Annotated in this window: 59 protein-coding genes and 3 pseudogenes (1 of these 62 cut by a window edge); 33 read left to right on the plus strand and 29 right to left on the minus strand. The window is 68.7% G+C overall.

The genetic code is table 11. The annotated features are described in order from the left end of the window. The 4 genes from P3H15_RS07470 to P3H15_RS07485 form a co-directional block, all read left to right on the plus strand. Positions 1 to 544: SDR family NAD(P)-dependent oxidoreductase (locus tag P3H15_RS07470; protein ID WP_276136635.1), on the plus strand; the 544-nt coding region annotated here is incomplete at its 5' end. Positions 545 to 554: 10 nt separating this feature from the next. Next, positions 555 to 1,196, plus strand: coding sequence for a TetR/AcrR family transcriptional regulator (locus P3H15_RS07475; protein WP_276136636.1), 642 nt, complete (start codon positions 555 to 557; stop codon positions 1,194 to 1,196). A 24-nt stretch (positions 1,197 to 1,220) separates the two neighbouring features. Continuing rightward, positions 1,221 to 2,204 (plus strand): nitronate monooxygenase family protein, encoded by a 984-nt coding sequence (locus tag P3H15_RS07480; RefSeq protein ID WP_276136637.1) that lies wholly within the window; start codon positions 1,221 to 1,223, stop codon positions 2,202 to 2,204. A 16-nt stretch (positions 2,205 to 2,220) separates the two neighbouring features. After that, positions 2,221 to 3,372, plus strand: coding sequence for an acyl-CoA dehydrogenase family protein (locus P3H15_RS07485; RefSeq protein WP_276136638.1), 1,152 nt, complete (start codon positions 2,221 to 2,223; stop codon positions 3,370 to 3,372). Between the two features lie 68 nt (positions 3,373 to 3,440). Here the strand turns inward: P3H15_RS07485 and P3H15_RS07490 are convergent, their stop codons facing one another. The 3 genes from P3H15_RS07490 to P3H15_RS07500 are packed head-to-tail and all read right to left on the minus strand — an operon-like array spanning position 3,441 to position 5,723. Then, positions 3,441 to 4,418, minus strand: a complete 978-nt coding sequence (locus tag P3H15_RS07490; protein ID WP_276136639.1) for a nitronate monooxygenase family protein — start codon at positions 4,416 to 4,418, stop codon at positions 3,441 to 3,443. 46 nt (positions 4,419 to 4,464) lie between these two features. Beyond that, a complete protein-coding gene (locus tag P3H15_RS07495; RefSeq protein ID WP_276136640.1) occupies positions 4,465 to 4,869 on the minus strand; it encodes a nuclear transport factor 2 family protein in 405 nt (134 codons plus the stop codon). Next, on the minus strand, positions 4,866 to 5,723 hold the full coding sequence (locus P3H15_RS07500; protein WP_276136641.1) for a crotonase/enoyl-CoA hydratase family protein: 858 nt from the start codon (positions 5,721 to 5,723) through the stop codon (positions 4,866 to 4,868). The genes P3H15_RS07495 and P3H15_RS07500 overlap by 4 nt, the downstream gene beginning before the upstream one ends. 109 nt (positions 5,724 to 5,832) lie before the next feature. On the opposite strand from P3H15_RS07500, the gene P3H15_RS07505 reads away from it, so the two are divergent. The 4 genes from P3H15_RS07505 to P3H15_RS07520 all read left to right on the plus strand — a co-directional run bounded on the left by P3H15_RS07505 (position 5,833) and on the right by P3H15_RS07520 (position 9,262). Further along, the gene (locus P3H15_RS07505) at positions 5,833 to 6,438 is read left to right on the plus strand and encodes a TetR/AcrR family transcriptional regulator (RefSeq protein ID WP_072949220.1); all 606 of its coding nucleotides are present in this window, start codon (positions 5,833 to 5,835) and stop codon (positions 6,436 to 6,438) included. A 4-nt stretch (positions 6,439 to 6,442) separates the two neighbouring features. Further along, positions 6,443 to 7,444 carry a YihY/virulence factor BrkB family protein gene (locus P3H15_RS07510; RefSeq protein ID WP_276136642.1) on the plus strand — a complete coding sequence of 334 codons (1,002 nt, stop codon included), beginning with the start codon at positions 6,443 to 6,445 and terminating at the stop codon, positions 7,442 to 7,444. Continuing rightward, positions 7,441 to 7,803 (plus strand): PH domain-containing protein, encoded by a 363-nt coding sequence (locus tag P3H15_RS07515; protein ID WP_072949217.1) that lies wholly within the window; start codon positions 7,441 to 7,443, stop codon positions 7,801 to 7,803. Before P3H15_RS07510 ends, P3H15_RS07515 begins: the two co-directional genes overlap by 4 nt. A 304-nt stretch (positions 7,804 to 8,107) precedes the next feature. After that, positions 8,108 to 9,262, plus strand: coding sequence for an MFS transporter (locus P3H15_RS07520; protein WP_346348762.1), 1,155 nt, complete (start codon positions 8,108 to 8,110; stop codon positions 9,260 to 9,262). A gap of 4 nt (positions 9,263 to 9,266) precedes the next feature. Here P3H15_RS07520 and P3H15_RS07525 read toward each other — a convergent pair whose 3' ends face one another. After that, positions 9,267 to 10,811, minus strand: coding sequence for an acyl-CoA synthetase (locus P3H15_RS07525; RefSeq protein ID WP_276136644.1), 1,545 nt, complete (start codon positions 10,809 to 10,811; stop codon positions 9,267 to 9,269). Between the two features lie 48 nt (positions 10,812 to 10,859). After that, a complete protein-coding gene (locus P3H15_RS07530) occupies positions 10,860 to 12,173 on the minus strand; it encodes an MFS transporter (protein WP_276136645.1) in 1,314 nt (437 codons plus the stop codon). Between the two features lie 216 nt (positions 12,174 to 12,389). Here P3H15_RS07530 and P3H15_RS07535 point away from each other — a divergent pair, with 216 nt between their 5' ends. From P3H15_RS07535 to P3H15_RS07555, 5 genes are all read left to right on the plus strand, one after another. After that, positions 12,390 to 13,475, plus strand: a complete 1,086-nt coding sequence (locus P3H15_RS07535; protein WP_276136646.1) for a phosphotransferase family protein — start codon at positions 12,390 to 12,392, stop codon at positions 13,473 to 13,475. A 35-nt stretch (positions 13,476 to 13,510) separates the two neighbouring features. After that, the gene (locus P3H15_RS07540; protein ID WP_276136647.1) at positions 13,511 to 14,740 is read left to right on the plus strand and encodes an acyl-CoA dehydrogenase family protein; all 1,230 of its coding nucleotides are present in this window, start codon (positions 13,511 to 13,513) and stop codon (positions 14,738 to 14,740) included. Beyond that, a complete protein-coding gene (locus P3H15_RS07545; RefSeq protein WP_276136648.1) occupies positions 14,737 to 16,311 on the plus strand; it encodes an acyl-CoA synthetase in 1,575 nt (524 codons plus the stop codon). The genes P3H15_RS07540 and P3H15_RS07545 overlap by 4 nt, the downstream gene beginning before the upstream one ends. Before the next feature lie 13 nt (positions 16,312 to 16,324). Continuing rightward, complete coding sequence (locus tag P3H15_RS07550; protein WP_276136649.1) at positions 16,325 to 17,674, plus strand: MFS transporter; 1,350 nt, start codon at positions 16,325 to 16,327, stop codon at positions 17,672 to 17,674. Positions 17,675 to 17,739: 65 nt separating this feature from the next. Further along, the gene (locus tag P3H15_RS07555) at positions 17,740 to 18,513 is read left to right on the plus strand and encodes a LuxR C-terminal-related transcriptional regulator (protein WP_276136650.1); all 774 of its coding nucleotides are present in this window, start codon (positions 17,740 to 17,742) and stop codon (positions 18,511 to 18,513) included. On the opposite strand, the gene P3H15_RS07560 is transcribed toward P3H15_RS07555, so the two are convergent. The 8 genes and pseudogenes from P3H15_RS07560 to P3H15_RS07595 all read right to left on the minus strand — a co-directional run bounded on the left by P3H15_RS07560 (position 18,503) and on the right by P3H15_RS07595 (position 25,130). Next, on the minus strand, positions 18,503 to 18,847 hold the full coding sequence (locus P3H15_RS07560; RefSeq protein ID WP_276136651.1) for a hypothetical protein: 345 nt from the start codon (positions 18,845 to 18,847) through the stop codon (positions 18,503 to 18,505). The two genes, P3H15_RS07555 and P3H15_RS07560, sit on opposite strands and share 11 nt — an antisense overlap. A 16-nt stretch (positions 18,848 to 18,863) precedes the next feature. Further along, positions 18,864 to 19,445: pseudogene (locus tag P3H15_RS07565) on the minus strand (GTP cyclohydrolase II); the annotation flags it as partial. Positions 19,446 to 19,492: 47 nt separating this feature from the next. Beyond that, a complete protein-coding gene (locus tag P3H15_RS07570) occupies positions 19,493 to 20,023 on the minus strand; it encodes a flavin reductase family protein (protein WP_276136652.1) in 531 nt (176 codons plus the stop codon). Positions 20,024 to 20,087: 64 nt separating this feature from the next. Continuing rightward, positions 20,088 to 20,513: an SRPBCC family protein gene (locus P3H15_RS07575; RefSeq protein WP_276136653.1), complete on the minus strand. Its 426-nt coding sequence runs from the start codon at positions 20,511 to 20,513 to the stop codon at positions 20,088 to 20,090. A 4-nt stretch (positions 20,514 to 20,517) separates the two neighbouring features. Beyond that, positions 20,518 to 21,687: an LLM class flavin-dependent oxidoreductase gene (locus tag P3H15_RS07580; RefSeq protein WP_276136654.1), complete on the minus strand. Its 1,170-nt coding sequence runs from the start codon at positions 21,685 to 21,687 to the stop codon at positions 20,518 to 20,520. 92 nt (positions 21,688 to 21,779) lie between these two features. Next, positions 21,780 to 23,264, minus strand: a complete 1,485-nt coding sequence (locus tag P3H15_RS07585; RefSeq protein ID WP_276136655.1) for an adenylate/guanylate cyclase domain-containing protein — start codon at positions 23,262 to 23,264, stop codon at positions 21,780 to 21,782. A gap of 55 nt (positions 23,265 to 23,319) precedes the next feature. Then, on the minus strand, positions 23,320 to 23,943 hold the full coding sequence (locus tag P3H15_RS07590) for a response regulator transcription factor (protein WP_219455683.1): 624 nt from the start codon (positions 23,941 to 23,943) through the stop codon (positions 23,320 to 23,322). Further along, positions 23,940 to 25,130 carry a sensor histidine kinase gene (locus P3H15_RS07595; RefSeq protein ID WP_276136656.1) on the minus strand — a complete coding sequence of 397 codons (1,191 nt, stop codon included), beginning with the start codon at positions 25,128 to 25,130 and terminating at the stop codon, positions 23,940 to 23,942. The genes P3H15_RS07590 and P3H15_RS07595 overlap by 4 nt, the downstream gene beginning before the upstream one ends. Before the next feature lie 159 nt (positions 25,131 to 25,289). On the opposite strand from P3H15_RS07595, the gene P3H15_RS07600 reads away from it, so the two are divergent. The 16 genes and pseudogenes from P3H15_RS07600 to P3H15_RS07675 all read left to right on the plus strand — a co-directional run bounded on the left by P3H15_RS07600 (position 25,290) and on the right by P3H15_RS07675 (position 40,093). After that, positions 25,290 to 26,330 carry an ABC transporter permease gene (locus P3H15_RS07600; RefSeq protein ID WP_276136657.1) on the plus strand — a complete coding sequence of 347 codons (1,041 nt, stop codon included), beginning with the start codon at positions 25,290 to 25,292 and terminating at the stop codon, positions 26,328 to 26,330. Continuing rightward, positions 26,327 to 26,992, plus strand: coding sequence for an ABC transporter ATP-binding protein (locus P3H15_RS07605; RefSeq protein WP_276136658.1), 666 nt, complete (start codon positions 26,327 to 26,329; stop codon positions 26,990 to 26,992). Before P3H15_RS07600 ends, P3H15_RS07605 begins: the two co-directional genes overlap by 4 nt. A gap of 154 nt (positions 26,993 to 27,146) precedes the next feature. Further along, a complete protein-coding gene (locus P3H15_RS07610) occupies positions 27,147 to 28,529 on the plus strand; it encodes an MFS transporter (RefSeq protein ID WP_346348758.1) in 1,383 nt (460 codons plus the stop codon). Further along, positions 28,526 to 30,034, plus strand: a complete 1,509-nt coding sequence (locus tag P3H15_RS07615; protein WP_276136660.1) for an aldehyde dehydrogenase — start codon at positions 28,526 to 28,528, stop codon at positions 30,032 to 30,034. The genes P3H15_RS07610 and P3H15_RS07615 overlap by 4 nt, the downstream gene beginning before the upstream one ends. Positions 30,035 to 30,201: 167 nt before the next feature. Then, positions 30,202 to 31,131 (plus strand): VOC family protein, encoded by a 930-nt coding sequence (locus tag P3H15_RS07620; RefSeq protein WP_276136661.1) that lies wholly within the window; start codon positions 30,202 to 30,204, stop codon positions 31,129 to 31,131. Beyond that, complete coding sequence (locus tag P3H15_RS07625; protein ID WP_276136662.1) at positions 31,128 to 31,910, plus strand: alpha/beta fold hydrolase; 783 nt, start codon at positions 31,128 to 31,130, stop codon at positions 31,908 to 31,910. The genes P3H15_RS07620 and P3H15_RS07625 overlap by 4 nt, the downstream gene beginning before the upstream one ends. 14 nt (positions 31,911 to 31,924) lie before the next feature. Continuing rightward, positions 31,925 to 32,431 carry a cupin domain-containing protein gene (locus P3H15_RS07630; RefSeq protein ID WP_072949171.1) on the plus strand — a complete coding sequence of 169 codons (507 nt, stop codon included), beginning with the start codon at positions 31,925 to 31,927 and terminating at the stop codon, positions 32,429 to 32,431. Positions 32,432 to 32,433: 2 nt separating this feature from the next. Next, positions 32,434 to 33,183, plus strand: coding sequence for a 3-oxoacyl-ACP reductase family protein (locus P3H15_RS07635; RefSeq protein ID WP_276136663.1), 750 nt, complete (start codon positions 32,434 to 32,436; stop codon positions 33,181 to 33,183). A gap of 16 nt (positions 33,184 to 33,199) precedes the next feature. After that, positions 33,200 to 33,982: an SDR family oxidoreductase gene (locus P3H15_RS07640; RefSeq protein WP_276136664.1), complete on the plus strand. Its 783-nt coding sequence runs from the start codon at positions 33,200 to 33,202 to the stop codon at positions 33,980 to 33,982. Continuing rightward, entirely contained in the window at positions 33,975 to 35,624 is a 1,650-nt protein-coding gene (locus tag P3H15_RS07645) for a thiamine pyrophosphate-binding protein (protein ID WP_276136665.1), read from the plus strand. The genes P3H15_RS07640 and P3H15_RS07645 overlap by 8 nt, the downstream gene beginning before the upstream one ends. Then, positions 35,621 to 36,739 (plus strand): FAD-dependent monooxygenase, encoded by a 1,119-nt coding sequence (locus tag P3H15_RS07650; RefSeq protein ID WP_276136666.1) that lies wholly within the window; start codon positions 35,621 to 35,623, stop codon positions 36,737 to 36,739. The genes P3H15_RS07645 and P3H15_RS07650 overlap by 4 nt, the downstream gene beginning before the upstream one ends. A 150-nt stretch (positions 36,740 to 36,889) precedes the next feature. Further along, positions 36,890 to 37,061: pseudogene (locus P3H15_RS55485) on the plus strand (MBL fold metallo-hydrolase); the annotation flags it as partial. 103 nt (positions 37,062 to 37,164) lie between these two features. Beyond that, positions 37,165 to 38,124 (plus strand): PDR/VanB family oxidoreductase, encoded by a 960-nt coding sequence (locus tag P3H15_RS07660; protein ID WP_276136668.1) that lies wholly within the window; start codon positions 37,165 to 37,167, stop codon positions 38,122 to 38,124. 12 nt (positions 38,125 to 38,136) lie between these two features. Beyond that, a complete protein-coding gene (locus P3H15_RS07665; protein WP_072949161.1) occupies positions 38,137 to 38,349 on the plus strand; it encodes a recombinase-like helix-turn-helix domain-containing protein in 213 nt (70 codons plus the stop codon). Between the two features lie 2 nt (positions 38,350 to 38,351). Next, on the plus strand, positions 38,352 to 39,383 hold the full coding sequence (locus P3H15_RS07670; protein ID WP_072949159.1) for an aromatic ring-hydroxylating dioxygenase subunit alpha: 1,032 nt from the start codon (positions 38,352 to 38,354) through the stop codon (positions 39,381 to 39,383). Between the two features lie 92 nt (positions 39,384 to 39,475). Then, a complete protein-coding gene (locus P3H15_RS07675) occupies positions 39,476 to 40,093 on the plus strand; it encodes a TetR/AcrR family transcriptional regulator (protein WP_276136669.1) in 618 nt (205 codons plus the stop codon). A gap of 9 nt (positions 40,094 to 40,102) precedes the next feature. Here the strand turns inward: P3H15_RS07675 and P3H15_RS07680 are convergent, their stop codons facing one another. Both P3H15_RS07680 and P3H15_RS07685 read right to left on the minus strand, forming a co-directional pair. Then, entirely contained in the window at positions 40,103 to 40,663 is a 561-nt protein-coding gene (locus P3H15_RS07680; RefSeq protein ID WP_174705575.1) for a MarR family winged helix-turn-helix transcriptional regulator, read from the minus strand. A 108-nt stretch (positions 40,664 to 40,771) separates the two neighbouring features. Next, a complete protein-coding gene (locus P3H15_RS07685; protein WP_072949157.1) occupies positions 40,772 to 41,137 on the minus strand; it encodes a RidA family protein in 366 nt (121 codons plus the stop codon). 128 nt (positions 41,138 to 41,265) lie between these two features. Here P3H15_RS07685 and P3H15_RS07690 point away from each other — a divergent pair, with 128 nt between their 5' ends. After that, entirely contained in the window at positions 41,266 to 42,192 is a 927-nt protein-coding gene (locus tag P3H15_RS07690; protein ID WP_276136670.1) for an NADP-dependent oxidoreductase, read from the plus strand. A 39-nt stretch (positions 42,193 to 42,231) separates the two neighbouring features. Here P3H15_RS07690 and P3H15_RS07695 read toward each other — a convergent pair whose 3' ends face one another. The 5 genes from P3H15_RS07695 to P3H15_RS07715 are packed head-to-tail and all read right to left on the minus strand — an operon-like array spanning position 42,232 to position 45,605. Continuing rightward, positions 42,232 to 43,170, minus strand: coding sequence for a CopD family protein (locus P3H15_RS07695; protein ID WP_276136671.1), 939 nt, complete (start codon positions 43,168 to 43,170; stop codon positions 42,232 to 42,234). A 5-nt stretch (positions 43,171 to 43,175) separates the two neighbouring features. Further along, complete coding sequence (locus tag P3H15_RS07700; protein WP_276136672.1) at positions 43,176 to 43,709, minus strand: copper resistance CopC family protein; 534 nt, start codon at positions 43,707 to 43,709, stop codon at positions 43,176 to 43,178. Then, on the minus strand, positions 43,706 to 44,374 hold the full coding sequence (locus P3H15_RS07705; protein WP_276136673.1) for a YcnI family protein: 669 nt from the start codon (positions 44,372 to 44,374) through the stop codon (positions 43,706 to 43,708). Before P3H15_RS07705 ends, P3H15_RS07700 begins: the two co-directional genes overlap by 4 nt. Positions 44,375 to 44,415: 41 nt before the next feature. After that, a complete protein-coding gene (locus P3H15_RS07710; protein ID WP_276136674.1) occupies positions 44,416 to 44,934 on the minus strand; it encodes a hypothetical protein in 519 nt (172 codons plus the stop codon). 17 nt (positions 44,935 to 44,951) lie between these two features. Beyond that, positions 44,952 to 45,605, minus strand: coding sequence for a DUF6474 family protein (locus P3H15_RS07715; protein WP_276136675.1), 654 nt, complete (start codon positions 45,603 to 45,605; stop codon positions 44,952 to 44,954). Positions 45,606 to 45,767: 162 nt separating this feature from the next. Between P3H15_RS07715 and P3H15_RS07720 the strand changes: the two genes are divergently transcribed. After that, entirely contained in the window at positions 45,768 to 47,324 is a 1,557-nt protein-coding gene (locus P3H15_RS07720) for a TM0106 family RecB-like putative nuclease (protein ID WP_276136676.1), read from the plus strand. Between the two features lie 36 nt (positions 47,325 to 47,360). Then, positions 47,361 to 48,035 carry a YoaK family protein gene (locus tag P3H15_RS07725; RefSeq protein ID WP_276136677.1) on the plus strand — a complete coding sequence of 225 codons (675 nt, stop codon included), beginning with the start codon at positions 47,361 to 47,363 and terminating at the stop codon, positions 48,033 to 48,035. Positions 48,036 to 48,085: 50 nt separating this feature from the next. Here P3H15_RS07725 and P3H15_RS07730 read toward each other — a convergent pair whose 3' ends face one another. From P3H15_RS07730 to P3H15_RS07770, 9 genes and pseudogenes are all read right to left on the minus strand, one after another. Continuing rightward, positions 48,086 to 48,529, minus strand: a complete 444-nt coding sequence (locus P3H15_RS07730) for an RDD family protein (protein ID WP_276136678.1) — start codon at positions 48,527 to 48,529, stop codon at positions 48,086 to 48,088. Continuing rightward, positions 48,526 to 49,389: a hypothetical protein gene (locus P3H15_RS07735; protein ID WP_276136679.1), complete on the minus strand. Its 864-nt coding sequence runs from the start codon at positions 49,387 to 49,389 to the stop codon at positions 48,526 to 48,528. The genes P3H15_RS07730 and P3H15_RS07735 overlap by 4 nt, the downstream gene beginning before the upstream one ends. Further along, on the minus strand, positions 49,389 to 49,703 hold the full coding sequence (locus tag P3H15_RS07740) for a WXG100 family type VII secretion target (RefSeq protein ID WP_276136680.1): 315 nt from the start codon (positions 49,701 to 49,703) through the stop codon (positions 49,389 to 49,391). The genes P3H15_RS07735 and P3H15_RS07740 overlap by 1 nt, the downstream gene beginning before the upstream one ends. Next, positions 49,700 to 50,203 carry a YbaB/EbfC family nucleoid-associated protein gene (locus tag P3H15_RS07745; RefSeq protein ID WP_276136681.1) on the minus strand — a complete coding sequence of 168 codons (504 nt, stop codon included), beginning with the start codon at positions 50,201 to 50,203 and terminating at the stop codon, positions 49,700 to 49,702. Before P3H15_RS07745 ends, P3H15_RS07740 begins: the two co-directional genes overlap by 4 nt. 180 nt (positions 50,204 to 50,383) lie before the next feature. Next, the gene (locus tag P3H15_RS07750; RefSeq protein WP_276136682.1) at positions 50,384 to 51,019 is read right to left on the minus strand and encodes a hypothetical protein; all 636 of its coding nucleotides are present in this window, start codon (positions 51,017 to 51,019) and stop codon (positions 50,384 to 50,386) included. Positions 51,020 to 51,170: 151 nt separating this feature from the next. Next, on the minus strand, positions 51,171 to 53,456 hold the full coding sequence (locus P3H15_RS07755; RefSeq protein ID WP_276136683.1) for a hypothetical protein: 2,286 nt from the start codon (positions 53,454 to 53,456) through the stop codon (positions 51,171 to 51,173). Continuing rightward, entirely contained in the window at positions 53,453 to 53,788 is a 336-nt protein-coding gene (locus P3H15_RS07760) for a hypothetical protein (RefSeq protein WP_276136684.1), read from the minus strand. The genes P3H15_RS07755 and P3H15_RS07760 overlap by 4 nt, the downstream gene beginning before the upstream one ends. 93 nt (positions 53,789 to 53,881) lie before the next feature. Next, a pseudogene (locus P3H15_RS07765) lies at positions 53,882 to 54,310 on the minus strand (class I SAM-dependent methyltransferase); the annotation flags it as partial. Between the two features lie 76 nt (positions 54,311 to 54,386). Further along, complete coding sequence (locus P3H15_RS07770; protein WP_072938731.1) at positions 54,387 to 55,154, minus strand: SDR family NAD(P)-dependent oxidoreductase; 768 nt, start codon at positions 55,152 to 55,154, stop codon at positions 54,387 to 54,389. Positions 55,155 to 55,310: 156 nt separating this feature from the next. Between P3H15_RS07770 and P3H15_RS07775 the strand changes: the two genes are divergently transcribed. Further along, positions 55,311 to 55,453, plus strand: partial view of a hypothetical protein gene (locus P3H15_RS07775; RefSeq protein ID WP_276136685.1) — the 5' end (the start) only. 205 nt of this gene lie beyond the right edge of the window; 143 of the gene's 348 nt are visible here — the first part of the coding sequence; the start codon lies at positions 55,311 to 55,313; the stop codon falls past the right edge of the window.

Below are 55,453 nucleotides of genomic sequence, written 5' to 3' on the forward strand. Positions count from 1 at the left end.
GGAGTCGCTCGGACCGCTGCGGGTCGCCGTGAACTGCGCCGGCATCGGCAACGCCGTCAAGACCGTGAGCAAGAACGGCGCGTTCCCGCTCGCCGACTTCACCAAGGTCGTCACCGTCAACCTGATCGGCACGTTCAACGTGATCCGCCTTGCCGCCGAACGCATCTCGAAGAACGAGCCGATCGACGGCGAGCGCGGCGTCATCATCAACACCGCGTCCGTCGCCGCGTACGAGGGCCAGATCGGTCAGGCCGCGTACTCCGCGTCCAAGGGCGGCGTCGTCGGCATGACGCTGCCGATCGCCCGCGACCTCGCCTCGCTGCTGATCCGCGTCAACACGATCGCTCCCGGCCTGTTCAAGACGCCGCTGCTCGGATCCCTGCCGGAGGCTGCGCAGCAGTCGCTCGGTGGCCAGGTGCCGCACCCCTCGCGTCTCGGCGACCCGTCGGAGTACGGCGCCCTCGCCGCGCACATCGTGTCGAACCCGATGCTCAACGGTGAGACCATCCGTCTCGACGGCGCCATCCGCATGGCACCGCGCTGATCGGCGACCTGTGACTCTGCGCGAGGACGGGCCCGCCACCACCGAGACGGTGTACGCCGATTGGCGGACCTTCGAGGCCCTGACGCTGACGCCCATCCTCGAGCAGGCACTGGATCTGTTCAACGAGAACGGTTACCACGGCACGACGGTGCGGCAGATCGCCCGTCGTGTCGGGGTGACCGTCCCCGCCCTGTACTACCACCACGAGAGCAAGGAAGCCGTTCTCGTGGCCCTGTTCGAACTGCAGATGCGCGAACTGAACGAACGCGCCGAGGCAGCCGCCCGCGAGGCCGGCGACGACGTGCTGGCGCAATTCGCCAACGTCGTCGAGGCCATCGTCCTGTACATGACGTACCGGGTGCGGCACGTCTCCCTCGACACCGAGCTGCGGCACGTCTCCGCCGACAGCCGCAGTCGCTACGCCGCGACCCGCAAGCGGCTCGAACTGATGATGGTCGACCTCGTCGCCGACGGCGTCGCCCGCGCCGTGTTCCACAGCGGCGACGTCCCCGAGACCGTGCGCGCTCTCCTCGGGATGTTCCAGTCGATTCCGCGGTGGTATCAGCTCGGCGGAGCACTGACTCCCGAGCAGGTCGCCGGCCGCTACGTCGACATCGCTCTCCACACCGTCGGGTATCTACCCGCTCACTGACCGTTTCCCCAGAGGAGCCGTGCCATGCTCTCCACCGCATTCACCAAGACCTTCGGCGTCCGCCACCCGATCGTGCAGGGCGGCATGCAGTGGGTCGGTCGCGCCGAACTCGTCGCCGCCGTCGCCAACGCCGGCGCGCTGGGTCTGCTCACCGCACTGACCCAGCCGACCCCGGACGACCTCGCCAAGGAGATCGCCCGCACCCGCGAACTCACCGACCAGCCCTTCGGCGTGAACCTGACGATCCTGCCGGCGATCACGCCGCCGCCGTACGAGGAGTACCGGCAGGTCATCATCGAGTCCGGCATCAAGATCGTCGAGACGGCCGGCTCCAACCCCGCGCCGCACCTGCCCGACTTCCACGCCGCGGGCGTGAAGGTGCTGCACAAGTGCACCAGCGTGCGGCACGCGATCAAGGCCCAGGACAGCGGTGTCGACGGCATCAGCATCGACGGCTTCGAGTGCGCCGGCCACCCCGGCGAGGACGACATCCCCGGGCTCGTGCTCATCGCGGCCGCCGCCGAACAGATCACCATCCCGATGGTCGCGTCGGGCGGATTCGCCGACGGGCGTGGGCTGGTCGCGGCCCTCGCGCTCGGCGCCGACGGGATCAACATGGGCACCCGCTTCATGTGCACCGCCGAATCGCCGATCCACCAGAACATCAAGGAAGCGATCGTCGCCGCCAAGGAGACCGACACCGAGTTGATCTTCCGTCCGCTGCGGAACACCGCCCGCGTCGCGAGCAACACCGTGAGCCGGGAGGTCGTCGAGATCCTCGACCGCGGAGGCAAATTCGAGGACGTCCGGGAACTCGTCGCCGGCGCGCGCGGGCGCACCGTGTTCGAGAACGGCGACCCTGAGGCGGGCATCTGGACCGCAGGCACCGTCCAGGGCATCATCCACGACATCCCGACCGCCGGTGAACTCGTCGAACGCATCGTCGACGAGGCGGAGGCGCTGATCGCGGAACGCCTCGCCGGCCTGTCGGTCCCCGTCAGCGCCTGATCGTAGGAGAGAAGTCATGCAGCGCACCATCTTCGAGAAGGATCACGAGGCGTACCGGGAGACGGTGCGCGAGTTCCTCGCCCGCGAGATCGAACCGAACTACGAACGGTGGGAAGCCGACCGGCTGATCGACCGCTCGGCGTGGCTGGCCGCCGGAAAGTCGGGGATCGTCGGTCTCGCCGTGCCGGAGGAGTTCGGCGGCTCCGGTGTCACCGACTTCCGATTCCGGTACGTCGTCGCCGAGGAGATCGCCCGCACCGCGACGACGTCGTTCGGTTCGGGGCTGGCGCTACAGGACGACATCGCCATCCCGTACATCGCGAATCTCGGCACGGACGAGCAGAAGCAGCGGTGGCTGCCCGGCATGGCCGCGGGCGAACTGATCGGCGCGATCGCGATGACCGAGCCGGGCACCGGAAGCGACCTGCAGGGCATCAAGACCACCGCGGTGCGCGACGGCGACGACTGGGTGATCAACGGCCAGAAGACGTTCATCACCAACGGTATTCACTCCGACATCGTCATCGTCGTCGCCCGCACCGACCCGAACGCCGGCTCCAAGGGTTTCTCACTCCTGGTCGTGGAACGGGGCATGCCAGGCTTCAGCCGGGGCCGCAAACTGCACAAGGTCGGACTGGCCGGTCAGGACACCGCCGAACTTGTGTTCGAGGACGTGCGGGTGCCCGCGGCGAACCTGCTCGGCACCGAAGGTCGGGGCTTTGTCCACCTCATGGAAAACCTTCCCCTCGAACGGATTTCGATCGCGGTCAACGCGATCACCGCCGCGAAGGCCGCCTATCGGTGGACCCGCGACTACGTGTTCGAGCGCAAGGCGTTCGGCAAGCCGATCGGGGATCTGCAGAACACCCGGTTCGCGCTCGCCGAGATGCTCACCGAGATCGAGGTGACCGAATCCCACATCGACCGGTGCGTCCTCGCCCTGAACGCAGGCGAACTCACCGCCGTCGACGCGGCGAAGGGCAAATGGTGGGCCAGTGAACTGCAGAAGCGCGTCGTCGACCGCTGCGTCCAGCTGCACGGCGGCTACGGCTACATGATGGAGTACCCCATCGGCCGCGCCTACGTCGACAGCCGGATCCAGACGATCTACGGCGGAACCACCGAGATCATGAAGGAAATCATCGGTCGCGACATCGCTTCCGGGTAGGCGGCTCCGCCGCCCGTGCGTGGTTGACGAGTCTCTGGACTCCTTAACCGCGCACGGGCGCGTAGCGCCTACCCCAGGCGGGCCCTCGCGTCGGCATACTCACGGCTGAGGCGTTCGACGATCTGTGCCGCCGGGACGACGGCGTCGACGGCGCCGATTCCTTGCCCGGCGCCCCAGATGTCGCGCCAAGGCTTGGCTTCGGACTTCGTGGCGGTGTCGGCGTCCTCGCCGACGCCGAAGTTCATGGCGGAGGGGTCGGAGACGGCGAGGTTGTTCGGGTCGAGTCCGGCGGCTTCGATGCTGCCGCGCAGGTAGTTGCCGTGTACGCCGGTGAACAGGTTGGAGTAGACGATGTCGGAGGCGGTGGAGTCGACGATCATCTGCTTGTAGCCCTGATCGGCGTTGGCCTCTTCGGTGGCGATGAATGCGGAGCCGACGTAGGCGAGGTCGGCGCCGGCGGCCTGGGCGGCGAGGACGGAGCGGCCGTGGGCGATGGAGCCGGACAGCAGGAGCGGTCCGTCGAACCATTCGCGGATCTCCTGGATCAGGGCGAACGGTGAGAGGGTGCCTGCGTGTCCGCCGGCGCCGGCGGCGACGGCGATGAGGCCGTCGGCGCCCTTCTCCACGGCCTTCTTGGCGAACGTGTTGTTGATGACGTCGTGGAGGACGATGCCGCCGTAGCTGTGGATGGCGTCGTTGACGTCGGCGCGGGCGCCGAGGGACGTGATGACGATCGGGACCTCGAATTCGACGATGGTGGCGAGGTCTTCGTCGAGGCGGTCGTTGCTCTTGTGGACGATCAGGTTGACCGCGTACGGGGCCGAGGGCGTCTCGGGGTTGTTGGCGTCGTGCTTGGCGAGTTCCTCGGTGATGCGGGTGAGCCATTCGCGCAGCACGGGCTGCGGGCGGGCGTTGAGGGAGGGGAAGGATCCGACGACGCCGGAGGTGGATTGGGCGATCACCAGGTCGGGACCGGAGACGATGAACATCGGCGACGCCACCACGGGCAGGCGGAGCCGGTCTTGCAGAATTGGGGGCAGGCTCATGAATTTCTCCTTCATGCAGTGATGAGTGATGCAGTGGTGCAGGGTTTTACGACTGGGACAGCTGGGCGGCCATCAGCGGGATGAGCGCCTGCAGGCCCTTCACGGGGCGGACCATCACCTTGAACGACGTGATCTGGTCACGGTCGTTCCAGTGGATCAGGTCGATGCCGTTGACGTGGATGCCGTCGAGTTCGGTGGCGAATTCCAGGACCGCGGAACGGTCGCCGTACCACTCCTCGACGTACCGGAAGCCGGTGCCGTCGAAGACGGTCAGGGCGGCGCCGAGGTAGGCCAGGACCTTCGGCTTCCCCTCCTGCGGAGTGAATACCGCGGGGGAGGAGAACACGGCGTCGTCCGCGACCAGGGCGTCGAGGGAGGCGAGGTCGCGGTGTTCGACGACGTGGTGCCAGCGGTCGACGACGCCGGGCCGGGCCGGCTGTGCGGCGGTCATCCGTGGAACGCCGGGGTCGGAAGGTCTTCACCGAACACGTCCGGCAGGTCGTCGCGGACGCTGTCGGGAAACACGGCGGGCCGCTTCTCGAGGAACGCGGAGATGCCCTCCCGCGCGTCCGGCCCGACGCCGCGGATGTTGATGCCGCGGGTTTCGACGCGGTGCGCGATCATCGGATGCTCGGCGCCGAGCGCCCGCCACATCATCTGGCGGGACAGCGCCACGGACACCGGGGCAGAGTGCTCGGTGAGGCTCCGGGCCAGCGCGTAGGCCTCGTCGAGCAGGGACTCGCGCGGGTACAGCTTGTACACGAGGCCGGCGTCGTGGGCCTCCGTGGCGGGGAACACCCGGCCGGAGTACACCCAGTCCAGGGCCGTCTGCAGCGGGACGAGGCGCGGGAGGAACCACGTCGAGCAGGACTCGGGGACGATGCCGCGGCGGTTGAAGACGAATCCGATGCGGGCGTCGTCGGCGGCGAGACGGAAGTCGGCGGCGAGGGTCATCGTGATGCCGACGCCCACGGCGGGCCCGTTGATCGCCGCGATGATCGGCTTGCGGGATTCGAACATCCGGAGCACCACCCGGCCGCCGCCGTCACGGCGGGCGTCGGCGCCCTCGTCCTCGTCCTGCCAGTGGTCGAACGTGGCGGCACCGGCCGACAGGTCGGCGCCCGCGCAGAACGCTCGTCCGGCTCCGGTGAGCACGATCGCCCGGACCGTGTCATCCGCATCGAGCTGGTCGTATACGGCGATCAGCTCGTTCTCCATCGTGGTGGTGAATGCGTTGAGCTGGTCGGGCCGGTTCAGGGTGATCGTCGCGATGCCGTCGGCGACGGCGAGTCCGATGTGATCCATCGCACCAGCATGACATCGCTACCGAACGATCGCTAGAGCGGAATCTGTGACGGGACCCACTACGCTGGTGTGGTCGTGTGACGATCGGAGCGGGGACGGAGTACCAGGGATGTGCGCTGCAAAGGTGGCCGCTACGAGCACGGGAACCGGGCGGCAGGTGATCCTCGATTCCGCGGTCGCCAACATGAACGAACGCGGCTATCACGGCACGTCCATGCGCGACATCGCGCGCGGCGCCGACATCACCGTCGCGTCGATCTACCACCACTTCGCGTCGAAGCAGGAGATCCTGCAGGACATCATGGTGCGCGCACTGCACGACGCTATCGCGATGACCCGCGGCGCGCTGCTGCGTTCGGGCGGCGCCCCCGCCGACCAGTTGCAGGCCCTGATGCGGGCGTGGGTCATGTTCCACACCACCCGGCAGCGGGACGCGATGGTCGGTGCCACCGAGATCCGCAGCCTCGACGACCCGGGCCGCCGACTCGTCGTGGCCCTCCGCGACGAACAGGAGCACCTCTTCCGCGACGTCATCGAGCGTGGTGTCGAGGAGGGCGACTTCGCGACCGAATACCCGCGGGACGCGGTTCGCGGCATCATCAACATGGGGCAGTCGGTCTGCACGTGGTGGCACGCCGACGGTCCCCTGAAACCCGAAGAACTCGCCGAACGCTACGCCGACCTCGCCCTCGCGATGGTGAAACCGGCTGTCTGATCGCATGAAATTCGCCCGAAGACTCGACGCCCTCCAGCAGCGATATCCGGCGATGGGTTTCCCGATCGCCGTCGCGTACAAATTCCTCGACGATCAGGGCGTGTACCTCGCGGCGTTGATCGCCTACTACGGGTTCATCTCGCTGTTTCCCCTCCTGCTGCTGCTGTCCACGGTGCTCGGGTTCGTGCTGTCCGGGCATCCCGAACTGCAGCAGGACATCATCGACTCGGCGCTCAGCCAGTTCCCCGTCATCGGAGCCGACCTGGCCGACCCGCACCGGATCGGCGGCGGAGTGACCGGCCTGGTGATCGGACTGGTCGGAGCCCTCTACGGCGGCCTCGGCGTGGCGCTGGCCTGCCAGAACGCCATGAACACGGCCTGGTCGGTTCCGCGCAACATGCGCCCCGACCCGATCCGCGGCCGGCTGCGGGGTCTGCTGCTGCTCGGCACGATCGGGCTCGCAATCCTGGGGACGGCCGCGGTCGCCGGGATCGGTGCCGCAACGCACCTGTCCGGTTCGTTCACGGTGCTGCTGACGCTCGCCGCGATCGCGATCAACTCGGTGATCTTCGTCCTCGCGTTCCGGCTCGCCACCGCCCGCCCGCTGTCCGTCTCCGACGTGGCCCCCGGTGCTGTCGCGGCGGCCGTGTTGTGGCAGGTGCTGCAGTCGTTCGGTGTGTACTACGTGAGCAAGGTGGTGAGCACCGCGTCCGTGACGAACGGGGTGTTCGCCGTCGTGCTGGGCCTGCTGGCGTTCCTCTTCCTCGCCGCCGCGGCCGTCGTCGTGTGCGTGGAGATCAACGTCGTCCGCGTGGACAGGCTGCATCCGCGGGCGCTGCTCGTGCCGTTCACCGACAAGGCGGAACTCGCGGACGGCGACAAACGGACGTTCACCGACCAGGCGAAGGCGCAACGCGCGGTCCCGCGTCAGGGAATCCACGTCACCTTCGACGAACTTTCTGGGACGATGGACGAGTCCGCACCGACGTCGAAGGAGGAGCCGTGACCGATCCGATCTTCGACAAGTCGGAACAGCTGAAACAGGTCCAGCAGGGGATTCTGCCCGGCGAGACGATCATCGCCGTGTACGACTGCATCGGCGCGGGCACCGGCTTCCTCGCGATCACGAACCTGCGCGTCGTGATCCAGGACAAGAGCTTCGTCGGCAAGCGCACCGCGATCACGTCCATCCCGTACAAGAACATCCGGTCGGTCTCGTTTCTCAGCAACAAGTCGTGGGCCGGCCAGTTCTTTTCCTCGAGCAGCATCGCCGTCGACGTCGCCGACACCACGTACGAGGCCGACTTCCGTGGCATGGACAAGGCCCACCACGTCCACACGGTGATCCTGCAGCACATCACGTGACGTAGATCGCTCCGGTCCGGTGCGCCGGGCCCACGTCTCACCTGCGGGCCCGGTGAGTGGAATCACGCCCGCGCCAATTGTTAATTCGCTTGCGGCCTCGCCCATACTGGTACGAGCCGGATTGCCACCATCTCGGCCCGGTTCATCCTCAGGCGAGTCCACTGGACGTGCTCGCCGATCCTACGATCAGCCCGACGGGAGTCTTGCTGCCATGACGCCGCCTGCAGTTCACCTCACCGAACCTGCGGTCACCGCTCGTCCGTCTCTGCGTCCGCGGATTCCGTCACCGAGTCGGCGGGGCGCGATGCTCGCGCTTGCCCTCGGCGGGTTCGGCATCGGCACAACGGAATTCGCGTCCATGGGCCTGTTGCCGGCAATGGCTTCCGCGACCGGGGTGTCGGAGCCGGTGGCCGGGCACTTCGTGTCCGCATACGCGCTCGGTGTCGTCGTCGGGGCGCCCGTCATCGCGGCACTGGCCGCCCGCGTGGAGCGGCGCACGCTGCTCATCGCGTTGATGGGCACGTTCGTGATCGGCAATCTCGCGACCGCGCTCGCCCCCGGATACGAAACGCTCATCGCCGCCCGATTCCTCGCCGGGTTGCCGCACGGCGCGTACTTCGGCGTCGCGGCGCTCGTCGCCGCGCACCTCGCGGAACCGGGCAAGCGGGCCAAGGCGGTCGCGACCGTGATGATGGGTCTGTCCGTCGCCAACGTGATCGGGGTGCCCGCGACGGCGTTCTTCGGCCAGATCCTCGGCTGGCGGTCGGCGTTCGCGTTCGTGGTGCTCATCGGAATCGTGACGCTGGTGGCGCTGGCGCGTCTCGTCCCGCCGCTGGCCGGGGTGCACGTGAGCAACCCGGTGGCCGAACTCGGGGCGCTGCGCCGGGGACAGGTGTGGATGACGCTGATCTTCGCGACGGTCGGGTTCGGTGGCTCGTTCGCGGTGTACACGTACATCAGTTCGACGCTCACCGATGTGTCCGGGCTGCCGCACTCGATGGTGCCGGTGGCGTTGATGCTGTTCGGTTCGGGGATGATCCTCGGCAACGTCGTGGGTGGGCGCGTCGCCGACAACGCGGTGGTGCCCGGGCTGTTCGGGTGCATGATCGCCCTGATCTGCGTCCTCGCCCTGTTCGTCGTCGCCGCGCGCAATCCGGTGACGGCGCTGATCGTGCTGTTCTTCATCGGCATGGCGGTGACGTCGATCTTCCCGGCCGTTCAGGCGCGGCTGATGGACGCGGCGGGTGACGCGAAGACGCTCGCGTCGACGCTGATCCACGGCGCGTTCAACCTGGCCAATGCGGGTGGTGCGTGGATCGGTGGGGTCGTGATCGCCGCCGGTTACGGCTACACCGCCCCGGCCGCCGTCGGCGCCCTGCTCGGCGTCGCCGGACTGATCGTCCTCGCGATCGCCGTCCTCCTCGACCGCCGGCGCCGGCCGGAACCGGTCGCCGGCTGACGGTTCAGGCGTGCACCCCGGCGGCGTAGCGATCTCGTAGCGTGCCCTTGACGAGCTTCCCCGTGGGGGTGCGGGGGAGGTCGTCGCTGAAGACGAGGTTCCGGGGGACCTTGAACCGGGCGAGCCGTCCCCGCACGTGGTCGAGGAGTGCGCCGGCCAGCACGTCGTCCCCGGTCACCCCCGGAACGGTCTGGACGACGGCCAGCACCGATTCGCCCATCTCCTGGTCCGGGATCCCGATCACCGCGACGTCGAGGACGGCGGGATGTTCGGTGAGGGTGTTCTCGATCTCCTGCGGATAGATGTTGACGCCGCCGGAGATGATCATGAACGACTTCCGGTCGGTGAGGAACAGATACCCGTCCTCGTCGAGATAGCCGACGTCGCCGGTGGTGGTCCACGTCGGGTGCTGCGGGTGCTGGGCGTCGCGCGTCTTCTCGGGGGCGTTGTGATATTCGAACGGCAGGGTGTCCCGCTCGAAGTAGAGGGTGCCCACCTCACAAGGTGCGAGGTCGGCACCGTCGTCGCCGCAGATGTGGGCGACGCCGAGCGCGGCGCGGCCGACCGTGCCGGGCCTGCGGAGCCATTCCTCCGAGTTCACCAGGGTCATGCCGTTGAGTTCGGTGGACGAGTAGTACTCCGACAGGATCGGCCCCCACCAGTCGATCATCTGTCGCTTCACGTCCACCGGGCACGGGGCGGCGGCGTGCACGGCGACGCGCAGGCTGGACACGTCGTACCTCTCCCGGGTCTCCGCGGGCAGCTTCAGCATGCGGACGAACATCGTGGGCACCCACTGGCTGTAGGTGACGCGGTACTGCTCGATGTACGCGAGCGCCTTCTCGGCGTCGAAGCGGTCCATCACGACGACGGTGCCGCCGAGGGCCTGCACCGACGCGCAGGTGCGGAGCGGCGCGGCGTGGTACAGCGGGGCGGGTGACAGGTAGACGGTGTCGGGCGTGACTCCCCACACCGTCGCGTTCATCCCGGTCATGGTGTCGCCCGGGTCCTGGATCTGCCGTGCCGGCAACTCCGGTTTGATGCCCTTCGGGCGGCCGGTGGTGCCGGAGGAGTACAGCATGTCCGCCCCGCGCGGCTGGTCGGGCAGCGGAACGTCGGACTCCGCGGCCGCGGCCTCGTCGAGGGAGGCGTAGCCGGGAATCGTTCCCCCGAACGCCAATCGGTGCTCGACACCGGGGGTGAGGGCGGGAAGGTCACCGGCGACCACGTCGAGTGCTGCGTCGACGATCAGCGCCCTGGCGCCGCAATCGTCGACGACGTACGCGATCTCCGGTGGCGTGAGATGCCAGTTCACCATGGTGAGGTAGAGCCCGGAACGCATGGCGGCCCAGTAGATGTCGAAGATGGCGGGGGTGTTCGTGGCCAGAACCGCGACGTGATCCCCGCGGCGCAGGCCGAGGGCGTGCAGGTGGCGGGCGATGCGGACCGAGCGGGACTCGAGTTCGGCAAAGGTGACCGTCTGCCCGGTGCCGGCCATGATCACGGCCGGCTTGTCGGATGTGGTGGCAGCATGAGCGCCGGGGTACATGGTTACTCCAATTCGTGGTGGATCTCGAGTGGTGAATCCGCCTCGGTGTCAGCCGAGTTGCTCCTGCGCGACCTTGGACCGGCGTGCCACGCCGGCCACCGAGATCAGTCCGATCACCGCCGCCACGATCACGAAGACGGCGGGGGAGAGGATGTTTCCGGTCTTCTCCACGAGCCAGACGGCGACGAAGGGGGCGGTGCCACCGGCGATGACGACACCGAGGTTCCAGCCCATCGCGACACCGGTGAAGCGGACGTCCTTGTCGAACAGCAGCGGCATGAGCGTGTACGAGCCGACCTGGGCTCCGATGGTGTTGACCATGATCAGCAGATAGGCGATCGCGGCAATCCACAGGCTGTGGTGCATGACGGCCATGGCGGGGTAGGTGACGATCGCGAATCCGGCGAAGCTGATCACGGTGAACCGCAACCGTCCGATGCGGTCGGCGAGGATGCCGCCGAGCGGCATCGCGAGCGCGACGACGCCGATGACCGCGGTCGCGATCCAGTAGACCGGGGTGCGTTCGTAGCCGAGGCTCTTCATCAGATGGATGCTCATGTAGGTGAGGCCGATGTACGCGGTTCCGTTGCACGCCACACTGATTCCGACCGACTGCAGGAGAGCGAGCGGCTGACGCCGGAAGACGGCGACGACGGGCGCCTGGGCCGGGCCGGAATCGGCGTCCTCGCCGTGGGTTTCCTCGACCCGGGTGCGGGCCCACAGGCAGAGCAGCGTCAGCGGCAACGCGAGCAGGAACGGCACCCGCCATCCCCAGCTCTCGAGTTGCACGTCGGTGGTGAACGCCGACACCGTGCCCGCGACCGCAGCGGCCATCGCGAACCCCATCGTGGAGCCGAGCGGGGTGAACGCGCCGTAGGTGGCCTTGAGATGCCGCGGCGCCGATTCGGAGATGAACGTGGCCGAGCCGCCGACCTCGCCGCCGGCCGAGAATCCCTGGATCATCCGGACGACAACGAGCAGCACCGTGGCCCAGATCCCGGCCTGCGCGTGGGTGGGCAGGAATCCCATCGCCATGCTGCCGAGGCCCATGCAGACGAGCGTCGCGAGGAGGGCCTTCTTCCGCCCGAACCGGTCACCGATGTGCCCGAACACGATGCCGCCGAGCGGGCGCATGAGGTAGGCGGTGCCGAACACGGCGAGTGCCGACAGCAGCGCGGCGGCAGGGTCACTGCTGGGGAAGAACAGCGGGGCCATCACGATCGCGAGATAGCCGTACAGGCTGAAGTCGTAGTACTCGATGAGGGTGCCCACGCCGCCTGCGATCGCGGCGCGGCGCGCTCGGACGCGGTCTTCGGCCCGCCACTCGGTGGTGGCAGCAGTCCCGGTCAACTGGTCCGTCATGGGTGTCCTGACCTTTCGAGGCGGATGAGACGTGCATCACTTCCGGTGGATCATGCCAACTGAACGATCGCTTGGCAAGCGCTTCGATCTCCGGTTTCGTCGCATGTTCTTTGCTGTATATGCGGATATTGACTTCTGGCGCCCGTTCGGCTGATGATGGGAACTGGCCGAACGAGCGTTTGGCTGAACATCGAAGGACTGGAAAGGACGCAGCGGATGACGACGTCCCACGCCGAAGCGGACACCCACGAGGGCCGGGAGGATTCGGCAGGCGTCGACCTCACCGCCCTCGCCCACTACCTCGACGGCGCGCTCGACGGCGGCGTGAGCGGCGACCTCGCCGTCTCGCTCATCAGCGGCGGCCGATCGAACCCCACCTACCGGGTCGCCGACGCCGACCGGACGTGGGTCCTGCGGCGGCCCCCGTACGGGCACGTCCTGCCGAGCGCCCACGACATGAAACGCGAGTTCACCGTGATCCGGGGGCTGGCCGGAACCGCCGTCCCGGTTCCCGACGCGGTGCTGCTGTGCGAGGACGCGGACGTGCTCGGAGCGTCGTTCTACCTCATGGAACTGGTGGACGGCATGCCCGTCGGGACGGTCGAGCAGGCGTCCGCACTCACTCCCGGCGAGCGCCACCGGCTCGGACTGGACCTGGCCGACACCCTCGCCGCACTCCACGACGTCGACCCGGACGCGGTCGGGCTCGGCTCGTTCGGACGCCCCGACGGCTACCTGGAACGCCAACTCGACCGGTGGTCCCGGCAATGGGAGGCCTCGCGCGCCGCCGATCGCCCCGAAGTGGCCGTGCTGCTCGACAAGCTGCGCCGCGCGCTGCCCACCTCGCACTTCCCGGGCATCGTCCACGGCGACGTCAAACTCGACAACGTGCTCGCGTCCCGCGGCGACGCCGGGAAGATCGTCGCCGTCCTGGACTGGGAAATGGCCACCCTCGGCGACACCCTCGCCGACGTCGGGATCATGCTGAGCTTCTGGGACCAGCCCGGAGCGGTCGACAACCCGGTGACCAAGGGTCTCGCCCGACTCGACGGATTCCCCACCCGCACCGAACTTCTCGACCGTTACGCCGGCCGGCGCGGCATCGAGATCCCCGACATCGACTGGTACACGGTGTTCGCCGACTTCAAGATCGCCGTCATCCTCGAGGGCATCCACGCCCGGCACGCGCAGGGCGACACCGTCGGTGGGGGTTTCGACGACGTCGGCGACATGGTCGGCCCGCTGTTGCAGCGCGCGCTCGACCTCGCCGCGGCGTCGCCCGTGTCCGAGCTTCGCCGCTGACCGCGGCATCACCGATACAGATTGGAGCCACGGAAGTGGAATTCGAGTACAGCCCGAAAGTCGTGGAACTGCAGGCGAAGCTGACGAAGTTCCTGCAGGAGCGGGTGCTGCCCGCCGAGGCGATCGCCGAGGAACAGCTCGCGTCCAAACCGGACCACTGGGGTGCGCCGCCGATCGTGGCCGACCTGAAGGCCGCCGCCAAACGCGAGGGCCTGTGGAACCTCTTCCTCCCCGCCCGCGAGGGCGCGGGCCTGACCAACCTCGAGTACGCGCCGCTCGCCGAACTCACCGGCTGGAGCCCGCTGATCGCCCCCGAGGCGGTCAACTGCAATCCGCCGGACACCGGCAACATGGAACTGCTACACCTCTACGGCACCGACGAGCAGAAGCGGCAATGGCTCGCCCCGCTGCTCGACGGCGAATTCCGGTCGTGCTTCTCGATGACCGAACCGGACGTCGCGAGCTCGGACGCCAACAACGTCCGCCTCGAGATCGCCGACGACGGCGACAACTGGGTGCTGACCGGACGCAAGTGGTGGTCCACCGCAGCCCTGCGCGACGACTGCCGGGTGGCCATGGTCATGGGCGTCACCGACCCCGACGCCCCGATCGGCAACCGGCACAGCATCGTTCTCGTCCCGATCGACACACCCGGCCTGACCATCGTCCGGTCCACCACCGTGCTCGGCTTCACCGACCGCCACGAGGGCGGCCACGGCGAGGTCGTCTTCGACAAGGTCCGCGTCCCCAAGGCGAACCTCCTCGGTCCGCGCGGCAAGGGCTTCGCCGTCGCGCAGGCCCGGCTCGGTCCGGGGCGCATCCACCACTGCATGCGACTGATCGGGATGGCCGAACGGGCCATCGCGCTGATGACCGAACGCGCCCGCACCCGCGTCGCGTTCGGCAAACCCCTCGCGGACGAGGGCGTCGTGCAGGCGACCGTCGCGGACGCCCGCATCCACCTCGACGCCGCCCGGCTGCTGGTGCTGCGGGCCGCCTGGCGGATGGACGTCGAGGGCACCAAGGCGGCCCGCCACGACATCGCCGCCGCCAAGGTGATGGTCCCGCTGACCGTCAAGCGGATCGTCGACGACGCGATGCAGATCTTCGGTGGCGCCGGGCTGTCGCAGGACACGATCCTGCCGGTGCTGTACGCGCAGGCCCGGTTCCTGCAGATCGCCGACGGCCCCGACCAGGTGCATCGCCGCTCGCTCGCCCGCGCCGAGTTCGCCGCCACCCCGGTATTGAAAGAAGTCCGCGGGTGACCGAGGACAGGACGCGCGCCCGGCAGCAGAGCATCGGCGACATTCCACGGCGTTCCGCGGCGCGTTTCCCGGACAAGCTCGCCGTGGTGCACCGCGACGTCCGGCTCACGTTCGCCGAATTCGACGCCGTGATCGACCGGGTCGCGGCGGCCCTGCACGCCGAGGGGCTGACGCGGGGCGACCGGCTGGCGTTGCTGTCGCACAACTGCTGGCAGTACCCGGTGCTGAACTTCGCGACCGCCCGGCTCGGGGTGGTCCTCGTCCCGATCAACTTCATGCTCACCGGCGGGGAGATCGGGTACATCCTCGACGACTGCGCCGCCGACGCGTTCGTCGTCGAGGACGCGCTGGTGCCCGTCGCGGAGACGGCCCTCGCGGAGTCGAAGGGAAGCGTCCGGGTGCGGGCGGCGATCCCGCTGGCCGGGGCGGGGGTTCCGGACGGGTGGGTCTCGATGGCCGGTTGGGCGGACGGCGAATTCGCCTCGCCGCCGGAGGTGTTCGTGGCGGACGACGACGTCGTCCGCATCATGTACACGTCGGGCACCGAATCACGGCCGAAAGGCGCGATGCTCACCAGCCGGTCGCTGATGTGGCAGTACATCAGTTGCATCGTCACCGGCGGCATGAGCAGCGACGACGTGGAGGTGCACGCCCTGCCGCTGTACCACTGCGCCCAGCTCGACAACTTCCTCAGCACCGACATCTACCTCGGCGCGACGAGCATCATCGTCGACGGACCCGACCCCCGGGCGCTGCTGCGCACCATCGAGACCGAGCGGGTGACCAACCTGTTCTGCCCGCCGACGGTGTGGATCTCGCTGCTGCAGTCGCCGGAGTTCGAGAACACCGACCTGCGGTCGCTGCGCAAGGGCTACTACGGGGCGTCGCCACTGCCGCTGGAGATCCTGCGGGAGATGAACCGCCGATTGCCGGGCATCCGGTTGTGGAACTTCTACGGACAGACGGAAATGGCGTCGCTCGCGACGGCTCTCGGTCCGGAAGATCAAGAGACACGCGGTGGTTCGGCGGGGAAGCCCGCCCTCAACGTGGAGACGCGGATCGTGGACGACCGCAACCTGCCGCTGCCTGCGGGCGAGGTCGGCGAGATCGTGCACCGCAGCCCCCACGCCACCGTCGGCTACCTTGGGCAACCCGAGAAGACCGCGGAAGCGTACGCCGGTGGCTGGTTCCACTCCGGCGACCTCGGCTACCTCGACGAGGACGGGTACCTGTGGGTGGTCGACCGCAAGAAGGACATGATCAAGACCGGCGGCGAGAACGTCGCCACCCGCGAGGTCGAGGAAACGCTGTACGAACTCGACGGCGTCGGTGAGGCCGCCGTGTTCGCGGTGCCGCACCCCCGGTGGATCGAAGCGGTCGCCGCCGTCGTGGTTCCGTCCGCCGGCGTCGAACTCGACGAGAAGGACGTCGTCGAGCACTGCCGCGCCCGGCTCGCCGGCTACAAGGTGCCCAAGTACGTGATCGTCGCCGACTCCCTACCGAAGAACCCGAGCGGCAAGATCCTCAAGCGCGTCCTCCGAGACACTTTCGGTTCCATTGCCCAAGACTGAGCAGGAGACCCCCATGCCCACCGCCTCGCATGCGGTCCCGCCGAAGCCGCGCGCGGCCCGCGCGTCCTTCGCCGCCGCCATCTCGACGTCGCTCGAGTGGTACGACTTCTTCATCTACGCCACCGCGGCTGCCCTCGTCTTCAACACCACTTTCTTCGCGACCGACAGCCAGGTCGTCGCCGCGCTCAATTCATTCGCCACCGTGGCGGTCGGGTTCATCGCCCGGCCCGTCGGCGGCGTGCTCGCCGGCCACTTCGGCGACAAGGTCGGCCGCAAACCCGTTCTCGTCGCCGCCATCGTGATGATGGCCGTCGCCACCTCACTGATCGGTCTCGTGCCCAACACCCAGCTCGTCTGGCTCGCACCCACGATTCTCGTGACCCTGCGGATCTGCCAGGGCCTCGCTGTCGGGGCGCAGTGGGGCGGCGCCGTCCTCCTCGCCACCGAAAACGCCCCCGCGGGACGTCGCGGGTTCTACGGCAGCTTCGCGCAACTCGGCGTGCCCATCGGCGTCGTCCTCGGAAACGTCGTCTTCCTCGTCATCACAGCGGCATTCGACTCCGAGTCGTTCCTCGCCTGGGCGTGGCGCATCCCGTTCTGGATCAGCCTCGTGATGCTCCCGGTCGCGTTCCTCATCCACCGCTACCTGGAGGAGACACCCGAGTTCCAGGAGCTGTCGAAGAAGCTGGCCGAGGCGCCGGCGGCACGGAAGTCGCCGATCCTGCAGGTGCTGCGCAAGAACCCCGGCACCGTCCTCACCGCCGCCGGAGCGAACGCCATCGGCGTCATCTTCTTCTACACGATGATCACCGGCTCCGTGCAGTTCGCCACCACGTACCTCGGGATCGAGCGATCCACCGTCCTCGGGTTCATCCTCGCCGCCTGCGTCCTGATGATTCCGCTGGTCCCGTTCGCCGGATACCTCTCCGACCTCTACGGCCGGAAGCTGATCTTCGGCATCGGCACCGCCGGGATGCTGCTGTGGGGAATTCCGATGTGGCTGATGATCGGACACTCGAGCCAGGGCGAACTGTGGCCGTTCGCGCTGGCCGTCTTCGGCGCCGTGATCGTCATGTCGTTCCAGACCGGAACGCAGGGAACGCTGTTCGCGGAACTGTTCCCGCCCGAGATCCGATTCTCCGGAGCATCTCTCGGCTATCAGATCTCCGCCATCATCGGTGGCTTCTCGCCGATGGTCATGGTGCTGCTCATCAACGGCGACGCCTCCAACGCGTGGCGGGTCGGGGCCTTCCTCGCCGGCGCCGGAACCATCGGGCTGCTGTGCCTCGTCGCGATCGTCCGGAAGTACTCGTCGCCGGACGTCCAGCAGTCGGCTGCCCGGCGGTCCACCGTCGCAGCGTGAGGTGACGTGAGTGGCAAAATGTGGTCGGGCACGCTTTGCCACTCACCTGGGGATCGGAGGCGAACATGGGTACCGGATCCTGGAGGGACGTGCTGTCCCGCTCGCAGATGCACGGCATCCTCGAGGTCCTCGAATCGTGCTGCGACGTCGACGACCCCGCCGACTACAAACGGACCGTCGTGGAATCCATCGCGACGGTGTTCCGGGTCCGTGATGTCACGTTCTTCTTCGGGCCGACATTCGCCGACATCTTCGCCGACCCCGCACCGCTATTGACAGGTGCCGCCTCCCCGCTGCTGCACGAGTATCACGCCCGCTGGCGGGACAAGGACATCTTCGCGCTCCCCGAGGCGCGCCGCTCGCTGACCGATACCGGGTTCATTTCCCTGGACCACCTGCATGCGCTGCCCGCGCCGCAACGCTCCTACGTCGAGGACTACCTGCACCCGCACGGGATGGGAACGGCGTCGGCGCTGCACCTCCGGTTCGCGGACGGTGAAGCGCTGGTCGGGATGTTCGACCGCGAACGACGCTGGGATGCGAGTGAGTCCCTGGCAGTGCAGGTTCTCGCCCGGCAACTCCGCGCCCAGGGACGGTCGATGCAGCTGGCGGGGGACGACAGCACCGTCGATCAACTGAGCAGCCTGACCCCGCGCCAGATGCAGGTGGCCGAATTGGTGAGCGACGGCCTGAGCAACAACGAGATCGCCGAGGTGCTCTCGCTGTCCGAATTCACCGTCAAGAAGTATGTGAGCCGGATCTTCGAATCCACCGGCCTGAAGAACCGGGCGTCACTGACCGCGTGCGTGCTCCGGCGAGGCCGGCGACCTACGGTGTGAGCGGCGAATATGCGATGACGGTCAGCCCGTGGGGTGACCGCAGCACCACGCGGCACTCGTGATCGCCGACGGTCGGTTCGCCCACATCCCATCCTGCGTCCCGTGCGAGCGTCGCGGCCGCGGCGACGTCGTGCGTCTTCCCCAGCAGGCACCAGGGCGGCACGTCCGTCTCGTCGGACAGGCACAGGGTCGTGAACTTCGCCCACGCCCGCCCGTCGCTGAACCCGGCGGGGCCGAGGACCTCGGTGAGGTCGTCGAATGTCTCTGCCCAGTGCGCGGTGGAATGCATCACCGACAGCTTCTCGAATACGTGACTCAGCGGGACGCGTTCCATGGTTTCTCCTGACGTGTCAGTGGTGGGTGACGAGATGGGCGTGGGTGAGGTTGTGGCCGAGCCGATCCCGCTTCGTTGCGAGGTACCGGGTGTTGTGATCGTTCGGCGCGATCTCGAGCGGCGTGGTGCCCGCGACGGTGATGCCGGCCGCGGTGAGTCCCGCGGCCTTGGCCGGGTTGTTGCTGAGCAGATCGATCCGGTCGACGCGCAGGTCGCGGAGGATGGCCGCGGCGTCGGCGTAGTCGCGGGCGTCGACGGGCAACCCGAGTCGCAGGTTGGCGTCGACGGTGTCGAGGCCCAACCGGTCCTGGAGTCGGTACGCGGCGATCTTCGCGGCCAACCCGATGCCGCGGCCTTCGTGTCCCCGTAGGTACAGCAGCACCCCGGCGCCGGCGTCGGCGATACGCTCCAGCGCTGCGGACAGTTGCGGGCCGCAGTCGCAGCGCCGCGATCCGAGGACGTCGCCGGTGAGGCACTCGCTGTGGACGCGGGTCAGGGCGGTGCCGACGGTCGGGTCGCCGAACACCATGGCCAAATGCTCGATCCCGGTGGCCGAGCGGTAGGCGATCGCGGTGAACGCGCCGTGATCGGTGGGGACGACCGCGTCGGCGCAGCGGACGACGCAGGGGATCGGTTCTACCGCAGTCACGCCGGGCTCGCGGGGGTGAGCTGGTGGAAGGTGGACGTGTAGAAGAGCAGCGGGTCGGGGGTGTCGGTGGCGCCGAGTTCGACGACCCGGCCGACGACGAGATCGTGGTCGCCGACAGCCTGGACGAGGTCGATGTGGCAGTCGATCCAGGCGTGCGCGCCGGCGAGGCGGGGAGACCCGGTGGTGGCGGGGGTCCAGTCGATTCCGCGGAATTTGTCGGCGCCGCTGCGGGCGAAGGTGCGGCCCAGTTCGTGCTGGTCAGCGGCGAGGATGTTGGCGCAGAACCGGCCGGAGGCGGCCACCTTGGGGAAGGTGGTCGAGCCCCGGCCGACGAAGAATGCGACGAGGGCGGGGTCGAGGGAGACGGAGCTGAAGGAACCGACGGTCAGTCCGACGGGATCGCCGGTGTCGTCGAGGGCGGTGACGGCGACGACGCCGGTGCAGAATTTTCCGAGGACGGTGCGGTAGACGTCCCGGATGTGTTCGGGGGTCGTGGCGGTGATGTGCGGTGAGGTGGGGGTTCGCATCGGTACCTTCTTCGGTGCTGAATGTTCGGAGTCCGCCGGACGAAAGGCGGACTCCGAACGAGGTCTATCCGCGGACGGACGGATTCGAGACGAGGATCGCCAACTCGTCGAGCGCAGCGCGATAGATCGATTCGATCGCCGTCGCCAGCTCCGACTCGACCTTCGCCGAGTCGGCGGCGAACGTCGCGGCCCACTCCACGGTGCAGGACTCCGCGGACGTGCCGAGCACGGAGATGGTGGACCGGTAGTGCGTCAACGGCAATGGGCCGGCGATGTACTCGTAGGTGTACCGGCGTGCGCTGTCACTGTGCTCGGCGATCCGCTCACGGGCGGGCTGACCGTCGGCGAAGACGATGTGACGGATGTCCTGCTCCATCCGGGCGGCCGCCACCGACGGAATCCATTCGGCGACGGTTCCCGGGTCGCCGACGCGGGCCCAGATCGTGTCGGCGCCGACGGGGAACTGCTTCTGAATGCTGATCTCGGCCATCGCCCTACACCCGTCCCAGCTCGGCCTCGTACTTCTTCGTCATGTGCGCGACGGCCTTCCGGTGCTCGTCCGCCTGCCCCTCCCGCACGCGGCGGGCCCGCTCGTCCGCGTCGAGCAGTGGCTGCGCCTGGCCCTGGAAGAACGGCATGACGTCCTGGGCGAACAGCTCGTACGACCGCGCGGTGGCCTGCGGGTTGGCCCAATCATGGCCCTGCAGAAGGAGAGTGCCGAAACCGCCCGACTGATCGACGAGACGCTGGACCTGTGCGCGGGCCTCCTCCGCGGTGCCGATGACGCCGATGCCGGAGTTGTTGATGAAGTCGATCATCTCGCGCTTGTTCTCGCCCTCGACCGCCATCTGCGGGAACGCGGCAACGTGCTGCAGGTACTTGAACCAGTGTTCGATGCCGTGCTCGACGTCGCGGTAGGCCTGTTCCCGGGTTTCGGCGATGTGGAAGGGGCCCACCAGCCGCCACTTCGAGCGATCGACGTCCTCGCTCCGGCCCGCGAGCGTCGCGAATTCCTCGAGCATTCCCCAATGATGTTGCAGGGCACTGAATCCGTCCGCGGTCAGTGTCGCGGCGATCGACAGCAGCCCGATACCGTGGTGGCCGGCCAGTCGCGCTCCCGTCGGGGAGGCGATCGCGGCGACGACGACGTCGAACAGGGGAGACGAGTACGGCGCCATCTGAATGCACGCGTCGACGAGAGTGTGGGTTCGCGTCTTCGCGCTCACCGTCTCGCCCCGCAGCAGGCGCATGATGATGTCGGTGTTCTCCGCGAGCAGTTCGCGGGTGTCGATCTGCGACAGACCGAGCATCGCCGCATCGGTCGGCAGGGATCCGGGACCGAGGCCGAACAGGACGCGGCCGTGGGTCAGGTGGTCGAGCATCACCATCCGCTCCGCCGCCCACAGCGGATTGTGGTACGACACCGACGTCACGCCGGTTCCCAGCTTGATGCGACTGGTCCGTTCGCCGGCGGCGGCGATCATGATCTCCGGGGACGCGTAGATCTCTGAGCCGGCCGAATGGTGTTCCCCGAACCAGGCCTCGTCGTAGCCCAGCTTCTCGAGCAACTGGACCAACTCGAGGTCGCGCTGCAGCAACAGCGTCGGGTTCTGACCCGGTGTGTGGATCGGCGCCAGAAACGTTCCGAACTTCAGCCTGCTCATGATCACTCCTGTGTGACGGGGGCAACAGTGAGTGAAACGCTATGGCCGCGAGTACATCGCGTGTAGTCCTCGAAAGGAGACACTTCGCCGGATCAGCGGGACAGCTTGCGTTGCCTCGCATAGGCCAGGCCGACGAGCGCGCGCAGCGCCTGCGGTGCCCGCTTCGCGGTCCGCAGGACGGCCTGGTCGATCATGCTCAGCTTCGGTGCCAGTCGCGGGACGGTCCGGGGCGCGTGGTCGGCGTCGGTGAGGGAGTAGAGCGGCCACCGGCCCGGCACGCCCTTCAGTTCGTGTTCGCCCACGTCGGCGAACCGCAGGCCCGACCCCACCACGAGGTCGCGGACGGTCCGCGACACCAGCACCTCCCCGGCTCCGGCCGCGGAACCGATGCGCGCGCCGACGTGGACGGTCATCCCGCTGACGTCGGGTCCGTTCCGCTCGACCTGTCCGGTGTGCACGCCGGCCCGTACCTCGAGGCCGAGTTCGCGGGCGCCGTCGACGACCCCCCGCGCACACCGGACCGCGGCGACGGGGCCGTCGAAGATGCTGAACGTGCCGTCGCCGGCCACGTTGAGGAGACGTCCGCCCGCGTTCTCCACCGCGTCGCGGACCTGCCGTTCGTGGGTGGCGCGCAGTTCGCGGTAGGCGGCGTCGCCGATCCGGGCGAGCATCTCCGTCGACCCGACGACGTCGGTGAACAGCACGGACGCGACAAACCGGCCGGCGTCCGGTGTCGGGTGCCCGCCTGTGGCGAGTTGCTCGACGTGATCGATGATCGGCACCCACGCCTCACCGAGTGATGCGCCGGCCGGTGCAGGCGGCAGCAGGTGGAAGGTGGCGCGGGGAATGTGATCGGCGACGTACTGCGCGACAGCCGCGGGAACGGGACTGCCCGCGACGATCACGATCCGGGCCGGGCACTGGATCGACGGCAGAATGTCCGAGTAGTCGAGGCGGAAGATCCACTCCAGGTGGGCGCGCGCGACGGCCGGCGATGCGGAGTTCCGCTCGAGCATCGCCATCAGCCGCCGGTTGAACGGGGAATCCTCACGGGGATCCCACAGCGGCACGGTCGCGCCCGACCCCCACGACTCCGCGGCCTCGCGCCATGCGGAGACGAAGTTCTCCCGTTCGGTGGCCGTCCAGCCGTCCGGGTCGTGGTCGCCGCCGATCAGCCGCTCGGCGAACGGCTGGATCAGCACCACCCCGGTGACCCGTTCCGGCGACCGCGCCGCGACCAGCGCCACGGCACCGCTCGCGCTGGCCACACCCACCAGCAGTGCCTCCCGCATCCCGATCTCGTCCATCACCGCGACGAGGTCGTCGGCCTGCTCCTCGAGCGTCGGCAGGTGGTCGACCGGTTCGGACAGTCCCAGCCCCCGCTGCTGGAAATACGCGGTGCGGGCGAACGTGCTGCCGCGTTCCATGAGGTAGTGGATCTGCGGGTCGGTCCACATGAGGTCGAGATGCATGTTGATCTCGAACAGCCACACGACGTCCAGCGCGCCGCCGCCCACCACCTGATACGCCAGCGCGTGTCCGTCCCGCTGGATGTACTGGACGACCGGTGGGTCCATTTTCCCAGCGTAAACGCATGTGAGCGGCAAAGTGTGCGTCCGGACGCTTTGCCGCTCACCTGGGGAGGGTGCCCAGCTCGCGGGCGCGGGCGATTGCGGAGGTCCGAGACTTGACGCCGAGTTTGCCGAAGATGTGGACGAGATGGGACTTCACGGTCGTCTCGGAGAGGAACAGTTCCTTCCCGATCTCCCGATTGGACCGCCCCGCAGCCACCAACGTCAGCACCTGGATCTCCCGCGGGCTGAGGCTGGTGGCCGGTCGGCGGACGCGCGTCATCAGTTTCGACGCCACGGCCGGGGAGAGCACGCTGTCGCCGGCCGACGCGGCCCGGACGGCGGCGAGGAGTTCGGGCGGGGGCGTGTCCTTGAGGAGATACCCGGCGGCGCCGGCGGCGATCGCGTCGAGGATGTCCGCATCCGTGTCGTAGTTCGTGACGACCAGCACGTGCGGCGGATTCGGCAGAGACCGCAGGTTCCGGGTGGCGTCCACCCCCGACGTGCCGGCGCCGAACCGGAGGTCCATGAGCACGAGGTCGACCGGGGTCGTCGCGCACAACGCCACGGCGGCGTCGGCGGTGGCCGCCTCGCCGACCACCTCGATGTCGCCCTCGTGCTCGAGCAGGGCGCGCAGGCCCGCGCGCACGATCGCGTGGTCGTCGGCGAGCAGCAGTCGGATCATGCGCCGGCCTCGAGCGGGAACGACACCGCGACCGCGGTCAGTCCCGGTTCCGACTCCACCGACATCGACCCGTCGAGCAGCTCGACGCGACGGCGAATCGAATTCAGCCCGAACGCTTTCGACGGTTCACGATCGAGAAGTGTGACATCGAAGCCGATGCCGTCGTCGACGACGTCCAACCGGACCGCATCCTCGTAGTAGGTGAGCGTGACCGCCATCCGGGACGACTGCGCGTGCCGGACCACGTTCGACACCGCGCCCTGCGCGATCCGCACCAACGCCGCCTCGACGGGCATCGGCAACCGCACCGGATCCCCCACGACGACGGCAATCGTGTCGAAGGTGTCACTCCTCGCCTGTATGCAGATTCGCGCAAGAGCGTCCGCGAGCGACTGCCCGTCGAGGACGGCGGGTGTGAGATCGCCGATGAGCTGCCGGGTTTCGGCGAGGCTGTCGGCGGCGGTCTCCCGCGCCAACCGGATACGGTCCAGGGCGGGGTGGCCGGGGTCCGCGCGTTCCGCGGCGTGGAGCAGCATCTGAATGCTCGACAGATCCTGCGCGACGGTGTCGTGGATCTCGCGTGCGAGCCGCTCACGTTCGGCCAGGGAACCGGCGGCGCGTTCCTGCTCGGCGAGTTCGGCTCGGGTCCGGGTCAATTCGTCGATGAGGCGATCGCGTTCGACGGCCTCCCGGTACAACGCCCGGTAGCCGAGGCCGATCGCCACCGCGACGCACGCACCGATCACCGGACCGACGACACCCGCGACGCTCCAGCCGCGGTGCATTCCCGTGCCTGCCACCGCCACGACGGTCGCCGCCGCGACCGCCAGGACTCCCCATCGTCGCGGCAGCAGATGCAGGTACAGGAAGAACAGTCCGAACGCGAGATAGGCGGCGTCGGGGGCGAGGACCATCAGCGCTACCCACAGTGCCGTCAGCGCCGCGAGCCACCAACCCCCTCGCAGCCGTCGCGTCGCCCCCGCCGCGTACACCGCGAGAAACGCCACCGACAGCACCACGATCGCCGGCGCGTTCGGCACGTCCAGGAGGACGGCACGCAAGATCACGACTGCAGTGAGCGCCGCGGTCAGCGCATGCAGTCCGAGTTGGAGTCCCGCGAACACGGGAGTGAGAGGGGAGCGGTGCACCCCGTCCAGCTTATCGACGTGAGCGCTGCCGGCATCCATCGAAAGTCGGAACCCGCACCCGACCTTCGACCGCCGAGAATTCCATCCCACGTGCGATGGAACCGCGCCGCTCCGCGGGCACGGTGAGTTCGGAGGCCGTGAGCGCCGCCCCGGCCCGCATCGACTGCGGCGCCGGTCGTGATCCGGAGAGGACTATCTGTGTTCGTCGCATCGAGAGACCTGCGTGCCGCGCGTGGTCGCTTCGCGCTGATATCCGTCGTCGTGGTGCTGATTGCGCTGCTCGTCACGTTTCTCAGCGGTCTCACCGCCGGATTGCGCCACCAGAACGTGTCCGTCGTGGAACGTATCGACGCCCAGTCGGTGGTCTTCGCGGCCTCCGAGGACGGTCCCTCGTTCGACGAGTCCGCGCTGACGTCCGAGCAGGTGGCCGTCTGGCGGCGGAGTGCCGACTCGGTGCACCCGATCGGGGTGGGACGAGGCTCGGCGTCGGCAGCAGGAGGTGCGACGACGAGCGTGGCGCTTGTCGGCGCGGCCGGCGGCGTGGGCGACCGCGCACCGTCCGCGCCGGGAACCGTGATCGTCGGGGACGGCGCTGCGCGCTCGCTCGGGATATCCGCCGGCGACACGGTGACGATCGTCGGCCAGGCGTTCACCGTCGCCGCGGTGCGCGGCGACGACTGGTACGGCCACAGCCCGGCCGTGTGGATGACGCTCGCCGACTGGCAGCACGCGAACCCGCGCGGGGGCGAGGCGACGGTGCTCGCGGTGTCGGGCGGGGACGACGCCACGAACTCGCTCGCGGGGACGACCTCCCGAACCGTGGCCGACTCCTTCTCCGCCATCGGTTCCTACACCTCCGAGAACGGTTCACTGACGTTGATGACGGTGATGCTGTTCGCGATCTCCGCGCTGGTCATCGGAGCGTTCTTCACGGTCTGGACACTTCAGCGCACCCCCGACGTCGCGACGCTGAAGGCGCTCGGAGCGTCCACCGGGTCGCTCGTGCGGGATGCGCTCGGGCAGGCGCTCGTCGTCCTGCTCGCCGGCGTGGGTGCCGGTGTTGCGATGGCGGCCGTGGCCGGGTCGATGATCGGCGACGCGGTGCCGTTCGTGCTCGACGTCTCCACCACTGTCCTGCCCGCCGCCGCCCTCGTCGGGCTGGGCCTCCTCGGCGCCGCGTCTGCGCTCCGGTTCCTCTTCGCCACCGACCCCCTCAGCGCACTCGGGAGCACACGATGACCACATCCGCCCTCACCCTCGACGACGTCACCCTCACCTACCCGGACGGCGCCGGACGCGTCACCGCCCTCGACTCGGTGTCGCTGACCCTCGGCCGGGGTGAGATCGCCGCGATCACCGGTCCGTCCGGTTCCGGGAAGTCGACGCTCCTCGCGGTGGCGTCGACGCTGATCCGGCCCGACTCGGGCTCCGTCCGGCTGGGCACCACCGAACTCACCGCGCTCAGCCGGCGCGAGGCGTCCGCACTGCGCCGCGACCGGATCGGCATCGTGTTCCAGCAGTCCAACCTGGTGTCGTCGCTGACGGCCCTCGAACAACTCGAGGCCATGGTGCATCTCGGGCAGCGGTGGTTCGTGCCGCGGCGGGCGGGGCGCGAGAAGGCGCGCGACCTGCTCGACGCCGTCGGCCTCGCCGACCACGCCGGGAAGCGGCCGGCGCAGTTGTCGGGTGGGCAGCGGCAGCGGGTCAACCTCGCCCGGGCGCTGATGAACGATCCGTCTCTGCTGGTCGTCGACGAGCCGACCAGCGCGCTCGACCAGGAACGAGGCGCCGCCATCATGGATCTGATCCTCGGGGTCGTGCGAGAACGCGAGGTCGCGACGCTGCTGGTGACACACGACCGCACGCACCTGTGCAGAATGGATGCAGTCCACCACCTGTGAGTACTTGTTAACCACGGGCGGTTAATAAGTACTCACAGGTGTGAACAATATGTTTCGTCCAAAGTCAAGGGTTGACGTTTCTCATGTGCGTGAGATTACATCTTAGCGGTAAGCCTTTGAGGGATTAAGTAAATGCCTCGACCCGACCCTGAGGATGCTCATGACGACGGTATCGCCCGCCATGGCTGCCACAGCTGAGATGATCAGCGCCCGACTCGAACGCCTGCCGATGAGCAGGTGGCACATCAAGGCCCGCGTCATCGTCGGCGCCGTCACGTTCTTCGACGGCTTCGACCAGTTGATGATCGCGTACTCGCTCCCCGTCCTCACCCCGAAGTGGGGTCTGACCCCCGGCGACATCGCCTGGGTGATCGCCATCGGCGGCATCGGCATGCTCGTCGGCGCGCTCGCCGGCGGCTGGTTCGCCGACCGCGTCGGCCGGCTCAACGTCATCATCGCCTCCCTCGCGCTGTACGCCGTGATGAGCCTCGGCATGGCGTTCACCGACAGCCTGGAGCTCTTCCTCGTCTTCCGGTTCGTGCAGGGCATCGGCCTCGGCGCCGAGGTCCCGGTGGCCGCGAGCTACATCGGCGAGATCACCAAAGCCCACAAGCGCGGACGATTCGTGCTGCTCTACGAGGTGATCTTCCCGATCGGACTCGTCATGTCGGCGATCGTGTCGGCGTGGGTGGTCCCGAACTTCGGCTACAAGATCCTGTTCGCGCTCGGCGCCCTGCCCGTCGTGCTGCTGCCGCTGCTCTGGCGCCTGCCCGAGTCGCCGCGCTGGCTCGCGTCCCGCGGCCGCCACGAAGACGCCCACAACGCCATGACGCGCATCGAGAACGAGATCACCGGGAAATACGGCAAGACGCTCCCGGCCCCGCAGCCGTTGCCCGCCGTCGCCGTCGACGATCGCCAGGGCCGGTTCCGTGAAGCGTTCCAGGGCGTCTACCTGCGCCGCACGCTGATGCTCGCCGCGATCTGGGGCTGCGCCTACTTCGTCAACTACGGCATCGCGTCCTGGCTGCCGTCGCTCTACCACTCCGCCTTCGACGTCAGCGTCGACACCGCCCTGCACTACAGCATCGTCACCAGCGTCGCCGGCCTGATCGGCTGCGTCCTCGTCGCGTTCCTCATCGACAACCTGGGCCGCCGCATCTGCATCACCGCGTCGATGGTCCTGTGCTCGTCGTTGCTGTTCCTGCTCGCCGCCACCGGCGCCGACACCGCGACGAAGGTCCTCTTCTGGTCGGCCGGATCGGCCCTGTTCGTCTTCGCCGTCAACATGGCGCTCTACGTCTACACCGCCGAGCTGTACCCCACCCGGATGCGGGCCATCGGCTGCGCCATCGGCGGAGCCAGCGGACGCCTCGGCATCATCATCGGACCCCTCGCCGTCGGAGCGATCCTCGACGGCGGCGGCACCCTCACCGTCGTCTTCGGAATGTTCTCCGCCGTCGCCCTGATCGGTGCCCTCGTCGTCGGCTTCTTCGCCGTCGAAACCCGCGAGAAGACCCTCGAGGAGATCTCCCAGTGACCGTTCTCGACACCGCACCGCAGACACTGCCGTTCGTCCCGGTCGCCGACCGGATCCTCGTCGCCGGGCAGTGGCGGCAGGCGAGCGGCCCCGCCTTCGCCGTCACGGACCCGTCGAACGGCGAGACCCTGCAGGTGATCCACCAGGCCACCGCCGACGACGCCGACGAGGCGGTCCGGAAGGGCCGCGCCGCCGCCGACGACCCGGCGTGGCGCGCGCTGCTCCCACACCAGCGGGCCAAGTACCTGCACCGCATCGCCGACGCCATCGAGGCGAACACGTCCCGGCTCGCGCTGCTGCAGAGCTACAACACCGGCAAGACGGTCGCCGAGACCACCGCACTCGTCGGCAGCGCGGCGGGCACGTTCCGCTACTTCGCCGCCGCCCTCGAAACCGCCGACGACGACCTCACCACCCCGCGCGGCAACTTCCTGACGATGAGCGTTCTCGAACCCATTGGCGTGGTCGGCGCCATCGCACCGTGGAACTCGCCGGTGGCCAGCGACGCGCAGAAGATCGCCCCCGCCCTGGCGGCAGGCAACGCCGTCGTCCTCAAACCCGCCGAGTGGACGCCGCTGGTGTCGCTCGAACTGGCGCGGCTGATCGACGAATCGGGATTACCGAAGGGCCTGCTGTCGGTACTGCCGGGCAAGGGCTCGGTGGTCGGCGACGCCATCGTCACCCACCCCGGCGTCGGGAAGGTGACGTTCACCGGCGGCACCAACACCGGACGCTCCATTGCCCACGCGGCAGCCGACAAACTGATGCCCGTATCGCTGGAACTCGGCGGAAAGTCGCCGACCATCGTCCTCGACGACGCCGACCTCGACGCCGCCGTCAACGGCGTGATGTACGGGATCTTCTCGTCCACCGGGCAGAGCTGCATCGCCGGATCCCGCCTGTTCGTCGACCGCCGCATCTACGAAAAGTTCGTCGAGAAACTCGTGACCAAGACGACCCGGCTCCGGCTCGGACCCGGCCGCGACCCCGACACCCAGGTCGGGCCGATGGTCCACCGCAAGCACCGCGACAGCGTCGCTGCCTACGTGGACCTCGCTCGCGAAGAAGGCGGCCGAGTGCTGTGCGGCGGGGCGATCCCCGACGACGAGCGACTGCGCGACGGCGCCTACTACCTGCCGACGATCATCGACGGGCTGCCCAACAATTCCCGCACCTGTCAGGAGGAGATCTTCGGACCCGTCCTGGTGGTGCTGCCGTTCGACGGCGAAGCGGACCTCGTTGCGCAGGCCAATGATTCGGTGTTCGGGCTGGCATCCGGAATCTGGACCGGCGACTACCGCCGCGCCTGGAAACTCGCCCGCCGACTCCAGGCCGGCACCGTGTGGATCAACACCTACAAGCAGTTCAGCATCTCCACGCCGTTCGGCGGCGTCAAGGAGAGCGGACTCGGGGTGGAGAAGGGACGCAGCGGCATCGCCGCCTACTCCCGGCAGAAGAGCATCTACTGGGGCCTCGACGAGGAACCCAATCCGTGGGCTGATTGAGCGACCCGCTCGTGGCCCGATTGAGCGACCCGCTCGTGGCCCGATTGAGCGACCCGCTCGTGGGCTGATTGATGTAGTCGGTCGGGCAGAAAGAAATTTCCGTCACCTCTGTACGACCTATTACTTTAGCGCTAAGATATTGAGACCTAAGCAACTGGAGGCTTGCGATGAACCAACCCATAGCCCGGCTGCGGTGCCTGCGCTCCGTCGAACTGCGCACACAGGCCAGCCTCGAATCCACCGATTTCTACTCGGAGGTGTGGGGACTGCGCGTGGTCGAACAGGGCGCGGACGGTGCCTGGCTGCGGGGGACCGGTGAGCACCACCACGCGCTGCAACTCACGCAGGCCGAGCGGAACGGCCTCGGCCGAATCACGTTCGCCGTCGCCACGCCCGCCGAGGTCGACGAGGCCGCCCGCAGGCTCGAACTGCGCGGCGTCCCGATCGTCGCCGGCCCGGGGCCGGTCGACGACCTCGGCGGCGGCTACGGCGTGAGCCTCGTCGACCCCGAGGGTCGCGTCGTCGAACTGCTCGCCGACGCGCTCGCGGTCCCGAAGCTCGGCCGCGACGACGCCGTCCCCGTGGGCGTCACACACGTCGTCCTCAACACCGTCGACATCGATGCCGCCGTGAAGTTCTACTGCGACATCCTGGGCATGCGGGTCTCCGACTGGTCCGAGCACCAGATGGCGTTCCTGCGCTGCAACACCGACCATCACAGCATCGCGTTCAACCAGGCCGAGTGGACGTCGGTGAACCACGTCGCCTACGAGATGCCCACCGTGGACCACTTCATGCGGGGCATCGGCCGGTTGCGTCACCACGGCACCGTGCCGCTGTGGGGTCCCGGCAAGCACGGTCCCGGCGACAACACGTTCTCCTACTTCGCCGATCCGGCGGGGCTGGTGTGCGAGTACACGTCCGGCATCGCGCAGGTCGACGAGGACCGGTGGTTGTGCAAGGTGTGGCGCCGGGTTCCGGAACTGTCCGACCTGTGGGGCACCGCGGGCCCGCCGTCCCAGCAGGTCCGCGACCACATGGCCGGCGTCCCCGACCCCGGGGCGTTCGAGCGGTTCGACCTCGGGCGGGCGTCGTGACGCACGTCGTCGAATCCGGCTCCGGTCCCGCGCTGCTGATGCTGCACGGAATCGGCGGCAGCGCGGACAGTTTCGCGCCGCAGTTCGACGAACTCGCGGGGTCGCTGCGATTGCTGGCCTGGGACGCTCCCGGCTACGGTCGCAGTGAGGATCCCGGACGTCCGTTCGACCTCGACGACTACGCCGACGCCGCCGCCGACGTGATCCGCGACCGCTGCGGTGACGCGGGGGCGCACGTCCTCGGAATGTCATGGGGCGGCGTGATCGCCACCCGGCTGGCGTTGCGTCACCCCGGCCTCGTGCGGAGTCTGCTGCTCGGCAGTTCCACCATCGGCTCGGGGGCGGACGGCGAGGCTGCCGACCGGATGCGCGCCCGGGCCGCGACCCTCGAGAAGGAGGGCGCGGAAGCCTTTGCCGCCGAACGGGCCCCGCGACTGCTGTCCGGAACCGCCGATGACGAACTGGTGGCGAAGGCGACGGCAATCATGGCGTCGTCGATCCGGCTGCCCGGCTACGGGTACGCCGCCGAGTCGATGGCCGCCACCGACCACACCGCCGATCTGCCGAAGATCGACGTCCCCACCCTCGTCCTCGGCGGGGACGAGGACGGGGTGACCGGGGTTCCCGCGAGTCAGGTTCTCGCGGGGGGAATTCCGGGCGCCGTGTTCGTCACCATCCGCGGTGCCGGACACCTCGCGAACCAGGAACGACCGGACGCCTTCGACGCCTGGGTCGAATCCTTCATCCACATCACCGAACGCCTGCGCAACCACCTCTAGAGAAGGAGCACGACATGACACTCGAATACGGCACCGCCGATCTGAAGGAATTCACCGACTCGCTGATCCTCACCCGTGGCTCCCGCCACGAGGACTGGGACACCCTGGGCTTCCAGGCCAAGGCCGGCGACCAGTTCAAGCGCGCGCAGATCCGCTACGTCGGCTCCGGTGCGACCGGCAACCACGAGAACGACAACCGGACCATCGGCTCGCGCGGATTCACGTTCTCCAACATGCTCCTTCCTCCCGGCGCCGAGGGCCCGGAGCACACCCACCACGATGCGGAAGAGGCCTTCTTCGTCCTCGAGGGTGAGGTGGAGGTCGGCGTCCACCGCGACGGCCAGGTGGAGAAGCGCACCCTGGGCTACCGCGACATGATCGTCGTCCCCGCCGGCGTGCCCCGCAGCCTGAAGAACAACGGCGACAAGGACGCTCTGTTCTGCGTCATCATCGGCGCCCAGAAGCCCCAGATCCCGACGTACCCCGAGACGTCGGCCATGCACGGCGTCACCCGGGACTGACCGTGAGTCTCGACGGACGCAGCATCCTCGTCACCGGGGCGGGGCGGGGTCTCGGCCTCGCCCTGGCCCGCCGCCTCGGCGAGGACGGCGCCACCCTGTGGCTCGCCGACATCCGCGAGGACTGGGGCGAGGCCGCGGCGGAAAGCCTGCGCGCGGACGGCGTCAAGGCGCAGTTCGTGCGGGTCGACCTCCGCGACGCGGAGTCCGTCGACGCGATGGCGGCCACCGTCACCTCCGGTGGCTCGCTGTACGGCCTCGTCAACAACGCGGCCCTCGCGGACGGCGTGGGCGGCAAACCGATTCACGAACTCGACATCGACGAGTGGGACCGCGTGCTGGGCGTCAATCTTCGCGGCACGTTCCTCGTGAGCAGGGCGATCGTTCCCTCCATCATCGGGAACGGAGGCGGACGAGTCGTCACCATCGGCTCCGACGCCGCCCTGTACGGTTCGCCGCGACTCGCCCACTACATCGCGTCCAAGGGCGGCGTGGCCGCGCTGACCCGCGCCATGTCCCGCGACCTCGGTCCGCACGACATCACCGTCAACACCGTGTCGCCCGGTCTGACCGAAAGCGAATCGGCGCAGAAGGTTCCGGAGCACCGGCACGAGCTGTACCGCCTCAATAGGGCGCTCGAACGGCCGCAGCAGCCGTCGGACCTCGTCGGCGCCGTCGCGTTCCTGATGGGACCGGAGGCCTCGTACATCACCGGCCAGCAACTCGTCGTCAACGGCGGATTCGTCCTGCACTAGAGAAGGGGACCACGTCGTGGACCTGCAACTGAAAGACCGCACCCACCTGGTGACCGGCGGAAGCTCGGGAGTCGGGCTCGCCACCGTCGCAATGCTGCTCGAGGAGGGTGCCAACGTCGTCACCTGCGCGCGTGACCGCGACCGGCTCGACTCCGTGCTCGCGCCGCTGCCCGGCAGCGACCGCGTCCTCACCGCGTCCTGCGACGTCCGGGACCCGGCCGCGGTTGCCGCACTGGTCGACGCCGGGGTCGCCCGGTTCGGCGGGCTCGACGGTCTGGTCAACAACGCAGGCAAGTCCCGGATGGTCCCGCGCGGTGAGGCGACGCTCGACGACTGGCGCGACGAACTCGACCTCAAGTTCTCCAGCGTCCTCAACACGGTCGACGCGGCGCTGCCGGCGCTGCGCAAGTCCGACGCCGCGTCCATCGTCAACATCTCGGCGGTCCTCGCGCGTCAGCCCGAGCCGCGGCTGGTGACCACCAGCGCCGCCCGGGCCGGGTTGCTGAACCTCAGCAAGTCGCTGTCGCTGGAACTCGCGGCCGACGGCATCCGCGTCAACTCGGTATCGCTCGGCCTGGTCGACACCGGTCAGTGGCGCCGCCGCTACGAGGAATCCGGCACCGACGCCACCTTCGCCGAATGGGAGGCGGAGATCGCCCAGGACCGCGGGATCGGTCTCGGCCGGTTCGGCCGCGCCGACGAGGTGGCCGCCATGATCGTGACCCTGCTGTCCCCCCGCTCGTCCTACGTGACGGGCACCAGCCTCGACGTCTGCGGAGGCGTCGCGCGCTATGTCTGAGAGGAACACCATGTCGGTAGGAAACGGGGGCGACCTGCTCGTCCAGGTGCTGCGCGAAGCCGGTGTCGACACCGTCTTCGGCATCGTGAGCGTGCACAACCAGCCCTTGGTGCAGGCGGTCGCCAAGCATCTGCGGTTCGTGCCGGTCCGGCACGAGGCCACCGCGGTCAGCGCCGCCGACGGGTACGCCCGGGCCACCGGGGGACTCGGCTGCGCGCTCACGAGCACCGGCACCGGTGCCGGCAATGCGGCCGGGTCGCTGATCGAATCGCTCAGCGCCGGAACGTCGGTGCTGCACGTGACGGGCAACGTCGAGAGTCGCTACCTGGGCTCGGGTCGCGGATTCATCCACGAGACCAAGGATCAGCTGGGGATGCTGACGGCGACATCGAAGCACGCCGCCACCATCCTCGACACCGACAGTGCCGGAAAGGTGTTGCGGGAAGGCGTCACCGCCGCACTCGCCGCGCCCGGCGGGCCGTCGAGCATCGAATGGCCCATCGACCTCCAGTACGCGGAGCACGTCCTCGACGTGGTCGAGCCGGTCGTCGAGTCCCCGCGCACGCCGGACGCCGACGAGTTGGCCGTCGCCTTCGCGCTGCTGCGGTCCGCGCAGCGCCCGGTGATCTGGGCGGGCGGCGGTGTCGCCACGGCCGGTGCCGAGCTGACCGCACTGGTGGAGCAGTGGGGAGTTCCGTTGCTCACCAGCAACTCCGGACGCGGCGCCGTCCCGGAGGATCACCCGCTGTGCATCGGCAATTACGGCAACACCCCCGTCGGGCGGGAACTCCTCGCCGATGCCGACCTGCTGCTGTCGCTGGGCACCCACTTCCGGTCCAACGAGACCGGTGACTACTCCATGCCCGTCCCCGCCGTGCACGTGCAGATCGACCTCGACGCGGCCGCGATCGGACGTGTCTACCCGGCGCAGGCCGGCGTGACCGCCGACGTCGCGACGTTCCTGCGGTCGCTGTCCGAACTGGCCCCGGCCGACGCGTCGTGGACCGAACGCGCCTGGGCGACACGGGAACTGGTCCGCACTCGGCAGCGCGCCGGACTCGGCGACCACACCGTGCTGTGCGACGCCGTCCGCGCCGCGTTCCCGAAGGATTCCGTGATCGCCCGCGACGTCACCATCGCGTCGAGTTCCTGGGGCAACCGGCTGCTGCCGATGTTCGACCCCAGGTCCAACGTCTTCCCCCGCGGCGGCGGCATCGGGCAGGGCCTGGGCATGGCCATCGGTTCCGCACTGGCCGACGAGACCCGCCCCACCCTCGCCCTCGTCGGCGACGGCGGCCTGGCCGTCCACTTCGGCGAGATCCTCACCATGGCACAGGAGAAGCCGTGGCTGGTGCTGCTCGTGTTCAACGACGGCGGCTACGGCGTGCTGCGCAACATGCAGCAGGGCGGCGGCGAAGACACGTACGCCGTCGATCTCGTCACCCCCGATTTCCCCTTGCTGGCACAGTCGATCGGCGTGCCCTACCTGCGGATCGGCGGTGCCGCCGAGGCGCACAGCGTGCTCGCCGACGCCGTGTCCCGGCAGGCCCCGGTGATCGTCGAGGTCGATCTCGCCGCCTACGGCGACATGCCGGCACCGTTCACGCCGCCCGTGACGGTGCCCGGAAAGGGTGCACAGTGACCACGGTTGCCGTCTGCGGTGGTGGCATCGGCGGACTCGCCACGGCCATCGCCCTCCGCAAGTTCGGTCTCGACGTCACGGTCTACGAGCAGACGCGGCAGTTCGCCCGCGTCGGCGCCGACATCAACCTCACGCCCAACGCAGTCCGGGCGCTCGACGGACTCGGCGTCGGGCCGGCGATCCGCGACTCCGCCGCCCGGCCGCAATTCCGGATCAGCCGCACGTGGGACACGGGAGCCGAGACGTCCCGGCTGCCGATGGGCGACAGCGCGGAACAGCAGTACGGCGCACCGCAGTTGACGATGCACCGCGGCGATCTCATGACCGCGCTCGAGAACCGGCTGCCGTCGGGTGTTGTCGAAATGGGCCGCCGGGTCGCCGGCGTCGCGGACGGGCGCATCGAGTTCACCGACGGCAGTGCGGTTTCCGTGGACGTGATCGTCGGGGCCGACGGCATCCACTCCGCGGTCCGGACCGCGCTGCTCGGGCCGGATCAGCCGACGTTCACCGGCGTCGTCGCGTTCCGCGCGGTCGTCCCCACCGAACGCGTCGGCACCCTGCCGAACCTCGACTGCTTCACCAAGTGGTGGGGGCCGAATCCGTCGACGCAGATCGTCACGTTCCCCCTCAACCAGGGCAAGGACATCTTCGTCTTCGCCACCTGCGCGCAAGACGAATGGACCGAGGAATCGTGGACGACACCGGGTTCCGTCGCCGAACTGCGCGAGCTGTACCGCGACTTCCACCCGGAGGCGCGAGCCCTGCTCGACGCGTGTGACGACGTCCTGAAATCCGCCCTCTACGTTCGGGACCCGCTGGTGTCGTGGACCGACGGCCGGTCGGTGCTCCTCGGTGACGCCGCGCACCCGATGATGCCGTTCATGGCGCAGGGTGCAGGCATGGCGATCGAAGACGCCGTTGTCCTGTCCCGCTGCCTGAGCCTGTTCGACGACCCCGCGGTCGCGCTGCGGACCTACCAGGAGACCCGGCTCGAGCGGACCTCCCGCATCCAGCGGGGCTCCCGGTCCAACGAGTGGCTGAAGGTCGCGGGCAACGGTGACTGGGTCTACGAATACGACGCCTGGCACGTGCCGTTGAAGTTGGCCGCGGCCTGAACGGACGCATGATCGGCGCGACGCCGCCGGACGCCTACGGGTGTCCGGCGGCGTCGACGTCTATGTCGAGGCATCGTCGCCGTACCCGCGTGATCCTGCGCGCCGCCGCGGTCCCGAGAAGGCTGGACGTCACGACGCCGCGACGTGATCGACCTGTTCACCGCGTTCGGCCATCACCCCCACGACCACCGAGGAGGAGATCGTCGGACCGGCCATCGCGGCCGAGGACATGGGGAGCGCGACGTGCCTGACGCCGGCGCTCGGGCCCACGATCGAGGAGCGGATGGCGGCCGAGGCCGCGCGGTATCGCGAAGCCGAATAGCCGACCCGGAAATTTTCCCTCGACTGTGGCGCAGAATACATCTTAGTGCTAAATTATTGAGCACTAAGGAACTATGCCTTCGGGTCGAGCTTGGGAGTGAGCGATGACAACAGACGCAGACACCGTCCCCATGATGGTGCGTCAGATGCGGGTCGAGTCCTCGGGCGTCGTCTCGCTCCGCCTCGAACGGCAGGACGGCGGCACGGTCGACCGGTGGACGCCGGGCGCCCACCTGGACCTGCACCTGAACCGCGGGACGATCCGTCAGTACTCCCTCTGCGGAGACCCCGACGACAAGACCGGGTACCGCGTCGCGATCCTCCACGAGGTGAGCGGCCGAGGCGGTTCGCGGCACGTCCACGAGACGCTGCGGCCCGGCGACAGTCTGTCGGTGAGCGCACCCCGCAACAACTTCGAACTCCTGCCGTCACCGCGCTACGTGTTCATCGCCGGCGGCATCGGCATCACGCCGATCCTCGCGATGATCGGCGAGGCCGAACGCATGGGCGCCGAATGGGAACTGCACTACGGCGGCCGCGCCCGCTCGTCGATGGCGTTCCTCGACGAGCTGTCCCCGTACGGCGACCGTGTCCACGTCGTCACCGAGGAGGCCGACGGCATCCTCGACCTCGACGGCATCCTCGGCACCGCCCGCGCGGAGACGCTCGTCTACGCCTGCGGCCCCGAGGGTCTGCTCGGCGCGGTCGAGGGGTACGCCGGCTCCTGGCCGGACGGCGCGATCCGGCTCGAACGGTTCAAGGCCAAGGAGATCCCCGCCGACACCCTCGCCGGCGACCGTCCCGTCCGAGTGATCTGCGAACGATCCGGTATCTCCGCCACCGTCGCACCCGACCGGACCATCCTCGAAACCCTCGAGGAATCCGGCGTCGACGTCCCCAACTCCTGCCGCGAAGGCATCTGCGGGACCTGCGAAACCCGCGTCCTTGCCGGCACCCCCGACCACCGCGATTCCCTGCTCTCCAGCTCCGAGCAGGAGTCCGGCACCACCATCATGATCTGCGTTTCCCGCGCCCGCTCCGACGAGCTCGTGCTGGATCTCTAGAAGGGAAGAACCATGAGCCTGTATCTGCAACCACGCCAGTCCGGCGCGGCGCCCACCCCGTACGAACGGAAACTGGCCGGTGCGATCGAAGAGGTCTTCGGCACCGGGGTGCACCACCTCGAAGGCCTGGTGAAGGGCCTGAACGCCCTCGGCATCCACAGTCCCGGCGGCGACGCCTGGACCACCGACACTTTCACGGACGAGATCCGACGGATGGGGGCCTGACCATGGTGAACCGACTGCACAAGGCGGCACTGACCGGCGACGAGATCTTCGCGACCGGGATGCGCGACCAGTGGCACGCGGTGTGCCCGTCCGACTTCGTCGCGCGCGGCGACATGAAGAAGATCCGCCGCCTCGGCGAGGACTGGCTGCTGTTCCGCCAGTCCGACGGCACCCTCCGCATGCTCGCCGACCGCTGCCCACACCGCGGCGCCCCGCTGTCACAGGGTCAGCACCTCGGCGACCGCGTCGCCTGCCAGTACCACGGTGTGCAGGTCGACGGCGGCGGCACCGTCGTCTCCGTCCCCGGGATGCCCGGCTGCAACCTCGAAGGCAAGCGGCTCGTGACCAGCCTCCCCGTGCGGGAAGTGGCCGGCGCCGTGCTCGCCTGGTTCGGCACCGACCCCGACGCCGAACCCGCACCCCTCGAACTGCCCGAGCGCCTCACCGACGACGGCATCTCGCACTTCCTCTGCTACGCGGAGTGGAAGGCGCCATGGCGGTTCACGCTGGAGAACCTGCTCGACCCGATGCACGGGGCGTTCCTGCACCGGGAGTCGCATTCGATGTTCGGCGGGGAGACGTCCGCGAAGTTCCGGATCCGCGAAACCGATCGCGGTTTCTTCTTCGAGAAGACCGACCAGCGCGGCGTGAACTTCGACTGGGTCGAATTCTGCCGGACCGGCATCGACTGGGTTGACCTCGAGATCCCGTACCCGCCGACCGCGGGCCCGGGCGGGTCGTTCGGCATCGTCGGCATGGGAACGCCGATCGACGCCGAGACCACCGCGGTGTTCTTCTGGCGCTACCGCCGCGTCGAGGGCTGGGAGCGCGACGTCTGGCGGTTCCTGTACCGCACCAAGCTGGAGGAACGGCACTGGGTGGTGCTCGAGCAGGACCGCACCATGCTCGAGGCGATGGCATTCGACGCAGATCAGGCGGAGAACCTGTACCAGCACGACCTCGGCGTCATCCGGCTCCGCAGGCTCTACCGGGCGCAGGCCGAGGCCCAGGCGAAGGCGCTTCAGGAGGCGTAGGGTCGCGCCGGGTTGACTCGAGTGAGATGTCAACTAAGAATGTGTGACGGCCGACACGTCGGGCGCCGGCCGGATTCGAGGAGGCGCGAGCGGTGCTTACGAACGGTGACGATCGGGGTCGGCTCGCGCTGGTCGAAGCGGCGGGGCGGTGCTTCGCCGAACTGGGGTACGAGCGCACCACCGAGGCGGTCATCGCCGCGGCCGCCGGAGTGTCCGAGGCCGAATTCCGCGTCCGGTTCGCGTCCCGCGACGACGCCTTCCGTGCCGTCGCGGCCGAAGTGTTCGACACGTTCGTCGAGGCTCAGCGCATCCCGGTCCCGCCGGACGCGGACCCGCGCAGCGTCCTGCGCGCCGCCACCGCGGCGTTCATCGAGACCGTCTACAGCAGCGGCCGCCTGTTCACGATGGTCGAGGACCGCGCGGCCGTCGACCCCGTGATCGGCGAACAACTCGAGGCGGCGCACAACCGGATCCTCGGCCGGTACATCCGGTTCATCGAACGACTCAACCAGGCCGGCATCGCGACGCCCTGCGCCGAACCCGCCCAACTCGCCCGGAAACTGGCCGAGGCGCAGTGGACGGGTGCGGCGCGCCTGATCGGTGCGTCGCCGGACGAGCAGCGGCGGTTCATCGTGGAGATGACGGCGGCCTCCGAACGATTCATCGGATTCGGTGAGGTCGCCGATCTGACCGCCCGCGCGGCCAGCTGAGGTTCCGGCTCAGGCGGTGGGGGCCTGGTTCTCGACGATCGAGTGCTCGAGCTTGCGGAGCAGTTCCGCCAGCGCCGCCTGATCGTCCTTCGACATCCCGCTGAGGATCTGGGACTCGTTGGCGAAGTGGGCCTCCGCGACCTTCTCGATCACCCGCAGGCCCTCGTCGGTGAGTTGCGCGTGCACGATGCGGCGGTCCTCGGCGTCGCGCTCCCGCTGCACGAGTCCCGCCTTCTCGAGGCGGTCGACGCGCAGTGTCACACCCCCGGTGGTGACGAGGGCGGACTCCGCCAGCTGTCCGGACGTCATCCGGTACGGCGGACCCGAACGTCGGAGGGCGGCCATGACGTCGAACGACGCCATGTTGATGCCGTGCTCCTCGAACACCGCCGCGAGGGACGACTGGTACCGCAGATACGAACGGTGCAGGCGGCCCAGCACTTTCAGCGGACTCACATCCAGGTCCGGCCACTGGTGGGCCCACTGGTCGACGATGTCGTCGACGGCATCGCGATCTGGAACGGGGCGTTGCGTCACCGGGCGCACCTCCTGGATTCTCGAGGGTCTCATCTGTTTAGTACCAAGATATCGAAACGAGCATAGGTGACGGCGACGCGCCGCGGGTCCCCGTCGATTGCTCGGAACGGGGACCCGCGGCGCGGCCGGACGTCGGTGCGGTCAGTGGCCCGCGACCGCCGCGACGGCGTCGATCTCGGCGATGGCGCCGTAGGGGAGGCTGCTCACCTCGAGGAACGTGCGTGCGGGACGCGGCTCGTCGAAGATGCGCTCGAACTGGCGGTTCGCCTCCTCCCGCAGCGACAGGTCGGTGACGTAGTAGGTGAGCTTGACGACGTCCTGCAGCTGCCCGCCGACGGTGGCGAGGCGATCGACCATGCGGTCGACGGCGGCGTCGAGCGCCTCGGTGCGGCCCGGGACGGCAGTGCCCTCGGCGTCGACGGACAGTGCGCCGGAGACGAACGCCAGTCCGCCCGCGACCACGGCCGGGCTGTAGGGGTGGTGGGCGGTGACTTCGGTGAGGGACATGGAGGCTCGCTTTCTCGGTGGGCTGCTCCGGCCACTATATCTTAGCGCTAAACTAATTGACAGGGTCGTGGAAGCGAAGCTTCGGCGAACTCCTGGCGCGACGGACCGCCGAGGACGAGATTGAGTGCATGACGAATTCGAACCAGACCATGACGGCAGTCTCCTACTCGTCCTACGGCGGTCCCGAGGTGCTCGAGATCCACGAAGTGCCGGTACCCGAGCCCACCGGAAACCAGGTGCGCCTCCTCATCAGGGCCGCTGGCGTCAACCCGATCGACTGGAAGCTGCGGTCGGGATCGATGGCCGACGTGATGTCCGTGCAGTTCCCGAAGATCCCGGGCAGCGAGGTGGCCGGCGTCGTCGACGCGGTCGGGCCGGACGCGACCGGTGTGCTGGTGGGCGACGACGTGTTCGGCTGGTCGGACACCGGCGGCTACGCCGAATACGCGCTCGCCTCGATCGTCGTGCCGAAGCCGAAATCGCTGAGCTGGACGGACGCCGCCACCATTCCCGTCGCCGGCGAGGCCGCCACCCGGGGACTCCGGCTCCTGAAGCTGAAGTCCGGTGAGACGCTGCTGGTGAACGGTGCGTCGGGTGCGGTGGGAACCATTGCGGCGCAACTCGCGCTGGACGCGGGAGTCACCGTGATCGGCACCGCGAGCGAGAAACACCACGACACGCTTCGGGAGCTGGGCGTAACCCCCACGACGTACGGCGAGGGACTGGTGGACCGGGTGCGTGAACTCGCACCGAACGGCGTCGACGCCGTCCTCGACCTCGGCATCGGCGGACTCGAGGCGGCGATGGAACTGCGCGGGGGCACCGACCGGATCGTGACGCTGTCGGACGGTGCCGCGTTCGGGCTGGGAATCACCTTCTCGTCCGGCAACGCCGGCGACCGCAGCGCGGAGACACTGCGCAGGCTGGGCGCCCTCGTCGTGGACGGGAAGCTGGCCGTACCGCCGGCCCGCACGTTCCCGCTGGCCGAAGCGGCCGACGCGCAGCGCGCCGGCGAGAAGGGCGGCAGTCGCGGGAAACTCCTGCTGCACCCGTGAGTACTTGTTAACCGCCCGACGTTAACAAGTACTCACGGGTTAGGCGGTGGTGGCCAAGGCGGCGGCGAGACCGAACGGAACGGCCATCACCACCACCTCGACCATCGCGCGCCGCAGGGACCCTTCCGCGGTGATCCGGTGCGCGGCGGCCTGGACGACCCACGTTCGCCGCCACCACCAGCCGAGCCCGAGGAGCGCCGCCAACGCCACCGCCTTGGCGAGCACGATGCGGCCGTAACCGGTGTCGAACAGGGGCGTCACCCCACCCAGCCGGACCGCGGCGTCGATCACACCGGTCGCGGTCAGCAGCCACACGCACCGCCACGCGACGACGGAGTACCGCGGCAGCCATGACGACCAGTCCCCACGCGACCGGAGCATCAGGGCGAGCGCGGCGAGAAGTCCGAACCACACGGCGGCGGACAGCGCGTGGACGACGTCGAGGACCGAGCCGAGGACCTGCTGCGACATGTGGCCGGTGATCGGCCGGGCCACCAGGGCCAGTGCCGCGAGCACCAGCACCGGGACGGGAAGCCGGGCGTCGCTGCGACGGAATGCGACCGCCGACCACACGGTGGCCGCGGCCGTGCACGCGAGAACGGCGAGGTCGACGCGTCCCGCGCTGATCTCGGTCACGTACGCGCCGAACCGCCGGACCGACAGCTCGGACAACCCCAGGGCGTCGGCCTCCGCCGCCGTCATCGACAGCAGCACGGCCTCGGCGAGCATCCACGCGGCGGCGATCGCGGTCGACAACCGCCACAGCCGTTGGTCCCGCACGAGGGGACGGCTGTCCGCACGACTGCACCAGCCCAGCGCGGCCAGCCCGAGGACCACCGAACCGAGGACCAGGCACAGCGCCCGGACAGCGCTCGACGGTGAGGGGTCTTCCGGTTGCGCCAGCGCCCAACCGCAGGCGACCCCGACGAGCGACGTGGGTACGGCGAACAGCAGCCACGACTGTCGCGCCGTACCCACCGCGCTCAGTTCTCGCCGCGCGGCTTGCGGAGGGCGAACCACAGTCCGCCGCCGAACACGACCACCCCGGCAACGATGAACGGCCACAGCGGAACTCCGCCGCTGCCGGATTCACCGGAGCTGTCGGCCGCGGCGCCGGGTGTGCCCGACCCCTCCTGGGTGAGGGTGAACGTGCGGGTGCCGCTCACCGGATGCCCGTCGGCGGAGGTGACGCGAAACGCGACGGTGTACACGCCTGCCGGTCCCAGCTCGCCGAGTTCGGCACTGACCGTGGGCCCTTCGACGACGGGGTCGCCCTTGGTCCACAGGTTCCCGTCGGGTCCCACCACGGTCAGCGACGCGAACGATTCCTGCAGCGCCTCGTTGAACGTGACGCTGACCCGTTCCGGACCGGACGCGATCTCCGCGCCGTTCTCGGGGGTGGAGCTGATCACGACGGAATGGGCGAGAGCGGTGCCGGCGCCGAGCATGCTCGCGAGCATCGTCAGCAGTCCGACCGCGATCACCTTCACCGACGTGAAAGTGGTGTGTCTTCTCATTTTCGACGGCTCCGGACCATCGCGCCGAGACCGAGCGCCGCACCGAGCGCGCCCAGGATCAGACCGATGCCGCCGAGCCAGCGGGCGGTGTCGTCGGTGCCGGACGCCGTCGTCTCGGTCTCCTCGGACGTCGTGGCGCCGCCGGCGTCGTGGCTGTGGTCTTCACCGCTCGCCGCGGCCAGCGTCAGGGTGGGGGCCGGCTTGTCGGGCTCCGCGCCGTCGGGGCCTTCCGCCTGATCCCAGTTGACGACCTCCCCGTCGCTGTACGTCTGGGTGGCCGGGAACGACACGTCTTCCTGCTCCGGCAGCGGTCCGGCGGACAGCTCGAACTGCTGGAACTGTCCGGGCGCGACACCGACACCGGGGTCGGCGGTCCACGTCACGGACTTCGCGACCTGGGACGTCGGGTCCTTCTCGACGACCGACGTCCACCCCGGCATCGGTGTGGTGCGGGCCGACTTCAGGTCGGGGAGCGTGACGGTCAGCTTGGTGGTGGACGCCGTCTCGGACTCGGTGGGAACGCGGAACGTCAGGACGGAGTAGCCGCCCTGCGCGGCGCCGGGGGCGACGACGGTCACGTGGGCGGCGGCCACACCGGCCGCGAGCAGCATGGCGCTACCGGCCGCACCGGTCGTGAAAAGGGCACGGGAAACGAGGGAATTCATCGAAGGTCCTTTGAAAGGTCTGAAGGGAGAGAAGCTGAGAATCAGACCAGGACCGGTGGGCCGCGCCGCGAAATGCTCGCGCGCAGCAGGGCGTCCACGGGATTCGCGGGACGCGCGGGGAGGTGCGCCGTTCGTGCTGCCGAGACGGGCTGCGGTTCACCGCGCAGAACCACCCGCCAGACGTGGACGAGGGGACCGTACAGCCGCTCGGCGTTGGCGATCAGCAGCGCGCAGACGACGGTGGCGGCCGCGTGCGCGGCGAGCATCGGCACGGCGGGGACCGCCGAGTGCATGTGCGAGGTGAGCGTGAGCGCGAAGTGCGCGGCAACCTGGCCGGCGCCGAGGGCTGCCACGAGTGCGAGCGGTCCGTGGAAGCGGGCGGGCAGTTGTGCGGTGACCGCGCCGACACCGCCGCACGTGACGAGCAGCAGGGTCAGGGCCGCGGACTCGGGGAGACCGCCCCCGCCGATGCCGTGCGCCGCGACCGCGAGACCGGCGACGAGCGCACCGACCGCCGACCCACGAAGGGTGGCGGTCGCGGCGGGGCGGGCGGGGGACATCGAGGTGGGCGGGTCGTTCAGCGCACGCCGAGGCGGGCGAGGAGATCGGCTTCGACTCCGTCGAGTTCGGACGAGATGGCGTGATGGGCGGCCTTGCGGCGGGCCTGCGGCATCTGCTCGGCCGCGCGGACGGCGGTGTTGAGATCACTGAGGCGGTCGCGGATGGCGGCGGCGAACTTCTGGGTCTCCGCGTCGTCCGGTTTCTGCCCGAGGATCTCCGTGGTGGAGCTTTCGGCACCGGCGATGCGGGCGCTGAGCTTGGCGCCGTGCCCGGTGAAGTTCGCGAGCTGGTCGATGTCGACACCCATCCGGTCTGCGCGCCGGGCGTCGATCTGCCCGCGCACGACGGTGGCGGCGCGGTAGGCGATCGGCAGCAGCACCGGCGTCAGCAGTCGTGCGACACCGAGGTACTTGCGGACGGCGGCGACCGTGAAACCTTTCTGGGCGGCGGCCTTCTCCTCGGCCTTCAACGCAGCGATCTGAGCCTTCTCGACCTTCTTCAGCGACCTCAGTTCGGCGGCCTCGAGCTTGCGCCCGGCCTTCGCGGCCTGCTTGTCGCGTTTCCGTTCGTTCTTCGCGCTCAGCTTCGCCTCCACTCCAGCCTTGTGCCGGAGTGCCTTGGCTTCCGCCTTGCGGGTGGCTCGGGACTTACGTTTCTTCAACAACCCCATCGAAAAGACCCCTTTTCCTGGTGTTTCAGCGGAGCCCACGCTACCAACTGCATCCGGTGCTTCGGGATCAGCCTAGGGGAGCACATAATCTTCGTCATCGTGTGTTCCCATATCGGTCAGCAATCAGAACCCGACGCCTCTCCCGGAAAGGTGTCGGGGACGGTGATCGATGCCAGCGCCCTGACGCGGTGCCGTCACCGGGTGCACCTCGACGCGGCGTTCCCCGAACAACTCGCGGCCGCGCCGGAGGACCCGGGCGTCCGCCAACGTCAGGATGCCGCCGCCGCCAAGCGCGAAGACGTCCGCCGGACCCTCACCGAGCACGCACCGGAACGGTGGGTGCAGATCGACACCGAGCAGAGTCTGCGCCGGCGCGCCGAGGACACCCTCGCCGCATGCGAGGCGGGTGTGGACCGCATCTGGGGAGCCGTGCTTCCGCTCGACCGCGACGCCGGCCGGAGGGCGCGTTGCGAGATCCTGATCCGCGACGAGGACCGCGGTGGGTACATTCCGGTGATCGTCGTCAACCACAAGGTCACCGATCCCGGCCGCGGCGCGGTGACGTCGGGAATGTTCGAGTGGAAACCGCGGGAGGACTCGACGCGGAAGCCCCGCGGCCAGGTCCGTGACCAGATGCGCGTCGCGCAGGTGTACCGGATGCTCGAGCGGCACGGGCTGGCGAGTCCCGCCTTGGTGGCCGGCGCAATCGGGTACGGCTCCGACGTCATCTACGTGCACGACCTCACCACCATCCTCGACGACTACGACGAACGCTTCGCCGACCGGCTCGCCGTCGCCCGCGGGGAATCGGCGACCGTGCCGTCGAGGATCGGCGAATGCCGGTCTTGCCCGTGGTGGCCCGGATGCGAGGAACAGCTGACACAGACGCACGACGTGAGCCTGGTGGCCACCGGGTCGCGCGCCGACATGCTGCGCGACGCGGGCTGCCACACCATCGACGACCTCGCCGCATGGGACCGCGAACCGCTCGAGGACTGGCCGCACGGCGCGTTCGAGGACGCCGTCGTCACCGCCAAGGCCTGGCTCGCGGGGGCGCCGCTGGTGCGACGCTTCCCCGAGATCCGGGTGACGCGCGCCGACGTCGAGGTCGACGTCGACATGGAGAGCTACCAGGAGCACGGCGCCTACCTGTGGGGCACGCTGCTCAACGTGGACGGGGTGTCCGCGTACCGGCCGTTCGTCAGCTGGGACCCGGTGCCGACACAGGACGAGGCGCGGTCGTTCGCGGAGTTCTGGACGTGGCTGATGGCTGAGCGGGAAGCGGCGGCGCTGAGCGGCAGGACCTTCGCCGCGTACTGCTATTCGCGTTCCGCTGAGGACAAATGGTTGCTGGATTCCGCCCGCCGGTTCGCCGGGACACCCGGCATCCCCACCGAAGCCGAGATCCGCGAATTCATCGACAGCCCACAATGGGTCGACATCTACCAGGCGATCAGCGACCAGTTCATCTGCCCCGGCGGCAAGGGCCTCAAGAAGATCGCCCCCGTCGCCGGATTCCGGTGGCGCGACGCCGACGCCGGCGGCGAAGCATCCATGAGCTGGTACCGCGAAGCCGTCGGCTACGACGGCGAACCCGACCTCACCCAGCGCGAACGACTGCTGCAATACAACGAGGACGACGTCATCGCCACGAAAGTACTGCGCGAATGGATGTCGGATCGGGCCGAGAACGAGATCCCGCTCGCCTCCGACCTCTAGGCTGCACAGCAGGGCCGAGACGGTAGGGGTGGTCAGGTGGAGGTTCCGAAGACATCCACGACGCTGCGGTTCGCGCTGCTCCTCACCGCAGCAGGCGGCTTCCTCGACGCCTACACCTACATCAGCCGCGGCGGCGTCTTCGCGAACGCGCAGACCGGCAACGTCATCCTCATGGCCATCGACCTGTCCGAGCGGCACTTCCACGCCGCACGCGCACACCTGTGGCCGATCCTCGCGTTCATCGTCGGCGTCGCGTTCGCGCACCTGCTCAAGGGCGAACTCGCCCACAGCGTTTTCGACCACCCGATCCGGATCGCGATGGTCGCGCAGATCGTCGTCCTCGTCGCGGTCGCGTTCGTCCCCCCGGACGTCCCCAACGCACTCGTCACCGTACCCATCGCCTTCGTCGCGGCCATGCAGTTCGGCCTGTTCCGCACCATCGGCTCGCTGTCCTACATCGCCGTCGCCACCACCGGAAACCTCATGCGCTTCACCGAGGCGGCGTATGCCGGATTCATCGAGAAGGTCCCCGAATCGCGCCAGCACACCCGGGTGTACGCAGCCATCGTGAGCAGCTTCGCCGGCGGTGCCGTCCTCGGCGCCTTCGCCACCCGCTACCTCGGCGGATCCGCCGCCTGGATCCCCGCCGCCCTCCTCGCCGTCGCCCTCATCCTGTTCTACGTCGACGACGTGCGGCGCCGCCGCCCGTGAGTGGTTGACGAGTCCAGGGACTCCTTACGCACACACGGGCGGCGAAGCCGCTATCGGTGAACGTCCCTGCGGCGTACCACGAGCGGAAACCCGTCCTTACCCTCGGTCGGTGTGTTCTGGAACAGAATTGCCACGAATCCCAGGACCCAGCACCACACCAGGGCGCCGAAGGTGGGCCATCGACCGTCCGCTGGTCGGATGACGCACAAACCGAGAACCCACTTGCCCAAAGTGACGTGATAGATCGATTGAACAACGGTGCGGTGCACGAAGGACAACAGCATCCACGTGCCAACGGCAACAGCAAGCGCCACCATGGAGTCCTCGGGTGGAAGTACGGCGCCCCCGACGCTATCGGCGAGAACGGCAGCGCCGAGGTGGAGGCCGGCATCGATCACGAATGCCAACGTGCGACGGAGCCGGCGAGGCGAGGGATATCGCTCGGGGCCTACCGGAACCGGCCCCCGCGCATGAAGTGTCCAGGTGTCGCTCACGATTGTGTGTCTCCATCCGGCTGCCCGCTGAGATCGGCGATCGCATCGTCGAGCCCTGTTCGTGAAAGTGCCTCATCCACGATAAATCCGGGTGCCCGGTTGGCTCCGACCGTCGCATTCTGCGCCTCGGCGCCGACGTATCCCGTGACGACACTGCGAGGGTCGTACATCTTCTCGATGCCGACGATACCGTTGAGCGCACCTTTGACGGTCCCGCTGACCACACCCTTCGCGCCGGCCTCGGCGATGTTACCGAGGTCGTATCCGTCGCGTCGTCCTCCCGTGTTCTCGTACGCCTGGACTGCGGTCTCCAGAATTGCTTGAAGGCCGGCACCCTGTGCCGCGCCCTTCAGAGCGCCGACGGCGGCGCGTCTGAGGAGCGAGGTGATCAGCTGCCGCATGATCATCCGCACGGTGACCTGCGTGGCCGTCTCCGCCGCGAACGCGGCCGGACTCGCCGCACCGAACGTCATCGCGCTGGCCACGGCGACCGCGACGAGTTCGGCCGCCAGCGCCACCAGCGCCGCGATGATCGACAGCTTCGCGACCCGGATGTCGTCGGCCGACCAGTCGAGGGTGTCACCGAGTTCGTGGAACAACTCCGACAACTCACGCAACGCACCGTCCGCGCCGATCCGCGCCCACTCCTGCGCCATCGCGGTCTCGACGTCACCACTGACACCGGACAACGCCGACCGGATCGCGGCATCGGCCTCGTCGATGATCTCGTCGAGCGAGGTGCCGGCGTCCTTCCACCCCTGCCCGAGTCGTTCCATCGCGGTCTCGTCCGCATCGGGCCAGTCCGCCCCGACCACCTTCTCCGCCAACCAGCGGACCCCGCCCGGAACCTCGATGCCCATCAGAACAGCCCGGCGAGGCTGGACGCGGTGCCGCGGTCGGTGTCGTCGAACGAGTCGGCGGTACTCCGGAGCTTCGACCCGACCGCGGCCAGCGCCGCGACCGCGAACCCCAGCGAGTGTTCGGCCGCGTCCGCGGACGGCAGATACCCGCTCGCGAACGCCGTTCCGGTCTCGTCGGCGCCCCAGCACTCACCCTCGCCGTCGAGGGTCGCGGTCAGGGTGGCGGCAACCTCGGCCATCCGCTGCGACAGGGCGTCGAACCGGGGTGCGACGCCGCGCAGATGCGCCGGGTCCACCCACAGCTGCGCGCTCACTGCCAGCCGTCCCGCAGCAGCGGCCGATTCCACGACCCGTCGCCGTGATCGTCCGGGGCCGGTTCCGGATCGGCCGGGGTGCCACCGCCCTTGGGGACCAGCGGGGGGAGGAAGTCCCGCAGGCTCGGCGCGCCGGGAACGAGGTCCGGCAGATCCGGCAGGGTCGCGGTCGCGGACACGATCGATCCCATGATGCGCATCGACTCGGCGTGCGCGGCCTCGCCGGCGCGGCGGGCGGCGTCGGTCATCGCGCGTCCCAGCGATTCGGGGGTGGAGCGCCGGAACGCGTCCGGTGCCAGGTGCACCTCGACCACCCCGCCGACGGAGTTCACCACCACCTGCACCAGCCCGTCGGCGGACTCACCCGTCACGCGTAGCTGTGCCACCTGATGCTGAGCGGCACGCAGATCCTGCGTCTGCCGGTCGAGTGTGGCCAGCATCGAATCGATCTGACCCTGCAGTTCCTGCTCACGCACCCGCAGGCCTTCGCGGTCGAACATGAATCCCCCCTTGACGTCTCGCGTCGCACCCCGCCGCAGCACGGTGTGACCGCACGACCCCCACAGTCGCGTCGCGGGCGAACACTACCCCTCACGCCGGCGATGCCGCCACCGAGGCGGGTTCCGTGAGTGGTTGACGAGTCCCCGGACTCCTCAGGCGCGCACGGGCGGCGAAGCCGCCTACTCCGAATTCGCGGGCCTGATCCACTCCGGATACTGGACGGCGACAGGCATCGTCGGGGGCTCGAATCCGGGAGGTGGAACGAGGTTGCCGGAGGCGTTCGCCGTGAATGCGGGGAACTGCTGCTGCCACCAATCCGTACAGCCCTGAGGAATGACATCACCGTTCATCCGGCGCAGGTAGTGGAGCTTGGTGATCTTCCAGCCCTCGAACACATTCCACGTCGGCACCCGATTCGCACGAGGGTCCTGCCGGGCGGGATCGGTGTCCGGAACCCCCGGCTGCCCCGGGTCGTCGGCGGTTCGCTCGAGTTCGATGCGGAAGGCCGCATTCAGCCCTTCCGCACTGAAGTTCGGTCCCCGGTCCGCATGCAGGTTGTAGGTGCACACGGTTGCCCCGATGCCGGGCCCCGTCTCCCCGTATGCGGTGATGTGGAGGAAGTTGGTCAGGGGAATCTGCTCGTCCTCATCGGGTTCGAGCCACGTGAAGAACTCTTCCTTGTCGGGGTTGCCCGGTCGAGTGGGGCCACCGACTGCCCCGGGATATCCCGGAAAGGAGTGGGCCTGACCGACGAATCGCGTGTAGTCGGCTGCCTCGTAGGCACCTCGCACCAACTCGGGCCCGCGCTGTGCCAAATCGACGCCAGGATCGGCAGACCATACATTCGCGTAGAGGATGGTGGGTGGCGGTTCGACGGCGGCGGTCTCATCTCCAACGCTGGGTGCACAGCCCGTGACAAGGGTTGCTGTGGCCGCGACCGCAACGGACCACTGGGAACTCCTGCGGTCAACCGTCATTGCGAACCACATCGTCGTACCCGTTTCGCATACGCTCGCCATTGCCGTCTGCTGGATTGCCGAGACGACTGAACATCGTCTGATATCCGTCTTTCAGGAGTGAACGGGTCGCAGGGTCGGATTGGGCCTCCTCCCAACTCCGAAGCTCTCCGGAACCGTCGAATGCCCAGGGGAAATCCCCTCGGAAGCTCGCGGGAAGCTCCGGCGTCGCTTGGAGAATGTTGTAGTAGTCGCGGTAGAAGTCCGGGGCTTCCAGAGCGATGGAGGGTGCCGGCCCCGGCGCCTTGCCGATGACGGCGTCTTTCAGGGGGTCGCCACCCGCGTCGATCATGGTGTTGATGAATTCCCCGCCGGGAAGGCGGTCCAGGCCTACGGAGCCGATGCTGGTGAGCGCGCCGTACGCCGCCGCCTTGCGGTCGTAGATGGCCTGCGCCTGCTCGGCCTTGTCGCTGTAGCTGTCCTCTGTCGAGAGGAGTAGTCCCCTGTCCATGAGGCCGTGGATTCGGCCTGCGGTGGAGAGGTCGCCACCGGCCAGGGGCGCCGCGGGGTCGTGTGCGTACCGGCCCTCGGCGGCAAGTATTTCCTGCATCGAGTACTGGGTGAAGTGTGTTCCGGCCTCGGGATCGGTGTTCATCACGGCGAATACGTTCGACGAGCCGCCGAAGTGGTTGTTGTCGGCGGGGTCTGCCCAGGTGCCGATGTCGAAGCCGGGGTTCTCTGGTCGGCCGGCGCCCGCGAGATCGCTGATGTACGGACTCATGCTGTGGGACATGGTCCGAAGAAGGTCCGGGTTGACCTGCCCGACGGATTGCCCGTCGGTGCCGGGTATTCCCCGGAGCGTGTCCCAGTCGGTGCTCATGTTCTCGGCGACGGCCGACATGATCTGACCGCTGCGTGTTGCGGCTTCGACGTCGGCCGGGTTGTGGGGGTCCTCGACCGTGGCCTCTGCGTCGTCGAACCGGAACATCGAGGCTGCCGCTTGCCCGTTGTCGGACCAGTTGTGAGTGAGGACGTCGCGAACCAGATTCTGGCCGGTGTCGGGCTGGGTGACCGCGTTCTGGACGGCGATCTTGTCGTCGCCGACGGCGGTGAAGATGCCTTCGGTGATCGCCGTGTTCTCGGTTCCTCGGCCGTCGACCGTGAAGTACTCGAATTTGTGGTTCGGGTTCTGTTCGTGCGCGACCTGGGCGTCGAGGTACTGGCGACCGACCTCCAGGAGGTGCTGATCGAGGCTGCTGCCGCTCTTGTACCGCGCATCGCCTGTCTGGACGATGTCGGCGATGGCCTGGTTGTCGGCGACTCCGTTCAGTTCGACGCTGGCCGCACCGGTGGTCCCGACCATCTTGAAATCGCGGGTCACGAGATCGTCCCGGGTCAGCGATTCGACCATCTTGTCGGGTAGCAGGTTCAGGCCGCCGGTTGTCGGCACCTGCGAGTCGCCCTTGACGGTGGCCGTGATCTTGTCGTTCGACACGATCTGAAGCGAGTTCGCCAGGGCACGCGCAGAGTCCGGAGGCAGCTTGTCCATGATCTGCTGGATCTCCTGTGGGCTCTTTCCGTCCAGTGACCGGCTGACCTGATTCAGGTACTCCATCTGCGACGCGGGGATCGTCGCGGCGTTGCCGGAGTTCACGGCGTCGAGTTGCTCGGGGGTCAGTTCCCCGGCCTCGGTCAGTCTCCGGATCTGTTCGGGATTCAATCCGGCGGGGTCGGCGACGAGTTGCGTCCCGTCGGACGCACCCTGATCGGAGCCTAACGCCGCGGCTGAGGTGAACGTTGCCCGCAGCCCGTCGCGAGCGGAAGCGAGTGCGTCCCTGACGGTTGCGTCGGCAGTTTCCGTCGCCAACGCGGCGTCGGCGATGTCGCGTTGCCATCCGGTCATGTCGTTCACGCGATCGTTGTCGGGATCGGGGGTCCCGGGATCGGTGACCGTCAGGTCGTCGGCTATGCGGAAACCCGCAGACTCGGCGGCCACGATCGCCATCCGCGCACGCTGCAGCGGTGCGTCGACGTCGTGGAAACCCTGCTTCGCACGGTTGGCGAGTGCTTCCAGTCGATCCACCACGACAAGCGCCGTCTTCTTGTCGGCATTCGCCCGGTTCTGGGCGGCTTCGGCGGTCTTACCCTCCCAATAGGTGTCGTTGACCCTGGTCACGCCGTCGACGTATCGGGTGAAGAGATCTTCGATCTTGGTGCCGAGGGCGATCCATGCGTCACCGATCTCGGTCAGAGTCGCGGGATTCCAGGACTCGATCTGGGTGCGAGTGAGGCTCATGCTTCAGCGCTCCACTCGCCGGTGGCGTTCGTGTACGCGGCGACGAACCGGTCGGCTGACGATTCGTCCTGGTTCCGGTACTCCTGCGCGGCATGGATCATCACGTCCCCGGTCTCGCCGAGTCGTTCCTCGATCGCCGGGACGAGCGCCGCATCCACCAGATCCGCGGAGATGCCCGACGCCTCGATGACCGAGGCCATCACCGCGCCCGCGGCCGACAGGTAGGGGCCGGCGGCCGGGCCGGTTCTCAGACCACCCGCCTCGTCGGCCAGCCCGTGCAAGGTTCCCCCCAGCCGTTCGAGCTCTTCCAGATCAGCTTTCAACGTTCCCACGAAGCCCCCCTCGTCCGTTCACGAATCGACAGCAGCCTAGCGCCCCGTGAGTGGTCGACGAGTCCCCGGACTCCTCAGGCGCGCACGGGCGGCGAAGCCGGCGTTCGTCAGCAGGGTGGGGATGTCGCGGGTGAGGTGGCACCCGCCGGCGACGGTCTTCTGGATCGGTTCGAGCCGCCGCTGCCAGCGCTGGACGTTGGCGTCCGGGGCGAGACCGTGCTCGACGAAATACAGTGTGCCGCCGGGTTTCAGGACCCGTAGGACCTCCCGCAGTGCAGCGCCGACGTCAGGGATGGCGCACATCGTCCAGGTGGACAGTGCGGTGTCGAAACTGTTGTCGAGGAAGGGGAGTGACTGACCGTCGAGGCCGGACCTTTCGACCGGCGTCGTCGACGCCGCCAGACGCTTGCCGGCCAGCTTCCAGCCGAGGTCGGCGGGTTCGACGGCGCTCACCGACTCGACGGCGGCCGGGTAGAACGGGACGTTGAGACCCGATCCGAATCCGATCTCCACCACGCGCCCGGATAGGGCGCTTCGCGCCCCGTGCGCGGTTGAAGAGTCCAGAGACTCGTCAACCACGCACGGGTGGCGGAGCCGCCTACCGCGGCGCCATGCGCAGAGCGCCGTCCATACGAATGGTCTCACCGTTGAGGTAGTCGTGTTCGACGATCATCTGGACGAGTTGTGCGTACTCGGCGGGCTGTCCGAGGCGGGAGGGGAACGGGACGCCGGCTTCGAGGCCCTTGCGGTACTCGTCGGTGACACCGGCGAGCATGGGGGTGTCGATGATGCCGGGGGCGATGGTGTTGACGCGGATGCCGAACTGGGCGAGGTCGCGGGCGGCGGGGACGGTCATGCCGTGCACCCCGCCCTTGGATGCGGAGTAGGCGATCTGGCCGATCTGGCCCTCGAACGCGGCGACGGACGCGGTGTTGACGATGACACCGCGCTGCCCGGACTCGTCGACGGTGTCGGTCTTGGAGATGGCGTCGGCGGCGAGGCGCAGGACGTTGAATGTGCCGAGCAGGTTGACGGTGATGACGGTGCGGAAAAGTTCGAGGTCGTGCGGGCCCTTCTTCGACAGGATGCGGCCGGCCCAGCCGACGCCGGCGCAGTTGACGACGATGCGCAGCGGCAGACCCGACTCGACGATCGTGTCGATCGCGGCCTGGACCTCGTCGCCGCTGGTGACGTCGGTGGCGAGGAGGGTGACGCCGTCGGGGACGGTGTCACCGGCGCGTTCGATGGACTGCTGCAGGTCCAGTCCGAACACGGTGGCTCCGGCGTCGGCGAGACGCTTGGCGGTGGCGGCACCGAGGCCCGAGGCTGCTCCGGTGACCAGTGCGGCGGTTCCCTGAATTTCCACAGTTCGCATCCTTCGTTTCCGGCGACCTCCGTTGGCCGACCCTGGTGACCTGCACCATAACGGTCGCTCGGTGTGACGGCAGCGCTGAGGGAAGCATTGCCGGCGGGGGAGCGGGTAGTTTCTCTCGCGGGTGGAGCGACGACCGTAGGGGGACGGATGACCGAGGATCGGCTCGAAGTGGATCGGGACGCGTTGGTGCGGTGCATCGCCGCGTGCGAGGTGCTGGCGGCGGACATGCGGGACCTGCGGGAGCGGGCGCACCGCGAACTCGCGCCGGAGAACTTCGGCCTCGGCGAAAC

The organism is Rhodococcus sp. T2V (assembly GCF_029269925.1).
GTDB classification, from domain to species: domain Bacteria; phylum Actinomycetota; class Actinomycetes; order Mycobacteriales; family Mycobacteriaceae; genus Rhodococcus_F; species Rhodococcus_F koreensis.

Excerpts from the sequence above, each read along its gene's own strand:
- P3H15_RS07690 (WP_276136670.1), top strand. The coding sequence starts at position 41,266 with ATGACGAATTCGAACCAGACCATGACGGCAGTCTCCTACTCGTCCTAC.
- P3H15_RS07480 (WP_276136637.1), top strand. The coding sequence starts at position 1,221 with ATGCTCTCCACCGCATTCACCAAGACCTTCGGCGTCCGCCACCCGATC.
- P3H15_RS07605 (WP_276136658.1), top strand. The coding sequence starts at position 26,327 with ATGACCACATCCGCCCTCACCCTCGACGACGTCACCCTCACCTACCCG.
- P3H15_RS07755 (WP_276136683.1), bottom strand. The coding sequence starts at position 53,456 with ATGAGCCTCACTCGCACCCAGATCGAGTCCTGGAATCCCGCGACTCTG.
- P3H15_RS07530 (WP_276136645.1), bottom strand. The coding sequence starts at position 12,173 with ATGACGGACCAGTTGACCGGGACTGCTGCCACCACCGAGTGGCGGGCC.
- P3H15_RS07580 (WP_276136654.1), bottom strand. The coding sequence starts at position 21,687 with ATGAGCAGGCTGAAGTTCGGAACGTTTCTGGCGCCGATCCACACACCG.
- P3H15_RS07745 (WP_276136681.1), bottom strand. The coding sequence starts at position 50,203 with ATGTTCGACCGCGAAGGCCTGCGGGTGCGTGAGCAGGAACTGCAGGGT.
- P3H15_RS07620 (WP_276136661.1), top strand. The coding sequence starts at position 30,202 with ATGAACCAACCCATAGCCCGGCTGCGGTGCCTGCGCTCCGTCGAACTG.
- P3H15_RS07485 (WP_276136638.1), top strand. The coding sequence starts at position 2,221 with ATGCAGCGCACCATCTTCGAGAAGGATCACGAGGCGTACCGGGAGACG.
- P3H15_RS07645 (WP_276136665.1), top strand. The coding sequence starts at position 33,975 with ATGTCTGAGAGGAACACCATGTCGGTAGGAAACGGGGGCGACCTGCTC.
- P3H15_RS07510 (WP_276136642.1), top strand. The coding sequence starts at position 6,443 with ATGAAATTCGCCCGAAGACTCGACGCCCTCCAGCAGCGATATCCGGCG.
- P3H15_RS07560 (WP_276136651.1), bottom strand. The coding sequence starts at position 18,847 with ATGGAACGCGTCCCGCTGAGTCACGTATTCGAGAAGCTGTCGGTGATG.
- P3H15_RS07665 (WP_072949161.1), top strand. The coding sequence starts at position 38,137 with ATGAGCCTGTATCTGCAACCACGCCAGTCCGGCGCGGCGCCCACCCCG.
- P3H15_RS07535 (WP_276136646.1), top strand. The coding sequence starts at position 12,390 with ATGACGACGTCCCACGCCGAAGCGGACACCCACGAGGGCCGGGAGGAT.
- P3H15_RS07735 (WP_276136679.1), bottom strand. The coding sequence starts at position 49,389 with ATGGGCATCGAGGTTCCGGGCGGGGTCCGCTGGTTGGCGGAGAAGGTG.
- P3H15_RS07660 (WP_276136668.1), top strand. The coding sequence starts at position 37,165 with ATGACAACAGACGCAGACACCGTCCCCATGATGGTGCGTCAGATGCGG.
- P3H15_RS07595 (WP_276136656.1), bottom strand. The coding sequence starts at position 25,130 with ATGGATGCCGGCAGCGCTCACGTCGATAAGCTGGACGGGGTGCACCGC.
- P3H15_RS07585 (WP_276136655.1), bottom strand. The coding sequence starts at position 23,264 with ATGGACCCACCGGTCGTCCAGTACATCCAGCGGGACGGACACGCGCTG.
- P3H15_RS07505 (WP_072949220.1), top strand. The coding sequence starts at position 5,833 with ATGTGCGCTGCAAAGGTGGCCGCTACGAGCACGGGAACCGGGCGGCAG.
- P3H15_RS07495 (WP_276136640.1), bottom strand. The coding sequence starts at position 4,869 with ATGACCGCCGCACAGCCGGCCCGGCCCGGCGTCGTCGACCGCTGGCAC.
- P3H15_RS07670 (WP_072949159.1), top strand. The coding sequence starts at position 38,352 with ATGGTGAACCGACTGCACAAGGCGGCACTGACCGGCGACGAGATCTTC.
- P3H15_RS07715 (WP_276136675.1), bottom strand. The coding sequence starts at position 45,605 with ATGGGGTTGTTGAAGAAACGTAAGTCCCGAGCCACCCGCAAGGCGGAA.
- P3H15_RS07550 (WP_276136649.1), top strand. The coding sequence starts at position 16,325 with ATGCCCACCGCCTCGCATGCGGTCCCGCCGAAGCCGCGCGCGGCCCGC.
- P3H15_RS07700 (WP_276136672.1), bottom strand. The coding sequence starts at position 43,709 with ATGAGAAGACACACCACTTTCACGTCGGTGAAGGTGATCGCGGTCGGA.
- P3H15_RS07705 (WP_276136673.1), bottom strand. The coding sequence starts at position 44,374 with ATGAATTCCCTCGTTTCCCGTGCCCTTTTCACGACCGGTGCGGCCGGT.
- P3H15_RS07490 (WP_276136639.1), bottom strand. The coding sequence starts at position 4,418 with ATGAGCCTGCCCCCAATTCTGCAAGACCGGCTCCGCCTGCCCGTGGTG.
- P3H15_RS07570 (WP_276136652.1), bottom strand. The coding sequence starts at position 20,023 with ATGCGAACCCCCACCTCACCGCACATCACCGCCACGACCCCCGAACAC.
- P3H15_RS07630 (WP_072949171.1), top strand. The coding sequence starts at position 31,925 with ATGACACTCGAATACGGCACCGCCGATCTGAAGGAATTCACCGACTCG.
- P3H15_RS07525 (WP_276136644.1), bottom strand. The coding sequence starts at position 10,811 with ATGTACCCCGGCGCTCATGCTGCCACCACATCCGACAAGCCGGCCGTG.
- P3H15_RS07520 (WP_346348762.1), top strand. The coding sequence starts at position 8,108 with ATGCTCGCGCTTGCCCTCGGCGGGTTCGGCATCGGCACAACGGAATTC.
- P3H15_RS07590 (WP_219455683.1), bottom strand. The coding sequence starts at position 23,943 with ATGATCCGACTGCTGCTCGCCGACGACCACGCGATCGTGCGCGCGGGC.
- P3H15_RS07710 (WP_276136674.1), bottom strand. The coding sequence starts at position 44,934 with ATGTCCCCCGCCCGCCCCGCCGCGACCGCCACCCTTCGTGGGTCGGCG.
- P3H15_RS07610 (WP_346348758.1), top strand. The coding sequence starts at position 27,147 with ATGCTCATGACGACGGTATCGCCCGCCATGGCTGCCACAGCTGAGATG.
- P3H15_RS07685 (WP_072949157.1), bottom strand. The coding sequence starts at position 41,137 with ATGTCCCTCACCGAAGTCACCGCCCACCACCCCTACAGCCCGGCCGTG.
- P3H15_RS07575 (WP_276136653.1), bottom strand. The coding sequence starts at position 20,513 with ATGGCCGAGATCAGCATTCAGAAGCAGTTCCCCGTCGGCGCCGACACG.
- P3H15_RS07500 (WP_276136641.1), bottom strand. The coding sequence starts at position 5,723 with ATGGATCACATCGGACTCGCCGTCGCCGACGGCATCGCGACGATCACC.
- P3H15_RS07680 (WP_174705575.1), bottom strand. The coding sequence starts at position 40,663 with ATGAGACCCTCGAGAATCCAGGAGGTGCGCCCGGTGACGCAACGCCCC.
- P3H15_RS07555 (WP_276136650.1), top strand. The coding sequence starts at position 17,740 with ATGGGTACCGGATCCTGGAGGGACGTGCTGTCCCGCTCGCAGATGCAC.